The 57,671-nt window shown below is 51.6% G+C and carries 39 protein-coding genes (2 of these 39 only partly in view); 32 read left to right on the top strand and 7 right to left on the bottom strand.

Annotated elements, in window-relative coordinates; genetic code table 11:
• The 15 genes from ACEVG1_RS01085 to ACEVG1_RS01015 all read left to right on the top strand — a co-directional run.
• Positions 1 to 29, top strand: partial view of a glucuronyl hydrolase gene (locus tag ACEVG1_RS01085; RefSeq protein WP_374741688.1) — the final stretch only. The gene continues 1,189 nt to the left of window position 1, outside the view; only the last 29 of its 1,218 coding nucleotides appear in the window; the start codon falls outside the window, past its left edge; the stop codon is at positions 27 to 29.
• A gap of 139 nt (positions 30 to 168) precedes the next feature.
• A complete protein-coding gene (locus ACEVG1_RS01080; RefSeq protein WP_374741687.1) occupies positions 169 to 1,782 on the top strand; it encodes a ChbG/HpnK family deacetylase in 1,614 nt (537 codons plus the stop codon).
• A gap of 125 nt (positions 1,783 to 1,907) precedes the next feature.
• Positions 1,908 to 3,056: a glycoside hydrolase family 5 protein gene (locus ACEVG1_RS01075; protein ID WP_374741686.1), complete on the top strand. Its 1,149-nt coding sequence runs from the start codon at positions 1,908 to 1,910 to the stop codon at positions 3,054 to 3,056.
• Positions 3,057 to 3,066: 10 nt separating this feature from the next.
• Entirely contained in the window at positions 3,067 to 3,942 is an 876-nt protein-coding gene (locus ACEVG1_RS01070; protein WP_374741685.1) for a hypothetical protein, read from the top strand.
• A 99-nt stretch (positions 3,943 to 4,041) separates the two neighbouring features.
• Positions 4,042 to 6,855, top strand: a complete 2,814-nt coding sequence (locus ACEVG1_RS01065; protein WP_374741683.1) for a family 78 glycoside hydrolase catalytic domain — start codon at positions 4,042 to 4,044, stop codon at positions 6,853 to 6,855.
• 92 nt (positions 6,856 to 6,947) lie between these two features.
• Entirely contained in the window at positions 6,948 to 8,075 is a 1,128-nt protein-coding gene (locus ACEVG1_RS01060) for an FG-GAP repeat domain-containing protein (RefSeq protein WP_374741682.1), read from the top strand.
• 37 nt (positions 8,076 to 8,112) lie between these two features.
• The gene (locus tag ACEVG1_RS01055; RefSeq protein ID WP_374741681.1) at positions 8,113 to 9,333 is read left to right on the top strand and encodes a GDSL-type esterase/lipase family protein; all 1,221 of its coding nucleotides are present in this window, start codon (positions 8,113 to 8,115) and stop codon (positions 9,331 to 9,333) included.
• Between the two features lie 38 nt (positions 9,334 to 9,371).
• Positions 9,372 to 12,848 (top strand): PVC-type heme-binding CxxCH protein, encoded by a 3,477-nt coding sequence (locus tag ACEVG1_RS01050; protein ID WP_374741679.1) that lies wholly within the window; start codon positions 9,372 to 9,374, stop codon positions 12,846 to 12,848.
• A gap of 43 nt (positions 12,849 to 12,891) precedes the next feature.
• Positions 12,892 to 13,347 carry a carboxymuconolactone decarboxylase family protein gene (locus ACEVG1_RS01045; RefSeq protein ID WP_374741678.1) on the top strand — a complete coding sequence of 152 codons (456 nt, stop codon included), beginning with the start codon at positions 12,892 to 12,894 and terminating at the stop codon, positions 13,345 to 13,347.
• Positions 13,348 to 13,434: 87 nt separating this feature from the next.
• Positions 13,435 to 14,319, top strand: a complete 885-nt coding sequence (locus ACEVG1_RS01040; RefSeq protein WP_374741676.1) for an EboA domain-containing protein — start codon at positions 13,435 to 13,437, stop codon at positions 14,317 to 14,319.
• A gap of 35 nt (positions 14,320 to 14,354) precedes the next feature.
• Positions 14,355 to 15,335 carry a TatD family hydrolase gene (locus ACEVG1_RS01035; protein ID WP_374741675.1) on the top strand — a complete coding sequence of 327 codons (981 nt, stop codon included), beginning with the start codon at positions 14,355 to 14,357 and terminating at the stop codon, positions 15,333 to 15,335.
• A 6-nt stretch (positions 15,336 to 15,341) separates the two neighbouring features.
• Positions 15,342 to 16,229, top strand: a complete 888-nt coding sequence (eboC, locus tag ACEVG1_RS01030; RefSeq protein ID WP_374741673.1) for a UbiA-like protein EboC — start codon at positions 15,342 to 15,344, stop codon at positions 16,227 to 16,229.
• Between the two features lie 7 nt (positions 16,230 to 16,236).
• Positions 16,237 to 17,397 carry a 3-dehydroquinate synthase gene (locus ACEVG1_RS01025; protein ID WP_374741672.1) on the top strand — a complete coding sequence of 387 codons (1,161 nt, stop codon included), beginning with the start codon at positions 16,237 to 16,239 and terminating at the stop codon, positions 17,395 to 17,397.
• A gap of 1 nt (position 17,398) precedes the next feature.
• Complete coding sequence (eboE, locus tag ACEVG1_RS01020) at positions 17,399 to 18,613, top strand: metabolite traffic protein EboE (protein WP_374741670.1); 1,215 nt, start codon at positions 17,399 to 17,401, stop codon at positions 18,611 to 18,613.
• Positions 18,614 to 18,628: 15 nt separating this feature from the next.
• Positions 18,629 to 19,981, top strand: coding sequence for an alkaline phosphatase family protein (locus ACEVG1_RS01015; protein ID WP_374741669.1), 1,353 nt, complete (start codon positions 18,629 to 18,631; stop codon positions 19,979 to 19,981).
• A gap of 16 nt (positions 19,982 to 19,997) precedes the next feature.
• Here ACEVG1_RS01015 and ACEVG1_RS01010 read toward each other — a convergent pair whose 3' ends face one another.
• The gene (locus ACEVG1_RS01010) at positions 19,998 to 20,873 is read right to left on the bottom strand and encodes an AraC family transcriptional regulator (RefSeq protein ID WP_374741668.1); all 876 of its coding nucleotides are present in this window, start codon (positions 20,871 to 20,873) and stop codon (positions 19,998 to 20,000) included.
• Positions 20,874 to 21,056: 183 nt separating this feature from the next.
• Between ACEVG1_RS01010 and ACEVG1_RS01005 the strand changes: the two genes are divergently transcribed.
• From ACEVG1_RS01005 to ACEVG1_RS00965, 9 genes are all read left to right on the top strand, one after another.
• Complete coding sequence (locus ACEVG1_RS01005) at positions 21,057 to 21,872, top strand: phytanoyl-CoA dioxygenase family protein (RefSeq protein WP_374741667.1); 816 nt, start codon at positions 21,057 to 21,059, stop codon at positions 21,870 to 21,872.
• Complete coding sequence (locus ACEVG1_RS01000; RefSeq protein WP_374741666.1) at positions 21,872 to 22,705, top strand: sugar phosphate isomerase/epimerase; 834 nt, start codon at positions 21,872 to 21,874, stop codon at positions 22,703 to 22,705. The genes ACEVG1_RS01005 and ACEVG1_RS01000 overlap by 1 nt, the downstream gene beginning before the upstream one ends.
• Before the next feature lie 86 nt (positions 22,706 to 22,791).
• Positions 22,792 to 23,373, top strand: a complete 582-nt coding sequence (locus ACEVG1_RS00995; protein WP_374741665.1) for a sigma-70 family RNA polymerase sigma factor — start codon at positions 22,792 to 22,794, stop codon at positions 23,371 to 23,373.
• Positions 23,374 to 23,506: 133 nt separating this feature from the next.
• Positions 23,507 to 24,664 carry a FecR family protein gene (locus ACEVG1_RS00990; RefSeq protein ID WP_374741664.1) on the top strand — a complete coding sequence of 386 codons (1,158 nt, stop codon included), beginning with the start codon at positions 23,507 to 23,509 and terminating at the stop codon, positions 24,662 to 24,664.
• Positions 24,665 to 24,870: 206 nt separating this feature from the next.
• Complete coding sequence (locus tag ACEVG1_RS00985) at positions 24,871 to 28,173, top strand: SusC/RagA family TonB-linked outer membrane protein (protein WP_374741663.1); 3,303 nt, start codon at positions 24,871 to 24,873, stop codon at positions 28,171 to 28,173.
• Positions 28,174 to 28,192: 19 nt separating this feature from the next.
• Complete coding sequence (locus ACEVG1_RS00980; protein ID WP_374741662.1) at positions 28,193 to 29,920, top strand: RagB/SusD family nutrient uptake outer membrane protein; 1,728 nt, start codon at positions 28,193 to 28,195, stop codon at positions 29,918 to 29,920.
• Between the two features lie 149 nt (positions 29,921 to 30,069).
• Entirely contained in the window at positions 30,070 to 32,316 is a 2,247-nt protein-coding gene (locus ACEVG1_RS00975; RefSeq protein WP_374741661.1) for an alpha-L-rhamnosidase C-terminal domain-containing protein, read from the top strand.
• Positions 32,316 to 34,583, top strand: a complete 2,268-nt coding sequence (locus ACEVG1_RS00970) for a family 78 glycoside hydrolase catalytic domain (protein WP_374741660.1) — start codon at positions 32,316 to 32,318, stop codon at positions 34,581 to 34,583. The genes ACEVG1_RS00975 and ACEVG1_RS00970 overlap by 1 nt, the downstream gene beginning before the upstream one ends.
• A 116-nt stretch (positions 34,584 to 34,699) precedes the next feature.
• A complete protein-coding gene (locus ACEVG1_RS00965; RefSeq protein ID WP_374741659.1) occupies positions 34,700 to 36,421 on the top strand; it encodes an alpha-L-rhamnosidase C-terminal domain-containing protein in 1,722 nt (573 codons plus the stop codon).
• Positions 36,422 to 36,498: 77 nt separating this feature from the next.
• Here ACEVG1_RS00965 and ACEVG1_RS00960 read toward each other — a convergent pair whose 3' ends face one another.
• Genes ACEVG1_RS00960 through ACEVG1_RS00950 form a run of 3 tightly spaced genes read right to left on the bottom strand, consistent with a single transcriptional unit; the run spans position 36,499 to position 39,408 of the window.
• Positions 36,499 to 37,152: an outer membrane beta-barrel protein gene (locus tag ACEVG1_RS00960; RefSeq protein WP_374741658.1), complete on the bottom strand. Its 654-nt coding sequence runs from the start codon at positions 37,150 to 37,152 to the stop codon at positions 36,499 to 36,501.
• A gap of 4 nt (positions 37,153 to 37,156) precedes the next feature.
• Positions 37,157 to 38,143 (bottom strand): Kelch repeat-containing protein, encoded by a 987-nt coding sequence (locus ACEVG1_RS00955; protein WP_374741657.1) that lies wholly within the window; start codon positions 38,141 to 38,143, stop codon positions 37,157 to 37,159.
• Between the two features lie 11 nt (positions 38,144 to 38,154).
• The gene (locus tag ACEVG1_RS00950) at positions 38,155 to 39,408 is read right to left on the bottom strand and encodes a DUF4270 family protein (RefSeq protein ID WP_374741656.1); all 1,254 of its coding nucleotides are present in this window, start codon (positions 39,406 to 39,408) and stop codon (positions 38,155 to 38,157) included.
• Positions 39,409 to 39,837: 429 nt separating this feature from the next.
• On the opposite strand from ACEVG1_RS00950, the gene ACEVG1_RS00945 reads away from it, so the two are divergent.
• Both ACEVG1_RS00945 and ACEVG1_RS00940 read left to right on the top strand, forming a co-directional pair.
• The gene (locus tag ACEVG1_RS00945) at positions 39,838 to 41,271 is read left to right on the top strand and encodes a sensor histidine kinase (RefSeq protein ID WP_374741655.1); all 1,434 of its coding nucleotides are present in this window, start codon (positions 39,838 to 39,840) and stop codon (positions 41,269 to 41,271) included.
• Positions 41,268 to 41,939 carry a response regulator transcription factor gene (locus ACEVG1_RS00940; RefSeq protein WP_374741654.1) on the top strand — a complete coding sequence of 224 codons (672 nt, stop codon included), beginning with the start codon at positions 41,268 to 41,270 and terminating at the stop codon, positions 41,937 to 41,939. Before ACEVG1_RS00945 ends, ACEVG1_RS00940 begins: the two co-directional genes overlap by 4 nt.
• 8 nt (positions 41,940 to 41,947) lie before the next feature.
• On the opposite strand, the gene ACEVG1_RS00935 is transcribed toward ACEVG1_RS00940, so the two are convergent.
• A complete protein-coding gene (locus tag ACEVG1_RS00935; RefSeq protein ID WP_374741653.1) occupies positions 41,948 to 45,679 on the bottom strand; it encodes a two-component regulator propeller domain-containing protein in 3,732 nt (1,243 codons plus the stop codon).
• A 265-nt stretch (positions 45,680 to 45,944) separates the two neighbouring features.
• On the opposite strand from ACEVG1_RS00935, the gene ACEVG1_RS00930 reads away from it, so the two are divergent.
• The 6 genes from ACEVG1_RS00930 (at position 45,945) to ACEVG1_RS00905 (ending at position 56,596) form a co-directional block, all read left to right on the top strand.
• On the top strand, positions 45,945 to 49,061 hold the full coding sequence (locus ACEVG1_RS00930; RefSeq protein WP_374741652.1) for a SusC/RagA family TonB-linked outer membrane protein: 3,117 nt from the start codon (positions 45,945 to 45,947) through the stop codon (positions 49,059 to 49,061).
• 10 nt (positions 49,062 to 49,071) lie between these two features.
• Positions 49,072 to 51,072 (top strand): RagB/SusD family nutrient uptake outer membrane protein, encoded by a 2,001-nt coding sequence (locus ACEVG1_RS00925; protein ID WP_374741651.1) that lies wholly within the window; start codon positions 49,072 to 49,074, stop codon positions 51,070 to 51,072.
• 39 nt (positions 51,073 to 51,111) lie between these two features.
• Positions 51,112 to 52,251 carry a glycoside hydrolase family 88 protein gene (locus ACEVG1_RS00920; protein WP_374741650.1) on the top strand — a complete coding sequence of 380 codons (1,140 nt, stop codon included), beginning with the start codon at positions 51,112 to 51,114 and terminating at the stop codon, positions 52,249 to 52,251.
• Positions 52,252 to 52,401: 150 nt separating this feature from the next.
• Positions 52,402 to 52,716: an L-rhamnose mutarotase gene (gene rhaM, locus ACEVG1_RS00915; protein ID WP_374741649.1), complete on the top strand. Its 315-nt coding sequence runs from the start codon at positions 52,402 to 52,404 to the stop codon at positions 52,714 to 52,716.
• A gap of 4 nt (positions 52,717 to 52,720) precedes the next feature.
• Complete coding sequence (locus ACEVG1_RS00910) at positions 52,721 to 55,465, top strand: glycosyl hydrolase (RefSeq protein ID WP_374741648.1); 2,745 nt, start codon at positions 52,721 to 52,723, stop codon at positions 55,463 to 55,465.
• A 99-nt stretch (positions 55,466 to 55,564) separates the two neighbouring features.
• Complete coding sequence (locus ACEVG1_RS00905) at positions 55,565 to 56,596, top strand: GntR family transcriptional regulator (RefSeq protein ID WP_374741647.1); 1,032 nt, start codon at positions 55,565 to 55,567, stop codon at positions 56,594 to 56,596.
• An 11-nt stretch (positions 56,597 to 56,607) separates the two neighbouring features.
• Here the strand turns inward: ACEVG1_RS00905 and ACEVG1_RS00900 are convergent, their stop codons facing one another.
• Positions 56,608 to 57,186 carry a DUF4136 domain-containing protein gene (locus ACEVG1_RS00900; RefSeq protein ID WP_374741646.1) on the bottom strand — a complete coding sequence of 193 codons (579 nt, stop codon included), beginning with the start codon at positions 57,184 to 57,186 and terminating at the stop codon, positions 56,608 to 56,610.
• A gap of 84 nt (positions 57,187 to 57,270) precedes the next feature.
• Positions 57,271 to 57,671: the end of an NAD+ synthase gene (locus ACEVG1_RS00895; RefSeq protein WP_374741645.1), read on the bottom strand. It continues 1,243 nt past the right edge of the window; the window shows 401 of its 1,644 coding nt (coding positions 1,244-1,644); its start codon lies off the right edge, out of view — the gene reads right to left on this strand; the stop codon is at positions 57,271 to 57,273.

The following is a 57,671-nucleotide window of genomic DNA, read 5'->3' as shown; positions in this document are numbered from 1 at the left end:
GGCAAGCGATGGGTTTTTTACCGGAATAACGTTGGGTTTACTTGAATACTTATTGAATGAACATGATGAAACCCTTTATGGATCTCACACAATGAATGCAATTGACAAACGTGGTTTTATCGCTGCTAGGACTACAGGGATTGCCATTCTAAATCAAAAATAGCGGAAATGAAACAAACAACCATACTATCGATTATCTTATTGCTCGTCATGCCATGCATTGCGCAAGACGCGCCTATTAAACTATTGGTGCGCGCCGACGATATGGGAGCGTCCCGCTCGGCAAACGTCGCTGCCATGGAGGCTTACGAAAAAGGCATCGTACGATCGGTTGAAGTGATGGTGCCCGGCGCTTGGTTCGAAGAGGCGGCAATGTTACTCAACGATAGGCCAAGCCTCGATGTAGGCATCCACCTGACGTTGACCAGCGAGTGGTCGGCCGTAAAATGGCGGCCACTCACCGCTTGCCCAAGCATCACCGACAAAAGTGGCTATTTTTTTCCGTTCGTTTGGAAAAATGAACAGATGCCACAGGCCAGCATCGTGGAAAGTGCATGGGATATCGGTGAGATCGAACGGGAGCTTCGGGCGCAGATTGAACTGGGGTTGAAGCGGATCCCACATGTTACGCACCTGTCAGAACACATGGGATGCCTCAGCTTTTCCGAAACAACGAAACAACTGCTCAGGAAATTGGCCAGCGAATACGGTTTGTCGGTCAACCTAGAAAACGTCTCGCAATTTCCGCATTGGAGCGGAAACACGGTATCGGCTTCGGAAAAGGCTGGAAATCTGCTCAGGGAAATGGATCGACTCTCGGCCGGCACGTATTTGCTGGTCGAACATCCTGCCTTCGACGACCTGGAAACGCGGGGTATGGGACACGTTGGTTATGAGAACGTAGCGGAAGACCGCGCCGGCGTCCTGATGGCATTGACAAAACAGGAAGTTCGCGATAAAATAACCCAAAGGGGAATCCAATTGATTTCCTATAGAGACATGAAGCGGGATACGGCTACACGGACGGCCGATGACCGGCAACGTGCGCGTCCTGAAGTGAAATGGGTGAATGCCGGTTTGCCCCCCTCGAAAGGTCTTAGTCATCACGTCCTGGAAAGCGATGCGATGGGTCATGAAGTAGGGTTCACGGTATGGACGCCCGACGGCTACCAAGAAAACGCGCAGGTGCGTTACCCAGTCGTTTACTTCTTGCACGGTATGGGCGGGAACGAATCGTCGGATGCCGCGGGTTTTTCATCGTGGGTGGCGAAGGCCATAGAAAGCCGGGTGCTGCCGCCAGTCATCTGTGTATTCCCGAATGGTGGCCGGAGCGGATATCGAGGCCAGGTGGAACGGATGATCGTCGAAGAATTGATTCCCCTCATCGATGGCGAATACCGGACCATCCCGAAGGCAGAAGCCCGTGGGGTTGTAGGGTTCTCCATGGGCGGTGCGGGCGCGGTGCATTTGGCCATCAGGTACCCGAAATTGTTTAGCGTGGCAGGTAGTATGGGCGGGGGCATCCGCTTGGAGGGCGATGAACTTGAACAAGCCTTGATACAGGCGCTTCCCCTATGGAAGCAGCGGGGTTTCGGGTTTTTTCTGGTGAATGGAGACAACGATAGGCCGCAGGCGTTCAGCGCGTTTTCAGAAAGGTTGTCGGATGCTGGTGTCGATCATCAGCGATTGGTGCTGGAAGACACAGCCCATAACTTGGGGCATTATTACGAACGGTCCGTCAACCCACTCCTGCTCTTTGTTGGGAAACACCTGAAATTCTGATATCGAATGCTGCCGTCAGTTGTTGTTAGATGTATTGCTTTTTGTACATTTGGCTACGTGCCCGCCGCCGGTCAAGCGCACCAACGGCCGAAGCCCGTTGGATTAACAACCTATAAAAAAAGGAAATGCAAAGAAGGAAAATGATCAAACAAGCAGGGACGCTGGCCTTCGGGTTGGCGGGTTTGCCCTTGCTATCGGCTGGGGAGTTGCTTGCGGCAAAGCCCACCAATGCGCTTCCCCGGTGGAAGGGATTCAATGTGCTTGATTTCTTCCATCCCGACCCCCGGATGAGGCGGCAGCACACTACCCGAGACCATTTCCGTTGGATGGCCGACTGGGGTTTCGATTTTGTTCGCGTGCCCATGGCATACCCGTACTATGTGGATTTCGACCGGACCCGGCCTATCAACAAGGAAGAAGTGTGCCGCATCGACGATAAGCGGGTCCATGAGGTGGTGGAACTGGTGGAACAAGCCAATAGTCAAGGCCTGCACGTGAGCCTCAACTTACACCGGGCACCCGGGTTTTGCGTCAACGCGGGCTTCGAAGAACCTTATAATCTTTGGGCGGATAACGAAGCGATGGACGCGTTTGTCTTCCATTGGACGCATTGGGCCAAGTTGTTTAGGAACAAAACCCACGAATACATCAGCTTTGATTTGTTGAATGAGCCTTGCTTCCGCGAAGATATGAATGACCAGTTTTCCCGCCGCAGTGCGGTGCCCAAAGACTTGTACCGGAACTTAATCGTCAAAGGCTCGGATGCCATACGGATGGCCAATCCAACGCATTTGGTCATCGCCGATGGGAATAACATCGGTACAGAGGTCATTGACAATATATCCGACCTGGACGTTGCCCAAAGCTGTAGGGGCTATGCACCCGGCCTGGTTTCCCATTACAAAGCGCCTTGGGTATTCCAGCATCCGAACAACTTGCCGCCAGTTACCTGGCCAAGCGAAGAAAACGGTGTGCTGCAAGACAAGGCCTGGCTGAGGAAGCATTTTGCGCCGTGGATTGACTTGGTGAACCAAGGGGGTGGCGTGCATTGCGGCGAATGCGGCGCATGGAAAGAAACCCCGCATCAGGTAGCGCTCTCGTGGATGGATGACATGTTTTCCATATTGACGGAACACGGGATCGGTTTTGCACTTTGGGAGTTTGACGGGACTTTCGGTATACTGAATTCAGACCGGACGGACGTGGCATACGAAGACTGGTACGGGCAGAAGCTCGACCGGAAGATGCTCGATCTGTTGACGAAGTTTGTGTAATCAATATAAAATGACCGGGAAAAACCTTGCCTTCGCATTGATGGCAATTGTATACTGCGCCCAATGGGCGTACGCGCAGCCACGGAAAGTCCATGCGGCTTACATTGGCCATAGCCTGAGCGATCCGATCATTGACCGGGTATACGCCATGGCCAACCATCACGAACAGGTAGAATTCAGCTTTCGCTACCAAACGAACCCCGGCTCTTCCCTGAAACAGAGCTGGGAAATCAAGGAAAAAGGGTACGAGGCCGTCAACCCGTTTTATGCCGGGTATTATGACGAGCGATATGGGCTGCCCAGGGGAAATTTCGATGTGCTCGTGCTAACGGAATCCGTTCCCCGCCGGATGGAAAACATCCACGAGACCTACCAGTATGCGGATAGTTTTTACACGTTCGCCACCGGGCACAACCCCGATATCCAGATCTACCTGTATGAGGTTTGGCATTGCATCCATAGCGGTACACCTACGGCATGCGCCTGGGACGTGGATGCCAACCCCTGGCGGCAACGACTGGATGATGACCTGCCCATGTGGGAAAGCGTGGTCGATACCCTGAACAAACGGTTCGAGCCCCGAAAACCTGTGCGGCTGATCCCAAGCGGGCAAGGGATGGCAGCGTTGTATGATGCTGTCTTGGCTGGTGAAATCCCCGGGTTAAGCACCCTCGAAGATCTATTCAGCGACGACATCCATATCAATGGCATTGGGGGATATTTCGTGGCATGTATCCATTTCTCTACCTTGTATAACCAATCGCCCGTAGGGCTGCCCAATATATTGACGGATATGTGGGGCAGGCCATATGATGATGATCCTACACCCGAGCAAGCGCTGAAATTGCAGGAGTTGGCATGGGAGGTCGTGCGCAGATACCGATAAATCCGCAGGTCATGCACCATTAGCATAATGGTACAGGACAGTGAAGCTGCCTTTTGCTGTTATCTTTACCGACTTACCAACTTTGATGATCTTCAGATTATGAAACAACGATTATTGCTGCTGCTATGGGGTGTTTTTGGTACATTGTGTTGGCTGGACGCATCCGCCAAACCCAATAGCGCGGTACTCCCTTATAGTCTTCGTTGCGAATATCTTGAAAATCCGACGGGAATCACTGTGCAGTCGCCACGACTAAGCTGGATATTGGAAGCAACGGATAAGACGGCATTTGGACAGCATCAGACCGCCTATCGGGTGTTAGTGGCGTCAACAACCCGGTTATTAGCCAAAGAAAACGGTGATGTGTGGGATAGTGGCTGGGTAAATTCAGACCAGATGCAGCATATCGCATATAGTGGGCAGAAGCTGCACTCGGACCGTGCCTACCATTGGAAAGTGCAGGTGAAAGATGAACAGGGAAGGGTTTCGGCATGGAGTGAACCGGCTTATTGGACAACGGGATTGTTCGATGCGAACGGTTGGAAGGCCCAATGGATTGGTAGTGACGAAATGTACAATCGCGCAGCCGCAGAAAACAATATTACAGACCCATGGTTCAGAAAGACGGTAGCACTTAGCAAGCGGCCCGGCAAAGCGACGATATTTGTAGCTTCTGTGGGCTATCATGAATTGTATGTGAACGGTGAGCGGATCGGGGATGAGGTACTTGCTCCCGCCGTGACAGACCATACCAAACGGGCCCGCTATGTGGCCTATGACATTGCCGATAAACTGAAGCGTGGAACCAATGTCATCGCGCTCTGGTTGGGCACGTCGTGGTCGATTTTCCCGGGGTACATTCTCCATGACGACCGCCCACTCACCCCAATCGTGACCGCACAAATGGACGTGTACGAAGAAGTGTCGCCCGGCGACGGTGCCCGGCCGCTGGCTAGGGTTGTTACCGACGCTTCATGGAAAACCCATCCCAGCCCCAACCGTCTGCTCGGTAAGTGGGATTTTAGAAATATGGGCGGCGAAATATGGGATGCACGGAAGGAAATCGCCGATTGGAATAGAACAAGCTGTGACGAAACGGCATGGCGCCCGGCAATCGAGTACCCCACGAAATTAACGCTTTCGCCACAAGTGATTGAAGGTAACCGTCTCTTTGACGAAATCCGGCCGGTAGCCATCGAAGAACGAGCCGATGGTTCGTTCCGGGTCGATATGGGTGTCAACTTTGCGGGGTGGACCGAAGTGAGCGTGAAAGGGCAGGAAGGCGATACCATCCGTTTTTTTTACTCCGAGCGTGAACAGGATGATATCACATTTGGTCTTCATAGTGCTTACGTCATTGGCGATGGGGGAACGGGAACGTTCCGCAATCGTTTCAATTACAGCTCCGGGCGATGGATTACCATCCGCGGACTGGATGAAGCACCCGATTTAGCGGATATCCGTGGGTGGATGGTACGGACAGACTTTGACAACGCAGCGCGGTTCGAATGTTCCGATACGCTGCAGAACTGGATGTATGACCGGATACGATGGACATTTGAAAACCTTTCGCTCGGTGGTTTTATTGTCGACTGCCCCCAGCGCGAGCGTATGGGGTACGGAGGCGATGCGCATGCGACGAGCGAAACAGGTATGTTCAACTATCACTTGGCGGCTTTCTATACGAAGTGGATGCAAGATTGGCGTGACGTGCAGGGTACGGAGCCCATGGTTGGCAATATGCTGGATACGAATTATGCCCGTAAGGCAGTAACCAGCGGGCGCTTGCTGAATAATGGCGTACTGCCGCATACAGCCCCCACGTATTGGGGCGGCGGCGGGCCGGCATGGGGCGGAATTGTGGTTACGTTGCCTTGGTTTATGTACCAACATTACGGCGATAAACAGGTATTGGATGCTAATTTCGAGCTTATTCAAGGTTGGCTTGGGTTTTTGAAATCACATACCCAAGACAACCTATTGCAGCGCTTTGGTGGGCAATGGGATTTCCTGGGCGACTGGCTGTGGCCGAACGCCACAGCCGAGGGCATGAATAACGATAAACCGGAGACACTTTGCTTGAATAATGCCTATTACGTATTCAACCTGCGTACCGCTGCAAAAATTGCTGGAATCATTGGTAGAACAAAAGAGGCCAATGCGTGGGAGGCACAGGCTGAGGCCTCGGCCAAAGCGATACATGCCCGCTTTTTCAATGAAGCGGACCATAGCTACGCAGACGGTTCCATGGCCAATCTGGCCGCAGCCCTGCTGGCCGATATTCCGCCTGCACAGCTACGCAGCAACGTGATGGAACGTCTGGAAAGAGAGATTGTCGACGTACGAGGTGGGCACATCCATGCTGGTATCACAGGTGGGGCATTGCTTTTTAAGCTCCTGCGCGACGAAGGGAGAGACGACTTGATTTATAGCATGGTGTCTCAAACGGCCTATCCCAGTTGGGGGTATATGAAAGCGAATGGCGCAACGACAATTTGGGAGATGTGGGAAAAAGACCTTCCCGGTCACTCGTTGCTGCACAGTTCATACCTTTATCCCGGGGCATGGTACATCGATGGCGTTGCCGGCATCAAGCGCGATCCGCAATTTCCAGGATTTAGAAAATTCATCATCCGCCCGCCGTTTCGGGATGCCACTGATTTAACATGGGCCAACGGATCGTTTGAATCGCCTGTTGGCACTATTGAATCGAACTGGTCGCGGAAAGACCGCAAGCTAACGCTGGACGTAACGGTGCCGCCCAATAGTGTTGCTACCTTGCAACTGCGGCCGGAAGAAGCCGTGGATATCTCAGCATATAAAAGCATTGAGCGGCTTGCCGATCACGATGGACTGTTGCAATATAAGGTGTTGCCGGGTACGTACCGGCTGGTACAGCTAACAGCACCATAGCCACGCATATCAAATTCATCCAACATCACTCATTTTATACGAATATGTACAACCCTTTTAATAGTACCTGCCGGAAAGTTGTTCGGGGTTTAATGGCGTTACCTGTTCTGTGTGGCATTTCCATAACGTTTTTGTGGGCCCAACAGAAAGAAAAAATAACGTTTAAACCCCACTTCGTCGCCGCCGAAAGTTTTGAATCGGTCGGTGTGATAGACGTGAATAACGATGGTAAGCCAGACCTCGTCTCCGGCGACTTTTTTTACCTCAATGAGGGGGATGGCCACACGATTTTCCGCAATCGCCACCGACTGGGTGATCAGCCGGCATATGGCGAGTACTTCGACGATTTTGCGACCATTCCCTTAGATGTCAATAAAGATGGGCGCATGGATTTTATTACCGGTGGTTGGTTTGGAGAAGAGTTGCGTTGGCATGAGAATGTGGGGACGGACGGTGAATGGCCGGCACACGTCATCGCGAAGATAGGTAACGTAGAAACCGTGAGGGCTTGGGACCTGGATAACGATGGACAGGTAGAAATTGTGCCGAATACGCCGGGTTCACCATTGCATTATTTCCGACTGGAAGGGCCGGGTAAATTCGCCCGTTACGAAGTGGGCGATTATAAAAGCCATGGCTTGGGTTTCGGTGATATCAACGGCGATGGAAGAGGCGATTTCATCATAAGCAGCGGCTGGATAGAAAACACAGGGAATAACGAATGGGTTTTCCATCCCGATTTTGATCTTGGCCACGATGCCAGTATCCCAATCATCGTGACCGACCTCAACGGAGACGGTAACAACGACCTCATTGTGGGGAACGCACATAGCTACGGTCTCCACTGGTACGAGCAACAGGTCAGCGCCGAAGGACAACGGACTTTTAAAAAGCACCTGATCGATGATACAGCTTCCCAATACCACGAACTGGTATGGACCGATATCACGGGCGATGGTAAACCGGAATTGATAACGGGTAAGCGCTACCGGGCACACAACGGTGGTGATCCGGGGGCGAATGATGATGTCGGTTTGTATTATTTCACTTGGGACGGCAAATCGTTTACCAAAAATATAATAGCGTACGGCCCTCCGGGTGTTGGTAAAGGCACAGGGATCTATATGCAAGTTGCCGACTTGAGAGGTGCAGGAAGAAAAGATATTGTAGTGGCCGGAAAAGACGGCCTTTGGGTATTTTTCAATGAAGGTATTAAGTAAAAAAAACAACGAGTTAATTTAACACCGAATGCTTAAGATGAAGTTATTTTTGTTTGCCAGCGGGATAATCGGTACGCTGCTAGCCGGTACTTGCTTAGACCTTCCCGCTCAACGATTGAGCAATCAGCCCCAATTGGAGTTCAAACCAAACGAGCGGATCCTTTTTCTGGGAAGCTCACTCTTCGAGAATGAATTAAAAAGCGGGTATTTGGAGTATGCTATTTCCAGCCGTTGGCCCGATAAGGACCTTACTTTCAGAAACCTCGGCTGGACCGGTGACAACGTATTTGCCGAAGCACGGAGCACCTTTACCACACCGCCTACACCTTACCAGCAGTTGTTTCAGCAAATAAGAAGCACCAACCCGAACCACGTGCTGATTGCGTATGGGGGCATTGAATCCCAAAAGGGAGATGAAGGACTTGACGAGTTCGTTAGGGGGCTTGAAATAATTATTGATTCCGTCGATGCATTGGGAGCACAGACTACCTTGTTGTCTACAATTCCAGTGAAGCGTGCGGGAAGTACGGAGAACACGGTTACCCAAAACAAGAACCTTAAACGGTATGCCGAAGCGATTGATTCCGTGGCCACGAAACGCAAAAAAAGGTTCGTAGACATCTACACGCCCATTGCTGAAAATACCGACGACATCTATCTCGACAACGGCATCCATTTGAACGATGCGGGCTATTATTACCTTGCCCAAGTGCTCGAACAATCTTTTGGATGGCCCGCGCGCGGATCAAAAGTGATGGTTAAAGCGTCCAAGTCTAAAGCTACTGCCACCGGCCCGGCTAAAATTATTTCGAACAGCGGAGACAATGTCGTATTCAGCGTGGAAGAACCGGTTCTTCCACTTCCTTTACCTGATGCAGGTAAACCCGCTGAGCAAGCATCTGTGTCTGTTCAGGTAAGCGGACTGGCGAGCGGATACTACACCTTGACGGAGAACGGTCGGCAGTTGGTTACCGCGTCAGCGACCGACTGGGCGAAAGGTATCGTATTGGACCACGGAGTCTCACAGGAACAAGCAGCAAAAATAAGTGGCTATATCGTCAAGAAAAACGAATTGTTTTTCGAGCAGTACCGCCCGTTGAATAGGACGTATATCTTGGGTTTCAGATCGTATGAGCAGGGTCGGCATAAACAAGGTCTTGCAGACCTGGATTTCATTATTGCTTGGTTGGAAGACCAAATTAACCTCCATCGGAAACCGGTGGTCAAAACATATGAACTGACTCCTTTGAAGGATTAATACCGGCTCGCCGTAAACAAATAACAGAAAACAAACAGATGAAACTCATACGTGTGTTGCCGGCCTTACGCGGCTTATTCGTTGCACCATTGTTGTTAATAAGTGCTTGTTCAACCCAACCGGAGGAGCCTGAGGAGTATCCCGAAGATGACCCGAGGAATGAACTAGCATCCTTCGAGATCGCCGAAGGCTTTGAGGTCTCGCTGTTTGCTGCTGAGCCGCTGGTGGCAAAACCCATTCAGATGAACTGGGATGCCCAAGGGCGGCTATGGGTGATTACCAGCACAGCGTACCCGCTATCTAAAACCGGTGAGGAAGCCAATGATAAAGTGTTCATCCTCGAAGATACCGATGGGGATGGTGTTGCGGACAAATCGACGGTTTTTGCAGAGGGCTTGGTTCAACCTACCGGAATCCTGCCGGGCGATGGCGGCGTTTATGTGGCAAACGCTACGGAAATCCTGTACTTGTCAGACACTGATGGCGATGGCAAAGCAGATCAGCGAAAGACGATACTAAGCGGTTTCGGTACCGGCGACACCCACCATCTCATCCATACCTTCCGTTGGGGTCCCGAGGGGAGGCTGTATTTCAACCAATCGATTTACATCCATAGCCACGTGGAAACCCCCTGGGGAATCAAGCGGCTTGAAGGTGGGGGGGTATGGAGGCTCCAACCTCACACGCTCGAACTGGACGTATATGCAAAAGGGCTCGTGAACCCATGGGGGCTGCGTTTTGATCAGTATGGGCAATCTTTCCTCACCGATGGTGCGGGCGGAGAGGGAATCAACTATGCATTCCCCGGCGCTACCTTCCTTGCGTCTCCGGGTGCCGAAGAAATACTCCGTGGGCTGAATCCCGGGCAACCGAAACATTCCGGATTGGAAGTTGTATCGGGGCGGCATTTGCCCGATTCAATGGCAGGAAGCCTAATCACCAATGATTTCCGTGCCAATCGCATCAATCGCTTCGAACTGGAAGAGCAGGGTAGTGGATATGCTTCCAAGCAAATGCCCGACCTGCTCTGGACCGATCACGTTGCCTTCCGGCCGGTAGATATTTCCATCGGTCCCGATGGGGCCATTTATGTTGCCGACTGGTATAATCCGATTATCCAGCATGGCGAGGTAGATTTCCACGACCCGCAGCGCGATAGGGAGCGCGGGCGAATCTGGCGCATAACCGCCAAGAAGAGGTCGTTGGTAAAGAAACCCAAACTGGTGGGTGCATCGGTAGGTGATCTTTTGAAAGCGTTGGAGGCCCCAGAGGCATGGACACGCGAACAAGCCCGGCAGCTATTGAAAGAGCGGGGGGCGGAAGCGGTTGCCGAACCCCTGCAAAGCTGGCTGGATAAGCTCAACAAAAAAAGCGAAGATTACGAGCGATTGAAGCTCGAAGGTTTGTGGGTGTTCCAGGCAATCGATACCTATAACGGACCGCTATTGGAAAGCTTGTTGGATGCACAAAGCCATCAGGTGCGGGCCGGAGCCCTCAGGTCGTTGCAGCTGTGGCATAAACAGGTCGGTAATTTGGAAGCCATCCTGCAAAAGGCGGTTAAGGATGCGCACCCGCAGGTGCGCCTTGAGGCTGTGATCGCGCTACGCGAATTAGGTGCTGCTACGGCGGCAAAGACGGCCTTGGATGTGTTGGACCAGCCGATGGATGAGTTCCTCAATTTTGCGTTGTGGCAGACGCTGCGGCAGCTCGAACCCGAATGGCTCGCCGCCGTTAAAAACGACCCGAAATTCTTTGGCAATGCTGGAAAAACTTCGTACGCGTTGAAGTCGGCGGCTGCCGCGGAAGCCATTACCCTTTTAACACAGCTTTACAAAGAAGGGCAGGTGCCGCAACCCTATCAAAAAGATGTGCTGTCGGCTATCGCCAAACGTGGTCAATTGCAAGATATAAACATTGTTTTCGACGTTGCGATCGATCGGTTTTCTAGGGAACAAGGCGATGTTTCGGGCGAACTCGCCGCGCTGGAAGATGCCGCACGAAGCAGACAGATGTTGGTTAACCACCAAGTGGGTCGCCTCAAGGCAGTTATTGAGGATGGAGACGAAGCGTCTGCAATAGCCGCTATCAAACTGGCAGGAGCACTCAAGGCAAACGTGTTCGAACCCCAGCTCAAAAAGTTCGTGAGCCATGGGAACCGGAATTATGCGAAAGCCGCGATGAGGGCCATGGCTGCCATCAACCCGGCAGCCACGCAAGCGCTGCTGAAAAACCTGGCTACCGCGCAACATCCCATGGATCTCCGTCTCATCGCTGTTTCGCAACTGGTGCGGCTCAATGCTGCTGCCGCTGCCAAGATCGGTGTGGGTTTGCTCAATGAACTGGAAGACCCAGAGCAGGCCCTAGGTGTCTTCAACGAATTTCTCGCCGATGGTGGTCGTACCAATGCACTGGCCACAGAATTGATAGCCACCCGCATACCGGAGGCCGTGGCGCTGGCGGCGCGCAAGCATGTGCAGACCGCGATTCCCGGAGACCGCAGGGAAAAGGATGAAGTCAAGTTACTGATCCAAGGGTTGGAGGCCTCAGGCGGTGTATTACCGGCCGAACGCATGCCGCAGGACCTGGACGCTGATCAAATCGCAGCGCTCGTTTCCAAGGCGGAGAAAGGTGGCAACCCGATGAAAGGAGAGCTGATCTTCCGCAAGCGGGAACTTGCCTGCCTCACATGCCATGCGGTTGGCGGTGCGGGTGGGCAGATAGGCCCCGACTTGAGCAGCCTTGGAACAAGCTTGAAGGGGGAGGCCATTGTTGAGTCCATTCTATATCCCACCGAATCGATTAAAGAAGGATACGAGCTGCAACGGGTGGTCCGTACGGATGGTACCGAAATGATGGGCTACCTGGTAGCAGATAGACCCAGTGAGGTCGTCATGAGGGACGTTGCCGGCAATGAGGTGCCTATCCCGAAAGAGAAGATACAGACAAGGGAGAAGATACCCGGTTCATTGATGCCGCCAAATTTAACCGCAAGTTTGGATGAGGAAGAGTTTACCGACTTGATCAGTTACCTCTCGAAATTGGGTAAAACCGGTGCTTTCAGGGTTCCTACGGAGCGGTTTGTGAGGCGCTGGCAGGCGGTGCCGGTAAACGATGAAATGCTGGAAAAAATAAAGAATGAAGGTATTGAAGTTGTTTCCGAAGTAAATAGGCCAGGCGGGGCAGCCCACTACAGCATGGCTTCGGGCGCGCTACCCCTCGATGAATTGTCCGTTGTAGAGGCCAGTAAAGAAAGCCGTTACAGCTTTGTGAAATTCCAGGTGGAAATCCTGACGCCGGGTGAAGTGACACTTCGCTTTGACGACGCAAATGGTATAACCGTCTGGACAGAGGCCGGTGCACTCGTCATCCAAGAGAACAAGCTTACCACCCGGTTTACGCAGGGCGTGCAGCACATTGTCTTAGCGGTAGATCGGAATGTCCGCAACGAAGGGCCATTGCGGATACAGCTGACCGACGATGGCAGTGCGCAAGCACGGTTGGTGATGGGGAAGTAGTATAAAAGTTGGTATCTTTGCGCATTCGTAAAAAAATCACATCATGGAAAAACGTATAGCAATCGACCAACTTGAACCCGGAAGCTATCAAGCCGTGTACGCGTTGGAGAAATACCTCGCGCAATCGCAGCTGACGCCCATACATAAAGAGCTGATTAAAATCCGGGCATCGCAGCTTAATGGCTGCGCATTTTGCCTCGATATGCATACCAAAGATGCGCTAAAGTACGGAGAAACCCCACAGCGCATCTTCCTGCTTGATGCGTGGCGTGAAACCGATTTATTTACGGAAGAGGAACGTATCCTCTTGCAGGTTACGGAGGAGGTTACCTTAATCAGCCAGCAGGGACTCACCACGGAAACGTATGAAGCTGCGCTGAAGATTCTCGGCGAAAACTACCTCGCACAAGCTATTGTAGCAGTAGCCACGATTAATGTTTGGAATCGGCTTGCCGTCAGTACACATAAGCCAGTACCCCACACCCCAACGGTTTTGTGACAAAGCGCAACACCTTCCGATTTGTCTAAGCGTACAAAAATCGTAATTTTGTGAATTGCACAATTTTTTCATTGAAAGGGAGATACTGTGGACGTAAATACAAGCGAGGTCGCCATCGGTGATGCCATCAGTAGCGCATTGAAGTCGCGTCTTCATGCATCGACGTGGCTGTGGCTATCTGCACAGGTAGAAAGCCTTGGTGCGGACCCGAGTCAGGCAACAGTAGTACGGATATTCACGTCGTTGCCCAGGCAACTCAAGGCGGATGAAACGCTGTCGCCGATTTCGCTCGCCGACGTACCCGAAGGCCTCCATGGACTTCCGCTGGCGGTTGGAGAGTGGACGGTCGTAAGGCTAGCACGGGTTTGGCTATTGATGGGGATTCCCAAGCTGGATGAAGAGGCATATGTACAGTTAATTGAGCGGCTGTTCAAATACGGCGATATGGAAGAATTGGCTGCGCTCTATTCGGCGCTGCCGGTTTATCACTATCCCGAAGCGTGGTTATCGCGTTGCAAGGAGGGCATTCGGAGTAACATCGGCCCAGTGCGGCACGCTGTGATGGTAAATAACCCATATCCAGCCCGTTTTTTGGAGGAGGAAGCCTGGAATCAATTGGTGCTCAAGGCTTTTTTTACCGACGAAGATATTCCCCATATTATCGGTTTGAAAGAACGCAATAACCTGCGGTTGGCACAGGCATTGACTGACTATGCGTACGAACGTTATGCTGCGCAACGGGAAATCAACCCGATGCTGTGGATACTTGTGGGACCCTTCCTGGATGCGCGCGCTTTTGATCTGATGGAACGCATCATGGAAAACGGGCATCATCCCACCGAGCGGAGCGCAATCGCGTATGCATTCAAACACAGTGGTTACGGCCGTGCCCGGCAGTACCTCGGCGACCGTGAGGTGCCTGCGGCGCTTTCGGAATACCGTGGTACCCCCTGGGAAAGATGGGCGCAATGATTAGAAGATACAAAAACAAAGATACATAATCAATAATGTGTAGCTATCACGAGCAGGAGCGCGCGTCCATGGGGCAGCGCATAGCGTTGGACTTGGAATTAGTTAAGGGATTCCGTTTTTTTGATCCGCATATCCACATGGTTTCACGGACTACCGACGATTACCAGGCCATGGCCGATGCCGGAATCGTCGGGTTGATCGAGCCGGCATTCTGGGTGGGCCAGCCCCGCACGGGCATCGATACGTTCCGCGACTATTACAGCAGCCTGATCGGTTGGGAGCGGTTCCGGTCGTCCCAATTTGGCATCCGCCATTTCTGCACCATCGGTTTGAATTCGCGGGAGGCCAATAACGAGGCCTTGGCCGAAGAGGTGATGGAGCTATTGCCCTTTTACATCTATAAGGAAGGGGTGGTCGGTGTCGGCGAAATCGGGTTTGATGACCAGACGGCTGCCGAAGAAAAGTATTACCGCCTGCAACTGGAACTGGCCAAAGAGGCCGGGCTACCCGTACAGGTGCACACGCCGCATCGCGATAAAACCCGCGGTACGTCCCGGAGCATGGACATTGCCCTTGAGCATGGCCTAGACCCCCAGATGGTCATCATCGACCACAATACGGAGGAAACCGTAAAGGAGGTGCTCGACAAGGGTTTCTGGGCGGCATTTACCATCTATCCATTTACCAAAATGGGCAATGAACGGATGGTGCAGCTCGTCAAGGAATACGGGCCGGAGCGTATCATGGTCAACTCTGCGGCCGATTGGGGGATCAGCGATCCGCTGGCGGTGCCCAAAACGGCAGCGCTGATGGTGAAAAACGGAATATCCCGGGAAGCGATCGAGCAGGTGTGCTACAAAAACGCGATAGCTGCATTCGCGCAAAGCGGCCAGTTGGACGAAGCGATGTTTTCTGGAAAAATACAGATCGACCAGGCGCAGAAGTTCGAGGGCAATTCGGTGTTGCGGGGCGGGCAGCAGCCCCGGCGAGATGCGGGATCGATCATTATATCCTAGCTACGGATGGGAAGGCTGAAATCGTACCTGCAATTGATGCGGCCGGCAAATATCGTGACGGCAGTTTCGGATGTACTGGCTGGTGTCGCCATTGCCCTGTTGTTTGTACCCGGGGGGGCTACGCTAAACTGGCCGGTGTTGGTGGCATTGATGATAGCCACCATAGGACTGTACGGCGGAGGTGTAGTTTTCAACGATGTGTTTGATGCGGACCTCGATGCCCGGGAACGGCCGGAGCGACCCATTCCCAGTGGTAGGGTTTCGAAACACAGGGCCACCATGCTAGGGACCGTCTTGTTTTTTATGGGTTTGGTGGCTGCGGGCACCGTGGGGGCGGTGCCTGCCGCGATTGCGCTTTCTATTGTGGCGATGTGTTTGCTCTATGATAAATGGGCCAAGCACCATCGCATTGGAGGCCCGTTGGCCATGGGGCTATGCCGGGGCCTTAACTTGGCGCTCGGTATCAGTTATTCGTTAGTGGCATTGCAGGCGCTTTGGTTTTTGGCATTCGTGCCCGTTATTTATATTGCTGCGGTGACAACCATCAGCCGGGGAGAAGTCCACGGCGGACAACGGATGCCTTTATATTTGTCTGGCATATTATATGGCGTTGTTGCGGCGTGTATCGTTGCCTTCGGCAGGCATTATCAAGGTAGTCTATTCGCCGTTGCGATGGTTTTGCCGTTTATCGTGTTTATATTCCCGCCGTTGGCCAAAGCCATCCGGACGCTTGAGGCAAGCGACATCCGTAAATCCGTTAAGCATGGTGTAATCGGGCTGATTTTTATGAATGCCGCTTGGACAGCGGCGGCGGGTATGTGGACACTGACGTTCGCAACGTTGTTGTTGTTCCCCATATCCATTTGGTTGGCAAAGTTGTTTGCCGTTACGTAAGTTGTTTATGAACGCTATTATTAAACAGAAATTTTCGGTTTCTTACCACTACGATATCCATTTTACGTCGGGGCTGTTCGCACCCGAGAACCGTTTATTAAGCGATTTTTTCACAGAGCGCTTAGCGGGGGCGGTGCCCAAGCTGCTCGTGGTGATAGACGAAGGCGTTGTAAGCTGCCATCCGGCGCTCATCGAGCGGATACGCGATTATCTGGAGCACGAATCCGCGGTGCAGCTGGTCGGCGAAATCTTACGGGTCCCGGGTGGCGAGGCCATCAAGAACCACCGAGAAAGTGTAGATCGTGTCATTGAGTCGGTAGACCGCCACGGCATCGATCGCCATTCATATATCATGGCCATTGGTGGCGGTGCCGTGCTCGACGCCGTGGGGTATGCCGCGGCGGTTGCTCACCGGGGCATTCGCCACCTGCGTGTACCAACGACCGTTCTTTCCCAAAACGACTCAGGCATGGGCGTGAAGAATGGGGTCAATTATCGCGGTAAGAAGAACTTCGTTGGTACTTTCTGCCCGCCCGTAGCCGTCTTCAACGACAACCTGTTCCTGTTAACACTGAATGATCGTGCGTGGATATCGGGCATATCCGAAGCAGTCAAAGTGGCATTAATCAAAGACTCGGCTTTCTTTGACTGGATTGAAGCCCATGCCGGCAGCCTGCGCCGTCGCGATAGCGAAGCGATGGATTACCTTATTTTCCGGTGCGCCGAGCTTCACCTCCAGCACATTGCCGGAGCGGACCCTTTTGAGTTCGGTTCTTCCAGGCCGTTGGATTTCGGGCATTGGAGTGCCCATAAATTGGAGCAGCTCTCCGATTTCGAGGTGTTGCATGGTGAGGCGGTAGCCATCGGTATTGCTTTGGATACTGTATACTCAGCAATCGTGGATATGCTGCCGCCCCACGATGCGCAGCGGGTGCTGACCGTATTGCAGGAACTTGGGTTGCCCATTTTCCATCCGCTGCTGGAAGGCGAGGGGACGGCGCATCCGCTGCTGTCCGGCTTGGAGGAATTCCGGGAACATCTAGGCGGGCGGTTGACCATTATGCTGCTTCAAGCGATTGGACAGGGCGTTGAAGTGCACGAGTTGGATACAACGCAGGTACTGCGGTCCGCCGCAGCACTACAAGAGGGTGTTAACTTAGTAAGCTGATATGGTTACAGACTACGGGCATCTTACTTATTGTACAAATATCTATGGCGGCGAAAAATGGGAAGACCATTTCAAACTGCTCAAAGAACATTTCCCGAAGGTGAAGCACGCGGTTTCACCGGACAGCCCCATGGGACTAGGCCTGCGCCTTTCCGATTTGGCGAGCAAAGCGCTGTTGGACGACCGCAAGCTCACGGAGCTTACCGATTGGCTAGCCAGTGAAGACGGTTATGTATTCACCATGAATGGGTTTCCGTTCGGCAACTTCCATGATGACGTTGTGAAAGCACACGTGCACGCACCGGACTGGACAACGCCCGAGCGGCTGCAATATACTACGCGCTTATTCGATATCCTTGCCCAGTTGCTGCCCGAAGGTATGGACGGAGGTGTATCCACCTCCCCATTGGCCTACCGGCATTGGTATAATCGTACCGACGGCGAGTGGCAGGCGATGCGCGAACGAGCCACCCAACAGGTCGCTGAAGTGGCGTTGCACCTGGTGCGGTTACACCACGAACAGGGTAAGGTTTTGCATCTGGATATCGAGCCTGAGCCTGACGGTGTGTTGGAAACAGGTGATGAATTTATCGATTGGTATACGGGCGAACTGGTTCCGGCAGGTGTGAAAGTGCTGACCGACGCGCTGGGCATAACTGCTACCGAAGCGGAAGAAGCGATTAAGCGCCACATTCGGCTCTGCTACGACGTTTGTCATTTTGCCTTGGGCTATGAAGACCATCGGTACGTGGTCGATGCGCTGGAAAAAAACGGTATACAGATCGGTAAGTTCCAGATCAGTGCGGCTTTGAAAGCGGCGATGCCTTCGGATAAGGCAGCCCGGCAAATCATCGGCGAGGCATTCATGGGGTTCGATGAATCCATTTACCTGCATCAGGTCATTGCGAAGGAAACGGACGGACAAATCCGTCGGTTCAGGGATCTGCCCGATGCCCAGGTTGCATTATTTGACGAACACACCACGGAGTGGCGATCGCATTTCCACATCCCCATATTCCTGGAAGACCTGGGGATACTGCAATCCACACAGTCGGATATCGCCAATGTGCTAGGTCTCCACAAGGGCCAGCCACTCACCGCCCATCTCGAAGTGGAGACCTATACGTGGGGTGTTTTGCCCGAACGGTTACAGTTGCCGATAGCCGATTCCGTCTCGCGCGAACTCCAGTGGGTGGTAGCTCAATTAGGTAAATAAGGTGTGATGGGACGAATGAAAAAAACCGTTGTCATTGATATCGTAGGACTGTCTACCGCCGTGATTGGCGATCATACGCCTTTCTTAGCTGAATATATAAAGAATGCCCACGTAAGCCGGATAAAGCCTCATCTGCCGGCCGTTACCACATCTGTGCAGACTACTTACCTTACGGGCTTGTGGCCTTCGCAGCATGGCATTGTGGGTAATGGTTGGTACGACCGGACGGATAGCGAGGTGAAGTTCTGGAAACAATCCAATAAGCTGGTACAGGGCGAAAGTGTGTGGGAGATGGCCAAGCGCATGGACCCGACGTTTACGTGTGCCCAACTGTTCTGGTGGTATAATATGTATTGCGGGGCCGATTACTCCGTTACTCCGCGGCCCAACTACCTGGCCGATGGCCGGAAGATGCCCGACTGTTATTCCCATCCGGCTGCGCTGCGCGATGAACTACAGCAAAAATTCGGGCAGTTCCCCTTGTTTAGCTTCTGGGGCCCGGGCGCGAATATTGCATCTTCCGAATGGATTGCCAACGCCGCGATGTATGTGGAAGATAGCTATAGCCCCACGCTGAGTCTGGTCTATCTGCCGCACCTCGATTATTGCCAGCAGAAGTTTGGCCCGGATACGAACAAGATCGGGAAAGAGTTGCGTGAAATCGACATATTGGTAGAAAGGTTGGTCGGCTTTTATGAAGGTAAAGGGGCAAATGTGCTGTTGCTTTCGGAATACGGCATTGTGCCCGTTTCGCGACTGGTGCACATCAATCGCTTGCTCCGCAAGGCAGGACTGCTGGCCGTACGTATAGAAAGGGGGTTGGAACTGCTTGATGCGGGCGCGTCCCAAGCGTTTGCAGTAGCGGACCACCAAGTAGCCCACATCTACACCGCGAACGAGGTCGTGAAACAACAGGTGATGGAGCTGCTGGCGAATGAGGAGGGGATTGCCCACCTGCTAGACGAGGAAGGCAAAAAACAACACCACATTGACCATGAGCGGGCAGGCGATATCGTAGCGGTTGCCGAGGCCGACAGTTGGTTTACCTACTATTTCTGGTTGGACGACCGCATGGCTCCGGATTATGCACGTGTCGTGGATATCCACAAGAAGCCCGGCTACGATCCGGTGGAAATGTTTATGTCGTCCAAGCTACGTGCCGGCTACAAGCTACTCCGCAAAAAGTTGGGCTTCCGGTATGTGATGGATGTGATACCGTTGGACGCCACGTTGGTGAAGGGCTCGCATGGTGCGGTGGATATTCCAACGGAGTACTATCCGGTGCTGATTAGTAAAAATAAGCCGCTGGGTGAGGAGTTGGAGCCCACGGCCATTAAGGACTTGGTGCTAGCGAGTCTTATCGGGTAAGCATATTTTTTGCCCGTCACACATGGGAGCCCCGCAAGGTTTTAGGTGAAACCCCAAATTTTTTCTTGAATAGCCGGGAAAAATAAAACGGTGAATCGAATCCGGTATGATAGCCGATTTCGGCAATCGTTAGGTGGGTGGTTTTCAGCAGCTCTTCGGCCTTGCTGAGGCGGAGGTTGAGGTGGTATTGATTGGGGGATTCGCCTGTAATACGCTTAAAGGACTTCCTGAATTTTGAGTAGCTGATAGGGAATTCGGAAACCAGCTCTTCCATCAGGATGGGGTTTGCTAGTTCACTCTGTAACTTCAGAATCGCTTTGGATACCCATACGGATGCGGGGTCGTTATCCGTCTTTTCGGTTAGCTTGATCCGGTTGATCAGTCCCAAAATTTGCAAGGTTATCCCGGCCACAACTTGCTGATACCCGATTTGCGCCTGCGAAACCACACTCAGTAGCTGGGTAAACGCCGAAATCAGGTCTTTGCTTAGCCCCGTTTTGACAAAGGGGGCCTTCGGGCTGAACAGGCGGTTCATGACATGCTGCGGATAGTCACCATTAAAGCCAACCCAATATTCTTCCCACCCAAAATCGGGGTCGGGTTTATACCGATGCCAAATGCCGGGGAATAGCAGGAAGCACGTACCCGAATCGATAATCTGCGGTGGGGTTTCGGCCGATTCGAACACACCGCGTCCACCAGTAATAAAGACTATATAATATCCATCAAGGATACGCCCTTTATTCCAGGAAAATACATGGTCTGAAGGATGCCGGCTTACCTCTGGGTACCGGGTGTGTTTATCTATTTTGGTATAACCAACGGTATTTACATAAAACCCTATATCCCTATCTATATTTCTTATATGTAGGTATTTGTGATAATTTTCCATGTGTGTTTTCCATGCGGTGGGTCAAACATACCTAAAGTAAAAGGTATTTGCAATTGCTTGCCGTATGCAAAAGCCAATTTGTTAGAAATGTCAAAAAGTGCAAAGAATGGTCGGAATAGGTCATGTTATCTAACGGCGAGAAGGCGATATTTGTCTTGTACATTCACCAATTGTAATCGTGTTATGAGTCCAGACTTAAGTGAAGAAAAAATCAATTTTTATCGTGAAAACGGTTATGTCATTATCGAAGACTTTCTTAGTGCCGATGAATTGGAGCATTGGAGAAACGTGGTGGCCCGGGCCGTCGGGGAACGCAATGGCCTGAAAATGCCCGGAAAGGAAGTCCGGATTGGAGATGACGACGGTATCAACGAAGATGCCGCATATTTCAACAACGTGTTTGATCAGCTATTGAATTTGTGGCAAACCAATGCGGAAATGGAGCGGCTTATGGTAGACGAGCGGATCGGCAAAATGGCAGCGGATCTGGCAGGGGTAGACGGTATCCGTATCTGGCATGACCAAGCGTTGATCAAACGCCCCTGGGCCAATCCAACCTCCTGGCATCTCGATACGCCGTTCTGGTCGTTTTCCGACCGACGTGCACTCTCCATTTGGGTTGCGCTGGACGATGCGACGTTGGAAAACGGCTGTTTGTTCTTCATTCCCGGATCGCATAAAACGACCACGTTCGAAAATGCCGGTATCGGAAAAAACATGGGTGGTATCTTTGAGGTTTATCCCGAATTTAAGCAGGCCAAATCGCACGCGGCCGTTATGAAAGCAGGTAGCTGTTCCTTCCACAACGGGTTGACCATCCATGGCGCCCATGCCAATATGACGCCCGGATTCCGGCGGGCGATGACCTGTGCGTACATGCCGGATGGAAATCGGTACAACGGCACGCCCAATATCCTGCCAGACGAATACGTGGCAACCCTCAGTGTAGGGGATTTATTAGATAATGACAAACAGAATCCGCTTATTTACAAACGGTGATGCAAATCGATTTCTACTGTCCGCGATGGGGTTCCGAACATGTCGGATGGCCGCAATTTGCAGCGCAGGTAAAGCAGGCAGGCTTCGTAGGTGTCGAGGTTTTCCCCTTGGGCGACAAGCCCAATAACACGGATATGGTGGAGGTACTCAGTGATGCCGGCCTATCGTATATCCTACTCCATGCCGAGCTTCAGGAAGGGAACGATTTCAATCGGTATAAGCAGGCGTTGGAGCGCAACCTCTACGCGCTGTTGGACTACCAGAACCGGTACGCCAAACCACAGTTCATTGTTTCCCAAACGGGGCGCGAATATTACAGCCGTGCCCAGATGGCGGAATGCTTCGCCATATGCGACCGCATTAGCCGGGAGTCATCCGTGCGCATTATTCAGGAGACCCACCGCAACAAATGGTCGTTCGCGGCACATGTGGTTAAAGATTACCTGGAACGGTTTCCGGATTTGGAGCTAGCCCTCGATTTTTCCCACTGGGTCTGCGTTTCGGAAAGCTATTTGGAAGACCAGGACGATGCGATTGATCTGGCCATCAAGCACGGCAGGCACCTGCATGCCCGCGTGGGCTTTCCCGAGGGACCACAAGTTACCGACCCACGGGCTTCCGAAAACGAAATCGCATTAGTGCATCACCTGGCATGGTGGGATCGATGGATAGCGCACTTGAAGGAAGCAGGTGCTGAACGCGCCACCATTACGCCAGAATTCGGCCCGTATCCCTATATGCATTATTCACCGTTCACAACAAATCCTCTTGCCAGTCAGTGGGAAATCAACTGTTGGATGATGTGGTTGCTTAAAACAAGATATGCATCGTAGTTTCAGGATAGGACAGGATGCATTTTCTAAATAAAAAACGTACCCTTGCCAAATATCAGTTATAGCAGGTTTCCTAACGTTAGCTAATGGCATTGCAGAGGTTAAATAACGAAACGGAAGTGTTGGCACACATTGCAAAAGGAGACGAAATGGCTTTTGCAACGTTGTTTCGTGCTTACCACAACCAACTCAGCGAATTTGTGCAATTACTTACCCGTGACCGAGATTCTACTGCCGAGATTGTACAAGAAGTATTTGCCAAAGTGTGGATCAACCGTGAATCCCTTCCTATGGTCAATAACTTTGACGCTTACCTGTTTATCCTGTGTCGTAACCATACCTTGAATCACATTCGGAAGTGGGTTGTCGAACGAGAAAGACAAGAAGCGTACCTGCGAGAGGTTGAGTGGGTGGAACCGTGGGAGAAGGAGGAGATATCTTATGATCCTCATGAATTGGTTGAACGTGCCGTACGCCAATTGCCTCCGCAACAACAGCGGGTATTTAGCCTTCGTCAACAGGGTTACAGAAACCCGGAAATTTCGCGGCAAATGAACCTTTCCATTGATTCTGTTAAAAAATACCAACACCTTGCCCTGAAATTCATCAGCGAATTCGTAAAGGCAGAAGTCGTGATTTCGGCTATTTTGGCGGTGTGCTGGTATTGAAAAACTAATTTTCAAAAAAGTTTCTTGTTATACATCCACTTTTTGGCATTCTTGTGTCTTTATGCTAGAGGACCAATTTATTTGCTTTCAGAAGATGGAGAATTCACGGTTTGCCGTTTTAATAACCCGGGTGATGGATCGCACCATTACCGATGCGGAGCATAGCGAATTGTTGGGATACCTGGCTGATTTGCAAAACAAAGGCCAGGCAGAGCAGCTCATTGCAGACGCTTGGGAGCAATTTAAACCGAAACATACAGCCTTTTCCGAACAGGAAAGCAGACTATTGCTGCGACGTATTTTGGATCAACGACCTACAGTTGATCTACCAAAGGCAGTGAGTAAGCGTCGGTTTACCGCACTGTACCCAACTTTACTGGCGGCGGCGAGTATCATACTAATCGCGATAATTATTCCCTATTTTACTGGCGGAGATAAAGCTACGGCTGGACTGACCCTTGAACAAGCTGTTAGCCAATATGGTATTGAACCGGGCACCGATAAGGCAGTCATAAAATTGGGCGACGGAAGGACCATTGTATTGGATGGAACCGGGGCAGGCGTGCTTGCCGAAGAAGGCGGTATGCATATCAAGGAGCTTGCCGATGGAGAAATCCGTTATGAGCCCACCGTTGCGGCATCAGAAGCACCAGTGACATACAATACCATCACGATCCCCAAGGGAGGGCATTATCGACTGGTCTTACCAGACGGTACCAAGGTACATCTCAATTCCCAAACAACGTTGAAATATCCTACCCAGTTCGCGGGCCGCGAGCGTATGGTCGAATTGGAAGGGGAGGCTTTTTTCGAAGTACAACATTTAAGCACTCCAAAGCCGTTCATTGTTAAGACGCTAACCCAGGAAGTTGAAGTGTTAGGAACGTCGTTCAATATCGATGCATATGGCATCCGTGAGACGAAGACGACCTTGGTTGAAGGTAGCCTGAGGGTCGTTGCCAACGGTGCTACGGTATTACTGCACCCCGGAGAGCAGGTCATAAATCGGGAAGCTTCCCCATTACAGGTGGAGGCCGCCAATATGGATCAGGAGCTTGCTTGGCATCATGGGTATTTCTTGTTCAATGATGAAGGGATTGAAAGCATCATGGAGCGGGTGGCACGTTGGTATGATGTGGAAGTGGAATACCACGGTAACATGGCAGACAAACGGTTTGGAGGAACCTTTCAACGTTCGAAAAGCATTACCCAGTTGTTAACGAGTTTCAGGACGACGGGTCTGGTAGATTTTAAAATAACAGAAAGGAGGATTATTGTGATGGAAAAATAACTTTTACCCCACAATTATCCCAAAAAAATAACCGGGGCGTTGGCCCGCACCCGGCTATCATCCGCCACAGCGGAAAAAATGGGGTAATTCAATAAATTGATGTGTAAACCAATTACAAATTTATAACCCGAATTCAAATGTATAAAACTTTAACTGCAAACCATTGCGGAAAGCCAATCATTCGTTCATTTCCCTATTTGATGGTTATGAAAATATGCTTGTTGTTAACGATCGCTTTTGTCCAGGTGGCCGTCGCCGGCCACGGGCAGACCGTTAGTCTCCATGTGAAGAATACGCCCATAACACAGGTGCTTTATGAATTATCCCGGCAAAGTGGGTACGATTTTATCTACGATGCTAAAGTGCTTCGAAAAGTACCCCGTGTTACGTTACGGGTAACCGAAGTGCCTTTCCAACAAGTGTTGGAACAATGTTTTGCCGACCAGTCCTTGGAGCTTGTTTTTAGCGAAGATAAGACAGTTGTAATCAAGCAACGACCGATGATGGTACGTGAGACGGTTGTGATACAGGAATTGTATACCGGCACGGTGCGCGACTCAACGGGGAATCCGATAGAAGGGGTGTCGGTGCGGGTGCATGGGACATCCCGTGGCGCGGCCACGGATGCCAACGGACAGTTCCGCGTACAAGCGTCGGCCGGAGAACTATTGACGTTCAGTGCAGTCGGCTATCTGCCGGAAGAACTTACACTCGATGGTGCGCTTACGGTGAGCGTCGTGTTACAGGCGGAATTATCTAATTTAGATGAGGTGATCGTTGTAGGCTATGGTACCACGAAACGGAAAGACTTCACTGGTTCGGTCGGATCTTTGAATTTGGAAAGCTCACCCATCGCCCTGACATCGAATCTCAACGTGCTCGAAGCGCTCAAAGGCAGCGTGAGTGGACTGAACATCGGTGCAACAAACTCAGCGGGTGGGGAGCCGTCCATGCAAGTCCGGGGGCAGAATTCCATCGACGGAAACAATGCCCCGCTGATCGTGTTGGATGGTGTGATTTTCATGGGTAGCATAAGTGACATCAACCCGAACGATATTGCGACAATCGATGTGCTGAAAGATGCAACTTCGACAGCGGCGTACGGTTCGAAATCTGCCAACGGGGTAATCGCTGTAACCACCAAGAAAGGACGTAGCGGCAAGCCGATAATCAGCTTCAACTCGTCCGTTGGTTTCCAGAATTGGCAGAACCAACCGGTGATGTTACGTGGTGAAGACTGGCTGGAAATGGTCAATGCACGTAACCAGTATACCCCCGGTTCAACCAACTGGTTGAAAAGTGGAGAATTAGCCAATTTAGATGCAGGCCGTGAAACGGTGTGGTTGGATGAAGTAACCCGAACGGGTGCCATGCAGAATTATCAAGCTGCGGTTTCAGGTGCTACGGAAAATGTCAATTACTATTTGTCCACGTCATTCGATGACAACAAAAGTGTCATCGTGGGTGATCAGTTCAATCGGATTTCCATATTGGCGAAACTCAATACCAAGATAACAAAATGGTTGGAAGTGGGCATCGATGCCGGTTTTTCCAAGCGGGATTACTCGGGGGTGTCGGCTAACGTTGGGGCTGCCCAGACCATGTCGCCCTATGGGGTGATGTATCGCGACGACCAGGGTAACCTCGAGAAATATCCGTATACCCAATCATCTGTTAACCCGCTATGGGGTGTGGATGACAATACGCGAGACAATGAGGACTTACTGGATAGCTACCGGCTGAATACATATGCGGTGGTGAAGTTGCCCTGGGTGGAAGGATTGAGCTACCGGGTCAATTACCTGCTTAATCAGGACCATGTTTATTACGGGAACTTTTACTACGAAGACAATTACGTGCAGGAAGGCGAGTCTCCTGATCGGTATTTGCCGTCCACCATCCAGGGTTTCCTGACCAATGCCAATGGAAGTATCGACCGAAGGGAAACGTTCAGCTATGTATTTGACAATATCGTGAACTATACCAATACGTTCGGAGACCATGCATTGGATGTGACCTTGGTTGCGACGCGGGATTTTCTGAAATACGGGCGGGAAGTGTCGTCCGGTAATGATTTCGCGGCCAATGGCAATACGATACTCGGTGTCCAAGGATTGCATAAGGCGACCGTTCAGCGGGTTAATCTGGAGGGCAATGAACGCACGAACATCGGATATCTTGGCCGCGTAAACTATGCATTCGCCGATAAATATTACTTCACGGGATCCTATCGCCGGGATGGTGCCTCGGTATTCGGTGCGAACAACAAATGGGCTGATTTCTGGGCAGCAGGCGTTGCCTGGCGGATCACGAACGAGCCATTTATGACGTCACCCGGTGTGCTGGACGATATGAAACTTAAATTCTCTTGGGGGCAGAACGGAAATCAAGGGGTCGGTCCATACGGTACACTTTCCGTGGTCAATAATGCGGCGAGCGGCGGTGTTCGTTATGAATTTTCCGATTCACCCGGCGAGGTCTATTATGGCTTGTACCAGAACACGCTCGGCAATAGATCACTAGGCTGGGAAAAAACGTCGTCCTGGAATGCCGGATTTGAGTCGGCTTGGTTGGGTAACCGGATTTTTGCCGATCTAGATTTTTATTTTGCCAAAACCACAGACCAGATTTTTACCCGTAACATCCCGGTTATGACCGGCTTTAAAACCATGCTAACTTCCATGGGGCAGGTAAACAACACCGGTATTGAAGCTACGGTACGTACAATAAATGTGCAAAAGCCAAACCTCACATGGAGCACAACCGTAACCTTCTGGAAAAACAATAATAAGTTGGTTTCCCTGTATGGTGAAGACCTTGACGGGGATGGGGTAGAGGATGACGATATTGCCAATAGCCTGTTTATCGGAGAATCGATAGGTGCCATCTACGGCTACGAACAAATCGGCATCGTGCAGGAAGATGATACCGAATACATCGAACTGACCGGCGCCGCGCCCGGTGCACCCAAGTATCGGGATCTGGACGGCGAGCCGGGCATCACGGCTGCCGACCGGAAAATCCTGGGGGATGAAATGGAAAATTTCCGGTTGAATTTCAGTAGCAACCTGACCTATAAAAACTTTGATTTTTATGTCATGGTTACCGGCGTATTCGGCGGCAATAATAAGTATTTGCGGACCAACCCATCGGCTTACATGACCAGTGGCACCGGCAGGTTTAATGATAACCTGCATGACATTCCGTACTGGACTCCTGAAAATCCAAGCAACGTTTATCCTTCGGCTACGTTTGCGGGAGATGGGCGTTTCCTTGGCCTGCAAAGCCGGGGCTTCGTGCGGGTCCAGGATGTGACCCTGTCTTACACGTTTGACCAGCCATGGGTGTCTGCCGCACATATCGGTTCGTTGCGGGTGTTTGCCACGGCGAAAAACCTGGGTACGTTTACCAACTGGTTTGGAGGCGACCCGGAAACAGGGGCACGGATTAGGGACAACGTCATGCCCGTGGTTTCAACCTATTCGCTGGGTGTAAACTTGAGTTTTTAACCATTATCAGATGAGAGAAATGAAAAGGATCTATCAATATAGCTTCGGCTTGGTATTCACCCTATTATTAGGGACGGTGGGTTGTGAGTCGGACAAGGATTTCTTAACGGAGGTTCCGCCGACGTTTTATACCGTCGACAATGCGTTCAGCACCTCGGCACAGATCGATCAGGCCTTGGTGGCCGTTTATTCGCAGCTTCGCGACCTGTGGGCGAACCCGAGTGAGGAAGGCTGGATTTTCGTGTTGCGCGGCAATGGTACAGATATGTACGACGTGCCGAGCATCCGGCGGGGGAACTCGTTCAATAATTACGGCAATATCAATCCGGACAATGGTACTTTTTATAATGTTTACAGTACGTGGTACCAGATCATTGCCAAGGCGAACCTAGCTATCTATTCCGCAGATTTGGAGCAGATTTCGTGGTCCAGCACCGAAGAAAAGGCATATGCGCTGGCCCAAGCACGTTTCTTCAGGGCATTTGCTTACCTGAACCTGGGCGAGCTGTTCGGTGGTGTACCGATCGTTACCGATATCACCACGGAACCGAAATACGACTTTGTACGGACGTCGCGGGTGGAAACCTACCAGTTTGCAATCGACGAGTTGACGGCTATTGAAAACGACCTGCCACCCACAACCGGAGCTGGCGGACGTCTGGTCCGTGGTGCATCCCAGCACATGCTGGCAAGGGCGTACCTGGCACAAGGAATACAGTTGGCGGCCGATGGGGACGCCGGCGCTGCCCAATCAGCATTTAACCAATCGGTAGCCAATGCGGACAAGGTGATCAACGGGGGGACATTTTCCCTGATGACACAGCGTTTCGGCTCGCGGCAAAATGAGGAACAGGGCAATGTATACTGGGACCTGTTCCAGGAAGAAAACGTCAATTACCAGGATGGGAATACCGAGTGTATCTGGGCAATCCAGATCGACTACGCGGCTTACCGTGCAGAAGACGGCAAATCGAAACTGCCATACTCCCGCACCTATGGACCTGTATTCCGCGATGGTGCACCAGCCCATCTAACGGGCACATTGGAAGATGTCGGCGGTAGGGGGATTGCCCAGATGATTCCGACGATGTACACGCGCGACAATATTTATGCAGAAAAATGGGGCGACGATCTGCGGAACTCCGACATCGTTTTCCGAAGGACATTTTTAGGCAATGTTCCATCCTCGCCCTATTATGGCCAACCAGTACCTTGGGAGGTAATGTACAATGGGAGCAGCGATGCGAATACCAATAAGGCGAATCAGAGTCTGTGCTATCCTGTGTCGTGTAAAATCGCGACCGATAGGTATACCGGATTAGACCAAGGGGAAAACATGAGCAATTTGTTCCGCGACGACTACTTCATCCGCCTATCGGAAACGATCCTGTTGCGGGCGGAGGCCAAGCAACGTTTGGGCAATAAAGCCGGGGCGGCCGCAGACATCAACCTGTTGCGTGAACGGGCACAATGTGGCTATATGGTTACCGCGGGCGACGTGGATGATCAATTTAACTTGATTTTGGATGAACGCGCGCGTGAACTGGTTTATGAAGAGAGTCGCTGGAATACGTTGCTGCGGATGGGTGGTACGATTGCTGTTGACCGTATCCGTACGTATGCATTCTGGCCGGAAGCGCAGGCTACCTTGACATTTGATTACAATTTATGGCCGATTCCAAATACCGTCATAGACACCAATAAGGATGTGCCGTTGGCGCAAAATGACGGATGGCAAAACAGATAGATGCATGGGGTGTGTGATGCGGGATGATTGGGAGTTGCTGGAATCGGGATGGTTGGGCTCCGTTATGCTAGGCAGAAATGAATAATAAGGTAAGAAAGAAACAAGACATGTGGTTGTTGAGGTGCTATAGCTGGCTATGGATAATATTAATGATTGGTGCAGGCCAGCTAGCCATCGCCGACACGGTGAGACCCTCGGGCTTGATGACAAACCTGTTGACAAAGCCCGAAAAGTCGGTTATCACCACACGGGGACCTATGTTTAGTTGGGTGGTGCCTACATCGGAGCCCAATGACTTTCAGACAGGCTACCAACTGTTGGTCGCGTCGTCTCCAAGGTTGCTGGAAGCGGATACCGGTGACATGTGGGACAGTGGAAAGGTAGATGGCCGAAACGCCTTGCACATCCCGTATGCCGGGACATCGCTTCAAGCCCAGACGGCCTATTACTGGAAGGTGCGGACATGGAACAAAAGTGGGGAGGTTTCCGCATACAGCGAAGTCCAGCAATTCAATATCGGCGACGCCGGCCGGAAAAAGCAGTGGCCCGGCGAAAGCCGATGGGTGCAGTTGGGTACCGAGCCGGGGCAAGAAACGTGGACACTTGAAGACCGCCCGCCCATTCAGTATCACCCGACCTACCCCGTGCACGTGGATCGAAGAACGGACGGGGTCTGGTTTATCGCTTTCGAACGTGCCGGATTTGCCAACGTGGCACTTACACTCAATTGGAAGTCGGCCCCGGGCGACCGTACCGACACCACGTTGCGAGTCCGCATCGGCGAAAAAAATGTGGGTGACTCCATCGATGCCGAACCGGGGGGGGGGGTGATTTACCGGGAATATCCATTGGCCATAAAAGCGGGAACGCATACATACCATTTGGATATTCCGCGGTTTGAACCGCATTATCCCCATAGCCAAACCATGCCTGCACATATGATGGAGGTGATTCCCTTTCGCTTCGTAGAGGTAGTCGGCGCCGATCTTAACCTCTCCGTGGTGTCGGCGGAACAGCTGAGCCTGCATGTACCATCTGACGAATATGCGTCATATTTTGTCAGCAGCGATACATTGCTGAACAAAATATATGACTTATGTCGGTACTCGGTTATCGCCAATACTTTTAACGGCGACTATGCAGCGAGCCAACGCGAACGGATGATGTACGAGGCGGACGCCTATATCCATCAGCTAGGGCATTATGCAGTAGATCGCGAGTTTGCAACGGCACGGTATAGTTTGGAAAACATGATTTACCATGCCACGTGGCCGACTGAATGGATATCCCACTCGATTATGATGGTCTGGGCGGATTTCATGCATACGGGTGATACCAGTGTAATCCGGAAAAACTATGAGGTCCTCAAACCAAAATTAATGACCGCGCTGACCATGCCCAATGGACTTATATCAACGACTACCGGGCTGGTTACCGACGAATTTAAAGCGGCGATTTTTTTTAACGGAGAGACGCTGCGCGACATCGTCGATTGGCCACAGCGTTCTGCCGCTCTACCGGAAGGGGGGGAGACAGACAGCTATGTCTTTACAGACTACAACACGGTCGTCAATGCGTTCCACTACCATACGTTGAAGCTGATGGAAAAAATGGCCCGTATCGTAGGAAATGGCCGGGAAGCGGAGCAATTAAGGAAAACACATGCCAGGCTTTTCAAGACATTCCAGCGCCATTTCTTCGATCCTGGCCGGGGGGTCTATATAGACGGTATAGGAACCGACCATGCTTCCCTCCACGCAAACCTATACCCCCTTGTTTTCGGCCTGGTGCCTGAGAAGGAGAAACCGCAAGTATTGGCACATATCAAGACAAAAGGGATGGCTTGCGGCGTTTACAGTGCCAATTACCTATTGGAGGGACTGTTTGACGCGGAAGAAGACGCGTATGCCCTGTCGCTTCTGACGTCAACAAGTGATCGAAGCTGGTATAACATGTTGCGCGTAGGGGCAACAATGACTACTGAAGCTTGGGACACGAAATATAAAAACAACAACGGCTGGAGCCACGCCTGGAGCGCCTCCCCGGTTCATATCCTCCCGCGGAAAGTGATAGGAATCACGCCATCCGCACCGGGTTTCAAGCGGGTGGCGATCAAACCACAACCGGCCGGACTATCATGGGCAAAGGCCAAACTCCCAACCATTCGCGGACCCATTGAAACCAGTTTCGATCAACAACACCGTTATTTCGAAATGATTGTATCTTTACCCGCAAATATGGAAGCCGATGTGTATTTACCCGTCCCGCCGGGGGTGGATCATTTCACAGTGGTGCAGAATGGTGTGGAACGGAAAGAAGGAACGGTGCTAAAGGGAAGCTATGTGCTGCTGAAAGATGTAGGCGCCGGAAGACACGAATTTAAATTGACCTATTGATGCGTAAATTTCCATTGACTCGGATGTGCCTTTTATGGGTATTGATGGCACAGGGTGCCCTCACCGTTTACGGCCAGCATGTTAACGTGCTTAACCTTAAAGTCGACCTGTTGGAGTATCCCATGCTTCAGGTAGTAAATGGCTATCCGGTAGTTGGCTATAGCCGCGAAAGCGGAGAGCAGGTACGAATTGCCAACAAGCAGCCGCTGCTGGGATGGGAGTTGTCAAGCGCCAGCCGTGGAGCTACGCAATCTGCCTACCAGATTGTAATGGCGACCCATGCCGACAGTCTGGCAAAAGGTATCGTGGATGTATGGGATTCGGGCAAGGTCACATCTGACACTTCCACCGGTGTCGTTTACGATGGCCGGCCGCTTGACCCGAATACCGGCTATGCATGGCAGGTGAGGGTGTGGAATGAAGATGGGGTAACGAGCGCGTGGTCACCCATCAGCCAATTCCGTACCGCAGATACCCTGCACGACTACCAGACGGCCTTTTATCCGTTGCAGAAAACCGACGAGGTACCCCAGCGCCTGTCGGCGTCCCAGCACCAAATACGCATCGATTTCGGAAAAGCGTCCTTTGGCCAGCTGCGGCTTACGCTGACATCACCGGCGGGAATGGACACCGTCACGGTAAGGCTTGGCGAGGCTGTCAACGCCGATGGGACGATAAACCGTAAACCTGGCGGGACCATCCGATATGCCGAATATCAGCTTCCGCTGAAGCGGGGGAGGCATACCTACCATGTGCAATTCAGACCAGACCGCCGGAACACCGGTAGGCAAGCCATCCTCATGCCGGCTTATATCGGTGAGGTGATGCCATTCCGCTACGTTGAACTCGATGGGTATGTGCAAGCGGTGGAAGCAAGTGATATCGTCCGATCCACGGCCCATTACCCCTTCGACGACTTCACCTCTCACTTCGAGAGCTCCGATTCGGTGTTGAATGCCGTATGGGAATTATGTAAGTACAGCATCAAGGCAACCTCGTTTGCCGGTATCTATGTAGATGGCGATCGTGAACGCATCCCCTACGAGGCAGACGCTTACATTAATCAACTTAGCCACTACGGGGTGGACAACGAATACTCGATGGCCCGCAGGTCGCATGAATACCTACTGCATAACGCGACTTGGCCTACCGAATGGATTCTGCAATCCGTATTGATGGCCTACAACGATTACCTGTATACCGGCGACATCCGCTCGGTCCGTCACCATTATGACGATTTGAAGGCCAAGTTGCTGCTGCCGCTACGGGAAGCCAATGGCCTGATCAGCACCACGAAAGGCAAGCAGACAAAACAATTGATGAATGCCATCCACTATCGGGGCGATGCCCTTCGCGATATCGTAGACTGGCCGCATACCGGTGGCTTTGGCATGGTGGGCAACGGCGAGACGGATGGGTTTGTGTTTACCGATTTTAATGCGGTGGTGAATGCGTTCCACTATAAAGCGTTGTGCGATATGGCCAAGCTGGCTGCTGCGCTCGGGTTCGAAGAGGACGCGGTGGCCTTTTCGAACAAGGCAGACGAGACCCACCGGTCCTTCCAATCCTTGCTGTGGGATAACCGCTCGGGCAATTACCGCGATGGGGTAGATACCGACCACGCCTCGTTGCATACCAATATGATGGCGCTGGCCTTTGGCCTGGTACCCGCATCGAAATCCGATCGGGTGATGGCCTTCATCCGCTCGCGCGGCATGGCATGCAGCGTATATGGCAGCCAATTCTTGATGGATGCTGTTTACGAGGCCGGTGCCGCTGAGTACGGTTTGTCGCTATTGGCGTCGCAAGACGATCGCAGCTGGTACAATATGATCCGGGCGGGAAGCACGGTGACCATGGAGGCTTGGGATAATAAGTACAAGCCCAACCAAGATTGGAACCATGCATGGGGTGCGGTTCCGGCCAATGTCATTCCACGTAAGCTGATGGGGGTCGAGCCATTGGAACCGGGCTGGGACGTGTTCCGCGTGCGGCCGCAAATCGGTTCATTGGAATGGGCCACGGTTAGCGTGCCAACGGTCAAAGGCGCTGTGGAGGTTTCGTGCCGGCAAGACCATTCAACGTACACGCTGGAGCTCTCCGTGCCCGGGAACACCGTGGCAGCGGTGGAGCTGCCGTATACGGCCAAAAAGCGTGCGCACATGACCATCAATGGCGAAGCGACGGAAGTTAAGCCCGTGGATGGGCTATTGAAGCTGCCCCGGCTCCCCAGTGGTAGCTATCGTATCACGGTCGATTTGCGTTGAAGTATGTCGTTAAACACAGTAGCTTGGCAACGCTAACCATCGGGTAAGCACAGGATGCGCCTTACCGGGATCATCGCTATCTTGCGGTGATTATTTTTATTGTAAGCTAACCTCTGATGAAGCGTCTGTACACTTTTTTAACTGCGTTATTTTCACTGCAATTTATGGTGCCTTGTTTTGCCGATGGCAAAACCGAAATCGTGCGGACCTATGTGTCGCCGGTACGTGTCATATGGCAATCGGGTGCCGTATCCAATATGGAACAACTGCTGGTGCCCGGCAATGGGCAGGCCGACCTGACCAACGCCAGCATCTGTGTGCTCAAAAATACCGGCGATGAGCAATCGAGCATCTTGCTCGATTTCGGTAAGGAATTGCACGGTGGCCTGGAAATCGTCACCGGCATGTGGTCGCCCGGGAATACCCCGCGCAACATCCGCGTACGTTTCGGTGAGTCCGTGAGTGAAGCGATGGCCGACATTGGTGAAAAAGGAGCAACCAATGACCACGCCATCCGCGATTTCAACATGCAGGTGCCTTGGCTGGGTAAAATCCAGGTAGGCGAGAGCGGGTTCCGTTTTGTCCGAATCGATTTACTAGATAACGATGCCGAATTGCATTTGAAAGAGGTGCGGGCAATTTTCACCTACCGCGACATTCCTTACGTGGGTTCGTTTACGAGCAGCGATGAGCGTCTGAACGAAATCTGGAAGACGGGCGCCTATACCGTCCACCTCAATATGCAGGACTACCTGTGGGATGGGATCAAACGCGACCGGCTCGTGTGGGTAGGCGACCTCCATCCTGAAGTGGCTACCGTAAACACTGTGTTTGGCTACAACGAGGTGGTGCCAAAGAGCTTGGATTTGGCCCGCGATGTTACGCCGCTTCCCAATTGGATGAGCGGTATCAGCACCTACTCGATGTGGTGGATCATCCTGCACCACGATTGGTACATGCACCATGGCGATCTGGACTACTTGAAGGAACAACAGCCTTATCTCTCGGGGTTGGTCAAACAGATTGTTTCGAAAGTTGGCCCCGATGGAAAGGAACGGATGGATGGCAACCGGTTTCTCGATTGGCCCTCCAGCGAGGATGCCGATGCCGTGCATGCCGGGTTGCAAGCCATGACCATCTGGTCGCTATCCACAGCGGCGAAACTGAGTGAGGTCATGGGCGACAACGAAACGCATCGCATTGCTGGCGAAGCAGTGAAACGTTTGAAGAAATACACGCCGCCGATGGGGCAGTCCAAGCAAGCTGCTGCACTCATGGCCATCACCGATATGGTAGACCCTGCAACCGCCAATGCCGACGTGCTGGCCGTTGGCGGGGCCAAGAACTTCTCTACGTTCTATGGTTATTATATGCTTCAGGCAATGGCCAAAGCAGGTAACTACCAAGGTGCATTGGATGTAATCCGTAGTTATTGGGGGGGCATGCTTGACCTGGGAGCTACCACCTTTTGGGAGGACTTCAATATGGAATGGTTGCCCAATGCAAGCCGGATCGATGAGCTCGTGCCTGCTGGGAAAAAGGATATCCATGGCGACTACGGTGCGTATTGCTATGTAGGGTTGCGCCATAGCCTATGCCACGGATGGGCGTCGGGCCCTACATCGTGGCTTACGGAGCATGTATTGGGTATCAAAGTGGTGGCCCCGAGGAGCAAGACCGTGCTGGTGGATCCGCACCTGGGCGATTTGGAATATGCCGAAGGAACGTACCCGACCCCCTACGGGCCCATACATGTGAGCCACCGGAAAGATAAAGACGGTAAGGTGGTATCGACGATCGCTGCACCCGAAGAAGTCACCATTATACGGAAGAAGTAATACAACGATAGGCCATCTCCTTCGTTTTGAGGCGGCCTATCGCTTTCAGCAGTGCCCGGCTAGGGAAGTGGAATAGGCTAAAACTCGTAGCCGATGCTGAGTGTATAAGCCCGGTTTCGTTGCTCATATGCCGCTTGGCTTGGAGCGATATCGCTGATTCCTTGCTGATAGCCCACGCTAATCAAATAGCCCGATTTTAGTTTATAACCCATGTTGAGGGTCCAACCGATATCCACGGGTTGTTGTGTTTCACGTTCGCCAAACGAGAAATCTTGCGTTGCCGAACCGGTGTAGTCGTTGGGTACATTGTTGCTCCCAAACAAACCTACTCCAACGTAACCCCCGGCTTTTACGAAGAAGTTACTCGAGTCTCTCAACGGTAGTTTCCCGATAATATTGACGGGAAACTGAAGCCAATAGGTGTGTTGGATGACATCACGGCTACCAAATTCGGATTGGGTTAACTTGGCTCCTAATCCAACGACGGACGCACCCGCCTCCAACCCCGCGTATGGGGTTGGAGACCATGAAACCCAGCTGGATAGTTGCCCGTTGTACGTGCTGGATGCCGATCGGCTTACACCACTGCTAATGTTGCTAAGCACGTAGACCGGATGGGTGGCACCCACGGCAACGCCGTAATTTATTTTCCGGTCTTGCGGATGTGCCGCGCGAACCAACGTAAACATGATGCAGCAAACGGCCAATGCTCTTTTTATCGTATCGCTCATGGGACTACCAAGGATTAGGGATAAACCGCCACATGTCGTAAAATGGTGAGGTGCCACTGCGGCCTGTCACGACATAGGCGGCACCATCATGCACAAAGGAAACAGCTTGGTGGCGAAAGGACCCCGGAAATACCTGGTGTTCTTCCCAGTAATCGCCCGATACCATATACCGCCAGGTAGTGCCTGTTGCCGAACCACCGTTGCTGGTTAGTCCGCCGGATATGTAAGGATACCCATTCAACACGAATACCGAGGGGCTAAGTCTGGTCAGGTTGTAGGTATAGTCATCATCACGCCCCGATAGCGGTTCTTTTTCAACCCATGAGGTTCCATCAAACGAGTAGAATGTAGATACATTTTGGTTGTTACTCGTACCGCCTCCTAGGTACGCCAGGTCATTCAGCACAAAGGCAAATGCAAAAGACCGTTTGTTTGGCGTGCTGGCTACCTTTGTCCATTGGCCACCGTCCGTACCGGGCGTGTAGGAGTATAGGTCGTTATAATCTTGCCCATCCATGTCTTTTCCCGTACCCACGTAACCAATGCCATTGAGAGTGAAAGCAACTGCACCATACCGGGCCGCTCCTTCAAAGTCGGCAACGCGCGACCATGCATCGCTATCGGGGTCATACTGATAGAAATCCTGGAACATCACGGTCGAATTTGTCCCCAACCCCACGTATCCTTTCCCATCCATCACGAAAGACACCGCATTGTTGCGCGCGCCACCGGGGAAATCCGCTACGCGTGTCCAATTTTGCTGTGCCGGATTAAAACGCCAAGTATCTACGAATCGGTTGGAGTTTGTCCCATATCCCGTAGTGAGGTAGGTGTAGCCACCAATTTCAAAACTGGCAGCCCCACTTCTCGGAAGGCCCTCGAAATCCGCTCCTTTTGTCCATTCGTCCGGATCATCCGAGTCATCGGAGGAACAGGCCGCGCCGGTAACCAGTACAATAGCGAGTAATAATAATTTGATTAACCAATTCATATTCATTTATTCTAGATTTTTACGTACATAATGTGCAATTTAATAGCGGGCTTTTCTGCTGTTGCGGCAATGTTCAGGCGGTTTACCGTAGCCATCAACCCATCCAGCGGTAGCGAAAGTAACAGGCTCTCCGTTTGGTCGGCGGAGGTAAGCCGCAGTTTGCTGACGTAGTCCGTCATATCAAATACATACCGCCCATTTTCCGCGCCACCGGCGCCACCGGGCGACTGATAGTAGGCGGCTTGCGTTTGCCCATTGTATTGCAACACAGAAGTAGGGGTGCCGTATCGGTTCGCCGTCATCAATATCAATGCGCTCGGGGGGATGAAAAGATGGTCCGAAGACTGGTCTGTTTCGATGATCAGTTGGGCTTTGCTTATCGCTATCAGACCGTCATTCAAGAAGAGTTTCGATGTGGGGAATGTTAGTCGGGTTACTATGCCACTGGCCCCTTGTATGAACGTCCTATTGCCGGTCAACGACGAAGGGATGTTATCATGTTGATACGACAACTCGGCGAGTGGCGTACCCGTGCGGTCTGTTGCGATGCGATTGAATTGATAGGCGTCAGCCCCGATTGGAAAGGTGATTTTTCCATTTTCTTTCATACCGTGGCTTTGGGACTCATACGAATAATGGATGTTGAGCAACACGGAATCACGGAAGCCAATGACGGCACCGGTCTCATCGGCGGGAACCAAGGCAAGGCCCTTCAAGAAATCCACAAACTCCTCCTGCACGGTGAGCCGCGTGTCATTGTTTGTCGCCATGTCGAATAGGGTACGCCCAAACGTATCATCCAATCTGATCGTTACGCTATCGCCGGCCGTATTTGGATGGGGTATAAACCGTATGGAACCAAGCGGTCGGGCTGCATAGTCGAAATGGCGATCGGCCAATAGCGTGGTCCCCCCACTAGCAAAAACGGGATATTCGTCGTCTTCCAATGCAATTGGAAATTCGTAGGGCTCTATCGTTTCTGAAACCCGGTGTAAACTCAACGTGATTGCCTGGGTGGTATCGCCGTATGAATATCCGTTGTAGAAAAGGCTGAACGATAGCGAATCGTAGGAAATGCCCTCCGGCAAACTACTCAGCGATAATTGCTCATTCGATAGCCTGAAATAAGACCGGGATGCGATTTTTCCAAGATCTTGGTCGTTTATGCTACCAACTAGCAGAACATGCTGCCCCGTGGTTGGCAAGGGGTCCAACAGGAATGTACTCGCTTCTATGGCCAGCGTGTCTACCACGTTAACTTTCATCCCATCGTCTAAATTGTCAAAACCGATTCCATCGCCTTGCTTGCAACTTATCAATAACAACAAGGGTATTGTAACGAACAGTAAACTATGGTAATGATGAAGTATCCTTATGCCAATTTTCATGGTTGTATTAATTTCACTGCTGCAAAACTGCTCATATTGAGTGTTAACCAAGGTTACAAATTGTTAAATCTTGTTAAAGCGGATGGGAGGGCCTATTCAAGTTGGCGCTGTTTGATTTAGTTCATTTCCAGTAAATTAAGTTTGGTTGGATTACGGATTTTCCGTGTCCTATGCCACTGCTTCTCCACTTGGAACGATTCGCCCCCACTAAACTTTCCGGTGCCTTTGCCATCTAACGTTGCAAGCAACGCTTCGGAAAATCTATGATTAAGTATGAATAGACGAAGCCAGCCTATAACGAGGTCAATGAAAGAAAAGCTTAAGATTATTTTTATCCCGCTGGTTGTATCGTTGGTAGGGATTGTTCTTATACTGGGATCATGGTTGTACGGTAGTTACAGTCGCTATCTTGAGAATACCGTTTCAACGGCGGAACGGGTGCTATTTGATGCCGTTCAGGAATTTGCGCAGGAACGTGTTAGCGACGGCAACGAAAACGGCGCTATGCGGACTCCTTTATTTGAAAAGCGCCTCCATGAAGAGCTTGTAAAAACGTATCCCAATGTGTCGGCCGACTCCCTATCGGAGATGATGAAGCGTGTCCGCTTAACGATGATTGCACCGATATTCCGCCCGGCCCGTTCCCCGACGCGGCCGCAGCCCCCTTTTCCACGCCATCTCCTTCCGGAATTTCTGTTCAACAAACTAACATTAGACAGTGCGTCATATAACGTGTTGCATGGTAAAATCAGCGATGCGCTGCGTAAAAATGGTATCGAGGCCGGATTTGAGCTTACGTTTGTGACACTCGACGATGGGAATTTTTTAAACGAAGATGGATATGCCTCTACCCTTACTCCGCGGCCGTTGTTGATCGATGGCGAGCAAGGGAAATTTCTGGCATTGAGATTACAGCTTCCATGGTTGAACGTGATGTATAACCTGAGTTGGCAATTGATTATTTCCGTTTTCCTTGTCGTCACCATCTTGGGTTGCTTCGTGTATCTGTTCCAAACCATTTCCAAACAGAATAAGCTTGCCACATTGAGGAAAACTTTTGTAAACCATATGACCCATGAGCTACGGACCCCCGTTGCCACGGTTTACGCGATCGTTCAGGCGTTGCAAAGCTATACCAATGAGCAGGAACAGGACAACCGGGCTGCTTTTCATCGGATAGCCAGGGAAGAGCTTGAGCGCTTATCGGATATGATCGACCATGTGCTGCAGGTGGCGGTAGACGATGATGCTTCCCGAAAGCAGTTGAACTACGAGTATATTGATATGGAAGCATTGATTACCAAATGCATTGCAAGGGTACATACGGGTGTCGAAGGCCTTGACATTCAGTTTATACGTCATCAAGCCACCACGAAATGTCTCTTGTGGGCCGATCGACTACACTTGGGGAATGTATTGACAAACTTACTTGAAAATGCCGCGAAATACGGTTCGAAAAGCATTGAAATCACCACCCGGGAATTGCGGAATAGCGGGTTCCTGGAAATTACCGTTACCGATGATGGCATGGGCATACCGGCCGCCTATCACGAGCGTGTTTTCGATCCGTTTTTTCGGGTGCCGAGCGGCAGCAGTAGTCCGCATACCCGTGGGTTCGGTTTGGGGCTGGCCTATGTCAAACAAATAATCGGCCAACACAAAGGCACCATAAAGCTGGAAAGCCAGCAAGGGTCGGGTACGACTTTTACGATCAAGATACCGAAAAACCCACAAACATGATTGATGTATTGCTAGTAGAAGACGAAGTGAAATTGGCACATGTGCTCATGGTTAGTTTAGAAACGAAAGCGTTTTGCGTAACCTATGCCGCAACGGCCACCGAAGCATTGGAATCATTCAATCAAACGAAACCCGATATCGTCGTGATGGATGTAATGATGCCCGGCATGGACGGTTTTACGTTGGCCGCAAAGATAAGGGAAACCGATGCCTCTACACCGATGATTTTTATCACTTCCCGTACGGCAACCGAAGACGTGCTCCATGGGTTTAAGGTAGGTGGTAACGATTACGTCAAGAAACCTTTTATTATCGACGAGTTGGTTGCGCGGATCACGTCGCTCGTAGGTTTGAAAAAAAGGATCAATACGATGGGACATATCCATATTGGTAGGTATACCTTGAACCCCGAAAGGCAAGTATTGCGGTATGAGCATGAAGCCCTCCAATTGTCATACCGGCAGAGTGTACTGCTCAAAATGCTGTATGAACACCGGAATACCGTGCTGCTACGCGACGAAATCCTGAAGGAATTTTGGAGTAGCGGGCAGGCAACAACCGGCCGCAGCCTCGATGTGTTCGTATGCCGATTGCGGAAGCACTTGAGCAAAGACCCCAACATTCAAATTACAACCGTAAGGGGAATTGGTTATAAGATGATGGTATAAAACAATTCTCAGCGAGCGGTAGACGTCTCTTGCGCGTTTCGCTTGCTATATTCCGAAGGCGAAATACCCAATTTTGCCTTGAAACATTTCCGGAAATAATCCGGATCGGAAAACCCGGTCATGTACGCGATCTCGTTGACGTTGAAGTGCTTGTCCCTAAGCAGCTGTTGCGCGCGTTTGAGCCTGATTTCCTTGATGATGTCGCCGACACTGAAACCTGTCAATGCTTTCATTTTCCGATACAGTTGCGTACGGCTCAACCCGATTTCGTCACAGATGTCATCCACGCTCAATCCCGGTTCTGCCAATTGGCCTTCAATGTAGGTCATCATCCGTTTGAGCAATTGTTCGTCGGGAGATACGGCGTTGAGCTTGGACGGTTCAATCGTCACTTCCCTTTTGAACTTTTCCCGTAGTTGTATTCTGATGTTCAGAAGATTTGCCATCTTGAGCGAAAGGAGCGTGAGGTTGAACGGTTTAATAACGTAATCATCGGCACCGGTTTTGATGCCTTCGATCTCATACTCGATCAAGGTACGTGCGGTCAATAGGACGACGGGGATATGGCTGGTAAGGATGTCGGCCTTTAACTTCCTGCATAGAGCAAAGCCATCCATTTCGGGCATCATCACATCGCTTACAATTAAATCGGGTGTATGTTTTACGGCCGCGGCAAGCCCCTCCACACCGGTGGCTGCTTCGATAACATGGTACTGGTTGGAAAAAAAATCGCCAAGGTACTTACGCATTTCACGGTTATCTTCAACCAAAAGCAGCGTGTAGGGCCTGCTTGGAGGTGGTGCAACGCCAGCCTGCGTGTCATCGGCAGCGGATTCCTCGTTGGTCGTTATGGCCTTCGTCCATGCCGCCATAGCTGCCTTCGGCTGCGAGGGCACCGCTGTATCGTCTACCCGGAGGGGAATCCGCACCGAAAACACCGTCCGGTTTTCGCCAATGTGTTTCCCTTCGCTTTGTACAGTAATGGTCCCGCCATGGAGTTCCACCAACGACTTGGCGTACGCCAACCCGAGGCCTGTTCCCCCCACTTTATTCGATTTTCCTTGCCGGAAGAGATCGAAAATACGTGGTAGGTCTTCCGTACTGATGCCCAAGCCATTATCGGCTACTTCGATGACGACCGATTGGGTAGGGGTCTCTTCGGTATAGACATTCACGTCGATATGCCCACCGTCGCCCGTGAATTTGAATGCATTCGACAAGAGGTTGTAAAGCACCTTTTCTAATTTGTCCGGGTCAAAATGGTTGTATACAGGGGCCGTTTCGGCCCTGGTGGTAAGCGTGATGTTCCCCAATTGGGCCATATGCTGAAACGAGTCGGCGATTTCGTGCACAAGGCCAATCACATCCCGTCTTTCGGGGGATAGCCGCTCATTGCCGGTTTCGAACCGGCGGATATCCAGCAACTGGTTGATCAGCTTGAACAGCCGGTCGCCGTTGGCCTTCATGGTCCGCAACTGGTTTTTCATGGCACCATTGTTCCCGCTGAGGCCCATCAATTGCTGGATGGGGGCGAGGATCAGCGTAAGCGGTGTCTTGATTTCGTGCGAGATGTTCGTGAAAAACTGGACCTTACTCTCGTGGTGCTGCCGCTCCTGTTCGTGGAGGATGGTCTCGTAAGCGAGTTTGCTGCTCAGCTTGGCATAGCGGACCACGTAATAGTAGAATGCATATAGCAAGCCAATGAAGACGAGAGAATAGAGGGCATAGGCCCACGTACTCGCCCAAAAGGCGGGAGCCACTGAAATTGCCAACGTTTTTGGTTCGGGGCTCCATATGCCGTCGCTATTCGATGCTTTCACTTTGAACACATAGTCGCCGGGGGATAGGTTTGAATAGGTAGCTACCCGGTGTGCCGCATCTGTGTAAATCCAGTCTTCGTCAAACCCTTCCAACATGTAGGCGTATCGGTTTCGCGCCGGGTTTGTATAGTGCAGGGCGGCAAATTCAATGGCGATGCTTTTGTCGCGGTAAGTCAATGCAAGCCTGTCAGTAAGGTGCAAAGGCTTTTTCAGAAGCACCCGCCCGTTGACTTCACGGGCCACATGGACGTGCTTATTGAGGATTTGCAGGTCGGTAAATGCGATTTGGGGAGGCCGTTGGTCGCAGGTTATGCTATCGGGGTTAAACGTGTTGTAGCCCTTATTACCCCCAAAGTATAGGTTACGCGAATGCCGGCTCTTCAATACGGCTCCTTCCAAGAATTCGTTGCTCTGCAGACCATCTTGTTGCGAATAGTTCCGAATAGCGAATGATTGCTTGTCGACCCGCGAGATGCCGGCTTTGTGGCTTACCCATAGGAATCCGTTGTCGTCTTCGGTAATGCCGGCAATCATGGCATTTGGAAGGCCGTTAGGGGAAACCGACAAATGTTGGAACGTTTGATTGGTGGGGTTGAAACGGTTTAGTCCATTCCCCGTGCCAATCCAGATATAACCATCGCTATCTTCATACAACGCATACACTCGGTTGTCACTGATGCTATTTACGGAGTCTTGCTTGTGGATGAAATGTCTTTCAAGCGTTAATTTGCCGGGGGTATCTTTATTGATTACGCTGATTCCACCGCCTTCGGTTCCCACCCAAAGTTTACCTTGCCGATCTTCCAATATAACCCAGGCATGTTCATTCAGTAACATATCGGAAGGGTCGAAATGTGTCATGCTATCCACATCCGGCACATACCGGTAAATGCCGCCCCAGGTAGCAAACCACAGTTGTTCGTCGTGGTCTTCTGTAATACCATATATTGGCGTGTATTGGGGGTCGAGCATATCAAAGTGGCGGATTTTCCCTGTCTTCGGATCGTATCTATCCAACCCTTCTTTGGTTCCAATCCATAGGTTCCCTCCTGAATCGCAATAGATGTAGCGTATCTGGTTGCTTTTCAGCGAACGGGAGTCGGTTGCGTCGTGCTGGAGGTGACGGTAGCTTCCGTCTTTCCCCACAATAGTGATTCCTTGGTCACGTGTGCCCACCCATAGATTACCCTCCGTATCTTCACATAACGTTCGAACGTTGTCGTCAATGATTGAGCGCTCGTCTGTAGGGATGTGGTAGTGATTATGGAAGGGATTGGCATGTAGGTTGGCTTTGTTGATACCGTTGCTATAGGTGCCGATCCATAAAATGTCTTGGTTGTCAAGGTAAACATCACTGACATAGGAGTCGTTCAATGAACCGCGGATGCCGGGGTTCGCTGCGTAGTGTTTATCTTTTCCGGTCGTTAAGTTGGTTTCTACAAGGGTGTTGGTTCGCCGCTCAAGCCGCCATTCATGGTTTCCGAACCGGAAAGAGGTACTCATGTGGTAATTTTTCCTAGATATCAATTTTTGTAAATCGACGGGTACCTTTTCCAGCGGAATCCGCTCAAAATCATCCGTATCGTAGTTATACTTGCAGAGTGTTTGCTCGTCAAACGTCATGACCCAAAGGTCCTGCGCTGCATCTTTGAGGATATTGTGGATACGGTTGTTGTTGATGCTTTTGGAATTTTCGGGATCATAGCGGTAGATCTTAAATTGGTATCCGTCATATCGGCACAACCCCGACCACGTGCCGAACCACATGAATCCGTATTTATCTTTTACAATGCCGTGGATCGTATTCTGTGGCAGTCCGTGTTCGGAGGTGATGTGGTCAAACCGAAGGTTGAGCGGTTGGCCGCTGCACCAAATGGCCAGCGGAATCAATAGCAATGTAATTATATATCGGTTGCACATGGACATAAAATTAGGTTATAACCGATCCAAGAATTGGAATGATGTAAATATAGGAAGGGGAAAGCGGATTTGCAACCCGGACCGACGAGAATCAATAGTGTAAATGTAAATGGAACATTTTTACTGGAAATCTGGGTCGATTTTACGGATGAACCGGTTCCTTTTCAGGTAGGTTTGCCATGTACTAACCAAGAACTGCTTAACGAACGACGACAATTTGGCGGACGAAGGCTTAAATAACCAAGTATTAAACAAAATGATCAGTATGAAAAAGTGGATTACTTCGATGGATGAGTTCAAGCGATTCTGGTGCATGCTACTGCTTGCAGCCGGTTCGATCGTTCCATCATTTGCGCAAGTAGCGCAAACGTTTACAGTGACAGGCCGCATTACCGATGCGGCGGCGGGTTCGCCGATAACGGGCGTAACCGTGTCTGTTAAAGGCCAGAAGGGCTCTGTACAATCCGACGCTGCCGGTTCCTACCGGATCAGTGCCAACGAAGGGGACGTATTGGTATTCCACTTCCTTGGATACCAATCAAAGGAAGTGGAAGTGGTCGCCGCTACATTGGATGTCGAACTCACGTCCACGATGAGCCACTTGGATGAGGTGGTGGTTGTGGGTTACAATACGGTGAAAAAAGCGGATCTGACCGGGGCTGTTGCAAGCATCGGTGCGGAGCAGGTACGCCGCATGCCGGTTACGAATGCGCTACAAGCCATGCAGGGCATGGTGGCGGGAGTAGACATTACTTCCAACGAACGGCCGGGTGAGATGGGTAGCGTGCGCGTGAGGGGCGTACGTTCGTTAAGTGCCGGCAATTCACCGTTGTATGTGGTGGATGGAATCCCGTTGGCTGCAGGCGGTATCGAGGCCCTGAACCCGTCAGACATCGAGTCGATCGATGTACTGAAGGACGCCTCGGCCACCGCCATCTACGGTTCGCGGGGAGCGAATGGGGTCATCATGGTAACCACCAAAAAGGGGAAGGAAGGCCAGCTTTCACTTAATTACCTGGCTGTTGCCACTATCGAGAACATGCACGACCGCACGCAGATGATGGATGCGGCGGAGTATATCGAGTTCAGGCGTGATGCCTACCGGCGGTTGCCCTCAGACAACCCCAATAGGTATCCCGATGAACCGACCGAGCAGGCGGATCAACGGATTTTTGGCAGCGATGCCGTTGCGTGGGCAAATGTGGCCAACGGATGGCAGAACGGTTCGTGGGATGGCAGCCGGGTGGCTACGACCGATTGGACCGGCATGGTGTTAAAAACAGGGGTCACCCATGACCATTCCCTCAATGCAAGCGGCGGTACGGACAAAATGAAAGCGTATGGCTCGTTTGGTTACCTTAATCAGGGAGGGACGATATTAGGCCAGGATTACCAGCGCTACACGGGCAAATTCGCGGTAGACCTGAACCCGGTGGAATGGTTTAAATTCGGCGGCAGCCTGGCCGCCACCTACGGCGACCAGAACTATGGCTACCAGGGCAGCGGTTCACAGGGTGCTGCAAACCTTTATTTCGCTGCCAATGGGATGCTGCCTTATGCCGTTCCCTTCGATGAACAGGGGAACCGGATTAATTTGCCGGGCGGTGATGTAAATATCCGGAACCCGATAGGCGATGATAAGTTTACCATCAATGAGCGCTATGTATTGCGTACCTTGGGCAATGTATATGCCGAGGCAACGATACTTGACGGCCTGAGGTACCGCCTGAATTTCGGCCCCGACTTCTATCATTTCAGGAATGGGAGATGGATGGATGAGCACGCTGCCGAGCGGGGCGCTGGGGAACCCGGATCGACCAATTATGCACAGCTTAATCAGACGTCCCGGTTTTCTTGGACGTTGGATAATCTCCTTTACTACGATAAAACCTTTGCCGGTAAACACGATGTGGGCGTCACCTTATTGCAGAGTGTCACGGCAAACCGTACGGAATCGTCATCCATGACGGCTACCGATTTGCCCTGGAATAGCCAGCGGTGGTACCAATTGAATTCGGTGAGCGAATTGGACGGATTTAGCACCGGTTTATCCGAATCGCAGTTGCTGTCATATATGGCCCGCGTAAATTATGGGTATGATAGCCGGTATTTGCTTACCGCATCCGTCCGTTGGGACGGGGCGTCGCAGCTTGCTGATGGCAATAAGTGGGACCTTTTCCCCTCTGCGGCTTTCGCATGGCGGATGGACCAGGAATCGTTTATGGCGGATGTGGATTGGGTGAGCCAACTGAAATGGCGTATCGGCTTCGGCAGCACCGGCAACGCAGCGATAGACCCTTATTTTACCAAAGGCGGGGTTCAGACGCTGTACTATACCTGGGGAAGCGTGGTTGAGCCGGGATATGTGTCGTCCGATGCCTCGTTGGCCAGTCCGGCACCGATGGCCAATTTAGATCTCGGCTGGGAACGGACTACGCAGTGGAACCTCGGCTTGGACTTTGGCCTCTTCCGTGGCCGCGTCAACGGATCGTTGGATGTATATACGTCAAAAACGACCGATTTGTTGTTGCAGATGTCTATTCCTTCCCTCACGGGGTATACGGCTACATGGGCCAATATCGGCGCAACGTCCAATAAGGGTGTGGATCTGTCGATCAATACCATCAATATCGAAAACGCCGATTTCACATGGACATCCAACCTGAACATAACCGCCAGCAACGACCGTATCGTCGAACTGGCCAACGGGAAGGTTGATGACGTCAACAACGGTTGGTTCATCGGCGAGCGGCTATCGGTTTACTATGATTACTTGAAAGAAGGGATTTGGCAAAACACGGCCGAGGACCTTGCTGAGATAGAGAAATTCAATGCAAACGGACACGCATTCAAGCCGGGTGACATACGGGTGGCCGATTTAGATGGCGATTACCGCATTGATGCCAACTTTGATCGGCGCATCGTTGGCCATTCAACACCGAAGTGGACGGCCGGCTTTAACAACTCCTTGCGCTATAAAGCGTGGGATTTGACCTTTTTCATCTTCGGTCGTTTCGGGTTTACCACGCTCGGTGGCGGTGAATACCTACAAGGCCGGTTCGCGCAGCGGAAATTGGATTACTGGCAGCCTGATAATCCTACAAACGAGTATCCTGCCCCTAACTACGGTAACGCCGGTGGCGACCCCTATCGGACATCCATGAACTATCAAGATGGATCATTTATCAAACTCCGGAATGTCTCGTTGGGATACACCTTACCCAAGCCGATCTCCAACAGGCTCCGGTTGGAGAATCTCAAAATCTATGCACAAGTAATGAACCCGGGCCTCTTGTATTCAAATGTGGACTGGATCGACCCGGATTTAGGAGGCTCTACGTTCAACCGCGGGTTTGTAATAGGACTGAATGTTGGTTTTTAAACATAGAATCATGAAAAGAATAACGCAATCATTAAAATGCACAGCACTGCTATGTTGTGCTACCATGGTACTTTCTTGTAAGAATTTCCTCCATGAAGATTTGATCACCGCGCGGAGCACACAGGATTTCGAAACGCAGGAAGGGCTGGAAGGTCTAGTAACGGGGATGTACCAAAGCCTTAAATTCCACTTCAATTACGAATGGGCTTACGTGACCACCAATTATGGCGTCGATGAATTCAGTGTGGGGGGTGATAGGGGCCAACAGGTTTGGAATTCCTACGATGCGGGCCTGAACTCGATAACCGGCTATGTGGCATCCATATGGGACAACATGTACGGCAATATCAACACGGCAAATATCGTTATCAAGAATATCCCACTATATTATGGCGATGGGGCCGATAAGGATACCCGGCTTGGCGAAGGGTATTTCATGCGTGCGTTTGATTATTTCAAACTGGTAAAGCAATTCGGGGGTGTGCCGCTGAAATTGGAACCGTCTACAACGGTCGAACTGATGTTTACACGCAATACCGCGCAGGAAGTGTATGAACAAATCATTGCCGATTTCAATGCGGCCTATGAGTTGTTGCCGCCCACGCCAGCACAAACGGGCCGCATTACGAAGTGGGCGGCAGCGCATTTCCTTGCAAAGGTATACTTGTTTCGTGCCAGTGAGCTGTATAGCGATTGGAATGGTGCCACCCGTGAGGCAGATCTGGAACAGGCTGTTCATTATGCCGAGCTGGTAATCAACAGCGGGTACCATACATTGGCCAATGATTTCCGTGATTTATGGAACTTTACCCAAGTGGATGGTGCTAACGAAAGTTTACCGGAAGTTATCCTTGCCGCGCAGTTTTCTGATAATGTGGCCACGCAGGGTCGGTATGGCAACCAGATCCACCTGTATTATCCTTCGGTATACCAGAATATGACGGGCATGCAGCGCGATATCCCGGGCGGAAGGGAGTTTCAGCGGATGCGGTCGACCGACTACGCCCTGGATGTGTTTGACCGTGTGAATGACTCCCGCTTTTGGAAAAGCTTCAAAACCAGCTACCGCTGCAACCGGCCCGATAACGCGCCGGTATGGAGCGCAGCATTCGCTCCAAGTACGGATTTGGTTGGAAAGCCGAAATTTTCCGGTGGGGAAGAATCCATCCTTTACATTGTGAACGACGCCGGCGATAGCCGGTATACGAGTCCAGATCCGTTGGTTGCCGACCCAAATCTCCCAACAAATATCGACAGGCGCGCACCGCATATGTTTGTCCGCTATTTTGCCGGTGAACCCCAAAACCTGAAAGGTGGGCATGGTAACTACGAGGCCAGTCGGTTCGTAGCCCTTTCAAAATTTGCCGATGGTTCGCGCGTAAGTGTGGCGTCGCAATTCGGACAACGTGACGGTATACTGGCGCGGGTGGCCGAAACATACCTTATTGCAGCCGAAGCACTCGGCAGGCTCAATAGGTTCGATGCAGCGATGCCGTATATCAACGCCCTCCGTGAACGCGCTGCTTATAAGGCGGGCGAAGACCGGTCTTTCCATTCAGACGGTGGAGCCGCATATGTGAATAATTCTGCGGCAAACACGGCGGCGTTTGTATCCTATTCCGATCGGAATACCTATTTCGAATCGAACAACATGGCGCTCACGACAGACGCCACCACGGGGGATATGCGTTTCGACGGTGTGGCCGATATCTTTAATTCAACGGATGAGTTCTATGAAGAGTTGGGTGTTTCGTCGGATGCGGACAAGTTCATCGCTTTTATCCTCAACGAGCGATCACGGGAGTTAATGGGCGAATTGATGCGCTGGGAGGACCTCGCGCGGACGAAAACCCTGGTAAAGCGGGCTACGCTATTCAACGATGAGGCAAAGCCATTGGAAAATAAGCATTACCTACGGCCAATACCGCAGAGTTTCCTCGACGCGATACAAAAGGACGGGAAACCACTCACTGCTGATGACAAAGCCGCCATGCAAAACCCGGGTTGGTAAATGCCATCGCTTTACTTATTGAAATTTACACACTGAAAAATGAATGGATTGTTAGTTTTCTTGATCGTTTTCAACACGGTTGGCATGGCTGGGGCCGTATACGCGAATGACCGCTTGCCGGGAAAGGCCGACGTACTGCAACAGCTTCGGCTTGCCAACGCATATTTCATGGAAAAATGGCCCGACCCCGGCAAGACCGTCGTAACCAACAGGGAGCGCCCCGCCAATATCTGGACACGGGCGGTGTATTACGAAGGGTTGATGGCATTGTACGCGATTGATGCTGACAAGCGCTATTACGACTACGCCGTCCAATGGGGCGAGAAACACCGCTGGTCCACAGCATACCAACCCATTACACGGAATGCCGACAACCAGTGTTGCGGGCAGACATATATCGACCTCTATCGTATCGATAACAAACCGATATATATCCAGTCGATCAAGGAAAACATTGATCGCATGGTCCATAGCGACGAGGTGGGCGATTGGGACTGGATCGATGCCATCCAGATGGCGATGCCCGTATTTACCAAGCTGGGCGTTACCTTCGGCGATAGCCGGTACTTTGATAAGATGTACGATCTCTACAGCCATGCCAAATACCGCGAAGGGGGAGAAGGGTTATATAATCCAAAAGACAAGCTGTGGTGGCGCGACAGGGATTTCGTTCCGCCTTACCGGGAACCGAACGGCGAAGATTGCTATTGGTCGCGGGGGAACGGCTGGGTGGTAGCTGCGTTGGTGCGGGTGCTGGAAGAATTGCCCGCAAGTGATCCACATTACGGTGAATACCAACAAGACCTGAAGGACATGCTATCGGCATTGGCTCCGCTGCAACGTGCGGATGGTTTCTGGAACGTCAGCCTGCATGACCCCAACCATTATGGCGGAAAAGAAACAAGCGGTACCGCGCTCTTTACCTACGGCATGGCATGGGCGTTGAACAAAGGTATGATAGACCGGCGCATATACCTGCCGGTAGTAACCAACGCCTGGAATGCATTGGTGCGTGATGCCGTGCACAGCAATGGTTTTTTGGGTTATGTGCAGGGTACGGGGAAGGAACCGAAAGACGGGCAGCCGGTAACTTATACGAGCAAACCCGACTTTGAAGACTATGGATTGGGTTGTTTCCTGCTTGCGGGAACTGAAGTGTACAAATTGACAGGTAGCTAACAGGCGTGCCAAGTCAGGATGTTGCAGGATGGGTTCAGCCTTTTTTATTGTATTATTGCCTATGATTGCTGCGCAGCGCGTAAGCATACGGCTTCCAATCGCTGGATGATGAATGGCAATCAATAGAAAAATAGAAACAAATACGATAGGATGCAACGGATCGCATTTAGGATGAAACTGATGGCGGGCTGCGAGGCAGAATACAAAAGGCGCCATGCTGCAATCTGGCCCGAACTGGCGGCCCTGTTGAAGGAAAACGGGGTTTGCGACTACTCTATCTTTTTGGACGAAGAAACCAACACGCTTTTCGCTGTGCAGAGGCAAGTAGATGACCTGTCGTCGCAGGACTTGGGCAGTAACCCGCTGATGCAACGGTGGTGGGCGTACATGGCCGATATGATGGAAACCAATGCAGATAATTCGCCGGTGAGCATACCGCTCACGGAAGTGTTTTACATGCCTTAATCAGATGAAATTGCTCCGTTATTTACTAACCGTAGGCTGTTGCGTAGGCTTTGTACAGCTGCTCCAAGCCCAGCATACGCCGTGGCCAGAAACAACTAAAACGGCCAAACCCTGGGCACGCTGGTGGTGGATGGGTAGTGCGGTGGATGAGCATAACGTTTCGCAACTGATGCAAATTTATGCGGATGCAGGGTTCGGTGGATTGGAGATTGCGCCAATTTATGGAGCAATGGATTACGAAAACAGCTACATCCCGTTCCTCTCACCGCGTTGGGTAGACATGCTGCGCCATACGGTTGCCGAAGGCGACCGTATGGACATGGGCGTGGACCTGACCACCGGCACGGGATGGCCGTTTGGCGGGCCGCAAGTGGGCGTTGACGACGCTGCAACCCAAGCCATCTTCCGGGTGTTTCACTTGGAAGCGGGCCGGTCGGTAACGGAGAAAATCATGCCCGCTGACCCTAAGCACTACTTGGCAGTGCTGCGGTCGCTTACGGCGTATAGCGACGCCGGCGAAGCGCTGTTGCTCACCGATCGGGTGGCTAGCGACGGAACGTTGAACTGGACCGCCGGTCCGGGTGCATGGGAGCTGTATGCCGTTTTCGTTGGGAAAACGGGCCAACAGGTAAAACGGGCAGCACCGGGCGGCGAAGGGTTTACGCTCAACCATTTTTCCGATACGGCACTCCACCATTACCTGGCACGCTTTGACACGGCGTTTGGCAGGAGGCCCTTGGGCGTCCGGGCACTTTACAACGACAGCTACGAGGTGTATGGGGCCGATTGGACAGATGGCTTGTATGAAACGTTCCTAGTACGGCGGGGATATGACCTGCGGTTGCATATCCGGGAATTTCTTTCGGCCGATAGTACGGACCGTATCGGCCGGATCAAGTCGGATTACCGACAGACGTTGGCCGAACTGCTGCTGGAAAGATTTACCCGACCATGGACAGCGTGGGCACACCAGCGGGGTGCTATCACGAAAAACCAGGCCCACGGTTCGCCCGGCAATCTGATCGATCTGTATGCAGCCGTGGATATCCCCGAAGTGGAAACTTTCGGTTCCAGCTTTTTCCCCATACCGGGCCTGAGACGCGACAGCGCGGATATCCGCAATGTCGATCCCGACCCCATCATGCTTAAATTTGCGTCTTCGGCGGCAGCCATCACCGGAAAGCCGTTGGTATCTTCCGAAACGTTCACGTGGCTCACCGAACATTTCAAAACCGCGTTGTCCCAGTGTAAGCCGGAAGTTGAACAGGCGTTCCTTGCAGGCGTCAACCACGTGTTTTACCACGGCATCACCTACTCGCCCGAAGCAGTGGCATGGCCGGGATGGTTGTTTTATGCATCGGTCAATTTCGTGCCTAACAATAGCTGGTGGCCGCATTTGAAGGGCCTCAACCAGTACATCACCCGTGTACAGTCTGTATTGCAAACGGGCAAGCCCGATAGCGAACTCTTGCTGTATTGGCCGGTTTACGATAATTGGGACGACCCCATGGGGAAGCTGATGCAGTTTACGGTACATAACATCGACAAGTGGCTGTATCCGACGCCCTTCTACCGGGAGGCCGCCCGACTAATGGACCACGGCTATGCGGCTGATTTCATTTCTGACGACCTGCTGTCGCACGTGTCGGTAAGCGGGGGGCTCATCCATACCTCCGCTGGCAATACGCCCTATAAGGCATTGGTGGTGCCTACGGCACGCCGTATGCCCGTAGCCACCTTGCAGAAGCTGTTGGAGCTGGTGCGGCAAGGAGCCACTGTGGTGTGGCAGGCGCTGCCCGAAGATGTGCCCGGTTTTGGCGACTACACGGCCAGGCATCGCCAATTCAACGACCTACGGGAGCAACTTCAACAAGAAAAGCGGGTGGTGATTGCGGACGACGTAATCGGCACGTTGCAATCGCTCGGCGTCAGTGGTGAGCAGCTGGCACAGCACGGGTTACGGTTTATCCGCCGTAGTGCACGCAACGGCACCTATTATTTTACGGTCAACCACGGCGCCGACGCGATCGATGAGTGGGTACCATTCCAAGCGGCAGCAAATGGGGTGGCACTGCTTTTAGACCCCCAAAGCGGCGCATTTGGCAAGGTGCGTTGCTCGGAGAAAGGTAGCCGGTACGGGATACGGGTGCAACTCCAACCGGGGGAGGCACTCGTGATCAGGTTCGGCAACGATCGGATGCGGTCCGTGCCTGCCTGGCAGTACTTTGGGAGGCGGGTGGCCGAAATAGCAGTTGACAACGGGTGGGAACTGCGTTTTGAAACAGGAGGCCCCGCCTTGCCGAAAACAGTCACATTGGATACGCTGTCCTTATGGACCACGTTTGCCGATACGGCCTACCACGTATTCAGTGGAATAGCTGCCTACGAAGGGTCTTTTGACCTTGCGGAAATAGCGGATGGCATGGCCTATGTACTTGAACTCGGCAATCTTTTCGAGAGCGCGCGTGTGTATATCAACGGTGCCGATGCAGGCATTGCCTGGAGCGTGCCTTTCCACTTGCAGGTAGGCCATCTGCTGAAGCGGGGTAGAAACACCATCCGTATCGAAGTAGCCAACCTGATGGCAAACCGCATCCGTGGTAAGGACCGACGGGGAGAGGAATGGCGCCGTTACCATGAGATTAACTTCGTGAGCATTGACTACAAACCGTTTGATGCATCGAAATGGCCTGTACAGCCCTCGGGCTTGGCGGGCCCGGTGACCATTGTGCAGTACAAATTGGAATAAAAGACGATAATATCGCGATAATATGGATTTATCCGCTTATTTTTAGCGCTGGATATGCAAAAATTGCATGGCCCTGGTTTGAATAAGCATTAAATAACGATGAAACCCGTATCTGTGTTCGAACATATCTACATCAACGAGTACTCGGCAACCCCAAAATACCTGCAGTTGGCCAATGCGGTTATCAATGCGATTGAGAATGGGAAGATGAAAAAAGGCGATATGCTTCCCTCTATCAATGAATTGAGCTACGTGCTGGAAATTTCGCGCGATACGGCCGAGAAAGGATACAAGCACCTCAAGCACTTAGGGGTACTGGGATCCGTGCCCGGTAAAGGCTATTACATCGCCGATGCGGATTTCAAGCGGAAGCTGCAGATCGTCCTTTTTTTCAATAAGCTCAGCGCCCACAAAAAAATAGTATACGACGCCTTCGTGAATGCAATTGGCAGCGATGCTTCGGTCGATTTTTATGTGTACAACAACGACTTGTCGCTTTTCCGCAAACTGCTGGAAAAGCTCAAGCAAACCTATACGCATTACGTCATTATTCCACATTTCATCGAAGGGCGCGATAAGGCCGGCGAAATTATCGACAACATCCCGAAGGATAAGTTAGTGCTCCTGGATAAGTTGGTGCCTGGGGTGGGGGGGGATTACGCGGCGGTGTATGAAAATTTTGAAAAGGACATCTACGACGCATTGGAGCAAGCTAAGGAACAACTGAGCAAATACCACACGCTGAAGTTGATTTTTCCCGATAAAAGCTATTTCCCGAAAGGAATCATCAAGGGGTTCTACCGTTTTTGCCAGCAATACGCCTTCAATCACCTCCTGGTGAGTGATATTTCGGAAGAGCCGATATCCACCGGGGAGACCTATATTAACCTGATGGAAGATGATTTGGTGAAATTGTTGGATCGGGTGATCTCACTCAAGTTGAAGATCGGCAAGGACGTGGGGATCATTTCCTATAATGAGACACCATTGAAAAAGTTTATCCTCAATGGTATCACCACCATCTCCACAGATTTTAAACAGATGGGGGAGACCGCCGCGCGCCTTATCCTGGAAAACTCGAAACAGCACGAGGAAGTGCCGTTTTACCTCACGTTGCGGCCGTCGATATAGCTAGCTGCTCCTCAACGCTTGCGCTCAGCAACAGGGAACTGATCCAATACGCCCGTAACGATTTCCGGTAGTTTGTTGATCGCGTCTTCCGGAGTACGCACCTGTCCGCTGCCGCGGGCTTGCCAGATAACGGTATTGGACTGCCTATCCCTTGCTTCGATGATAATATGGCCAGCACGGTAACGCTCTTCACCTACCGGGCGGTTCCAACCGTAGCCGTAGTACCCCCAATGCGGCCCCCACATCCAGGGGTTGTAACCCCACATACCCCAATGGCTATATGGGTAACCGCCGTATAGCGGCCGGCTTTTGTTATTGACAATGGCGATGTACCGGAATAGCAAATCCGGATTTTCCTTGCTGTATGTCAGCCCGCGGGCTTCCAGTTCTTGGTTGGCTGTTTCCAAAATATTGGCATTGGCGATGTCGTTGTCAAAGTATGATTTGGACAACGAATCGACGGGTGGCAGCCAGCCATACGTGCGGTACTGCGAAAAATCGGTGCTTTGTATTTTAGTGGTGTGGTATTGGTAGGCCGAGCAAGATGCCAGTACCATCACGGGAATGAAAAATAGAATGAACCTTTTCATGGCTGTGGTCTCCTAATATTTCTGCTTTATAAGACTTAGACGATGCCCAGCTGGGATGGTTTAATGGACTATGGATATAATGTGCTACAGCGGATACATGCCTACCAACGGCATCGCCCTGCCCGCCCCAAACGCTTTACTACTTACGCGTAATGCAGGCGGTGATTGGAAGCGCTTAAATTCGGCGCGGTTTACCAAATGCAGTACGCGGTATACCAACGTTTCCTCAAACCCCAGAGCGATGATCTGCGCCGCGCTCTTTTCGTTTTCGATGTATTGGAAAAGCACGGCATCTAGCAGATCGTAATCGGGCAAGGAATCGCTGTCTTTCTGGTCCGGACGTAATTCGGCAGAAGGGGGCTTGGTGATGGTATGCTGGGGTATGATTTCCCGTTCGCGGTTGAGGTAGCCCGCCAAATGGTAAACCTGCGTTTTGTAAACGTCGCCAATGACCCCCAATGCGCCTGCCATATCGCCATACAACG

This window comes from Parapedobacter sp. 2B3 (genome assembly GCF_041925275.1).
Lineage (GTDB): Bacteria > Bacteroidota > Bacteroidia > Sphingobacteriales > Sphingobacteriaceae > Parapedobacter > Parapedobacter pyrenivorans_A.
The sequence above is the reverse complement of the archived record's forward strand: the minus strand, read 5'-3'. Positions and strand labels throughout refer to the sequence as shown.

Bases quoted from the DNA above. Each gene is read 5' to 3' on its own strand.
- ACEVG1_RS00905 (WP_374741647.1), top strand. From the start codon at position 55,565: ATGAAACCCGTATCTGTGTTCGAACATATCTACATCAACGAGTACTCG.
- ACEVG1_RS01045 (WP_374741678.1), top strand. From the start codon at position 12,892: ATGGAAAAACGTATAGCAATCGACCAACTTGAACCCGGAAGCTATCAA.
- ACEVG1_RS01080 (WP_374741687.1), top strand. From the start codon at position 169: ATGAAACAAACAACCATACTATCGATTATCTTATTGCTCGTCATGCCA.
- ACEVG1_RS00975 (WP_374741661.1), top strand. From the start codon at position 30,070: ATGATTGGTGCAGGCCAGCTAGCCATCGCCGACACGGTGAGACCCTCG.
- ACEVG1_RS00990 (WP_374741664.1), top strand. From the start codon at position 23,507: ATGGATCGCACCATTACCGATGCGGAGCATAGCGAATTGTTGGGATAC.
- ACEVG1_RS00995 (WP_374741665.1), top strand. From the start codon at position 22,792: ATGGCATTGCAGAGGTTAAATAACGAAACGGAAGTGTTGGCACACATT.
- ACEVG1_RS00900 (WP_374741646.1), bottom strand. From the start codon at position 57,186: ATGAAAAGGTTCATTCTATTTTTCATTCCCGTGATGGTACTGGCATCT.
- ACEVG1_RS00925 (WP_374741651.1), top strand. From the start codon at position 49,072: ATGAAAAGAATAACGCAATCATTAAAATGCACAGCACTGCTATGTTGT.
- ACEVG1_RS00960 (WP_374741658.1), bottom strand. From the start codon at position 37,152: ATGAGCGATACGATAAAAAGAGCATTGGCCGTTTGCTGCATCATGTTT.
- ACEVG1_RS01050 (WP_374741679.1), top strand. From the start codon at position 9,372: ATGAAACTCATACGTGTGTTGCCGGCCTTACGCGGCTTATTCGTTGCA.
- ACEVG1_RS01005 (WP_374741667.1), top strand. From the start codon at position 21,057: ATGAGTCCAGACTTAAGTGAAGAAAAAATCAATTTTTATCGTGAAAAC.
- ACEVG1_RS00980 (WP_374741662.1), top strand. From the start codon at position 28,193: ATGAAAAGGATCTATCAATATAGCTTCGGCTTGGTATTCACCCTATTA.
- ACEVG1_RS01015 (WP_374741669.1), top strand. From the start codon at position 18,629: ATGAAAAAAACCGTTGTCATTGATATCGTAGGACTGTCTACCGCCGTG.
- ACEVG1_RS01055 (WP_374741681.1), top strand. From the start codon at position 8,113: ATGAAGTTATTTTTGTTTGCCAGCGGGATAATCGGTACGCTGCTAGCC.
- ACEVG1_RS00935 (WP_374741653.1), bottom strand. From the start codon at position 45,679: ATGTGCAACCGATATATAATTACATTGCTATTGATTCCGCTGGCCATT.
- ACEVG1_RS00965 (WP_374741659.1), top strand. From the start codon at position 34,700: ATGAAGCGTCTGTACACTTTTTTAACTGCGTTATTTTCACTGCAATTT.
- ACEVG1_RS00940 (WP_374741654.1), top strand. From the start codon at position 41,268: ATGATTGATGTATTGCTAGTAGAAGACGAAGTGAAATTGGCACATGTG.
- ACEVG1_RS01060 (WP_374741682.1), top strand. From the start codon at position 6,948: ATGGCGTTACCTGTTCTGTGTGGCATTTCCATAACGTTTTTGTGGGCC.
- ACEVG1_RS00945 (WP_374741655.1), top strand. From the start codon at position 39,838: ATGAAAGAAAAGCTTAAGATTATTTTTATCCCGCTGGTTGTATCGTTG.
- ACEVG1_RS01025 (WP_374741672.1), top strand. From the start codon at position 16,237: ATGAACGCTATTATTAAACAGAAATTTTCGGTTTCTTACCACTACGAT.
- ACEVG1_RS01065 (WP_374741683.1), top strand. From the start codon at position 4,042: ATGAAACAACGATTATTGCTGCTGCTATGGGGTGTTTTTGGTACATTG.
- ACEVG1_RS00985 (WP_374741663.1), top strand. From the start codon at position 24,871: ATGAAAATATGCTTGTTGTTAACGATCGCTTTTGTCCAGGTGGCCGTC.
- ACEVG1_RS00950 (WP_374741656.1), bottom strand. From the start codon at position 39,408: ATGAAAGTTAACGTGGTAGACACGCTGGCCATAGAAGCGAGTACATTC.
- ACEVG1_RS01000 (WP_374741666.1), top strand. From the start codon at position 21,872: ATGCAAATCGATTTCTACTGTCCGCGATGGGGTTCCGAACATGTCGGA.
- eboC (WP_374741673.1), top strand. From the start codon at position 15,342: ATGGGAAGGCTGAAATCGTACCTGCAATTGATGCGGCCGGCAAATATC.
- eboE (WP_374741670.1), top strand. From the start codon at position 17,399: ATGGTTACAGACTACGGGCATCTTACTTATTGTACAAATATCTATGGC.
- rhaM (WP_374741649.1), top strand. From the start codon at position 52,402: ATGCAACGGATCGCATTTAGGATGAAACTGATGGCGGGCTGCGAGGCA.
- ACEVG1_RS01075 (WP_374741686.1), top strand. From the start codon at position 1,908: ATGCAAAGAAGGAAAATGATCAAACAAGCAGGGACGCTGGCCTTCGGG.
- ACEVG1_RS01070 (WP_374741685.1), top strand. From the start codon at position 3,067: ATGACCGGGAAAAACCTTGCCTTCGCATTGATGGCAATTGTATACTGC.
- ACEVG1_RS00955 (WP_374741657.1), bottom strand. From the start codon at position 38,143: ATGAATTGGTTAATCAAATTATTATTACTCGCTATTGTACTGGTTACC.
- ACEVG1_RS00930 (WP_374741652.1), top strand. From the start codon at position 45,945: ATGAAAAAGTGGATTACTTCGATGGATGAGTTCAAGCGATTCTGGTGC.
- ACEVG1_RS01010 (WP_374741668.1), bottom strand. From the start codon at position 20,873: ATGGAAAATTATCACAAATACCTACATATAAGAAATATAGATAGGGAT.
- ACEVG1_RS00970 (WP_374741660.1), top strand. From the start codon at position 32,316: ATGCGTAAATTTCCATTGACTCGGATGTGCCTTTTATGGGTATTGATG.
- ACEVG1_RS00910 (WP_374741648.1), top strand. From the start codon at position 52,721: ATGAAATTGCTCCGTTATTTACTAACCGTAGGCTGTTGCGTAGGCTTT.
- ACEVG1_RS00920 (WP_374741650.1), top strand. From the start codon at position 51,112: ATGAATGGATTGTTAGTTTTCTTGATCGTTTTCAACACGGTTGGCATG.
- ACEVG1_RS01035 (WP_374741675.1), top strand. From the start codon at position 14,355: ATGTGTAGCTATCACGAGCAGGAGCGCGCGTCCATGGGGCAGCGCATA.